The organism is Arenimonas sp. (assembly GCF_035721105.1).
Lineage (GTDB): Bacteria > Pseudomonadota > Gammaproteobacteria > Xanthomonadales > Xanthomonadaceae > Arenimonas.
Map to the genome: position 1 here is coordinate 1 of NZ_DASTNG010000056.1, position 57,242 is coordinate 57,242.

A 57,242-nucleotide genomic window follows, 5' to 3' on the forward strand; every position below is an offset into this window, starting at 1 on the left:
GAAAAGTGCCGTGGCGTCCACGGTCGCCGCCGCCGGGGCCCCGGCCACGGCACCCGGCCGCGAAGCGGACGCCGAATCCGGCCGGGGACCTCGCATCGCCCCGGGCGCGCGCGCCGCGCCGTTTGCACCGTCCGCAACCAGCGCACGGTTGCCGGCATTGGCGCCGCCGGCGGCGTTCGCGCCCGCCGGCGCCGGCCCGCCGCGCCCCGCGGGCACGGGCGTGCCGGTGATCGCGTACAGCCCGCTGCGATACCAGTCGTAGGACCAGAACAGTCCGGTCAGCGCCATCACCAGGTAGGCCACCAGCACCCAGGTGCCCACGACCGCATGCAGATGCCACAGGAAACTGCGGCCCTTCTGCGCCCAGTCCAGCGCCAGCCACGCGCGCCAGTCCCGCCATCGGCGCGGCCAGCGCAGGTAGAGGCCGGAGACGCAGAAGAACACCAGCGCGAGGGTCGACGCGCCGACGATCTGCTTGCCCACCGCGTCGGCGGCCAGCCAGCGGTGCACCTGCATCGTCGTCCGGAAGAAGCCCTCGCCGCGCGGCGGCGCCAGCAGCGCGCCGGTGTAGGGATCGACGTAGCGCGTCTCGCCGCGGGCGCGGCCGCCCGCGGCCGCGGCGCCGGGCGCCGGCGCGAACACCACGCGCGCCGCATCACGCGGATCCGACGACAGCGTCAGCGACTGCAGCGCCCGGTCCGGCCACTGGTCACCGACGCGCGCCAGCAGGTCCGCGGGCGGCAGCGCGGCGGCCTGCGGCGCGACCGTCATCACGCCGGGATTGATCGCCTTGAGCAGGCCATCCTCGAACGACAGCATCGCGCCGGTGACGCCGACCACCGCCAGCACCACGCCCGCGGTGATGCCCAGCAGCCAGTGCAGCTGGAAAACCAGGGTCTTGAACATCGCGGGTCCTCAGGCGTCCGACCAGCGGCGCAGCAGGTTGTGGTAAACGCCGGTCAGCTGCACCAGCGCCGGGTCGCCGGACGCGGCGACGGTGAGGCGCTGGATGGCGCGGTCGAGTTCGAACAGTTCGCGGCGCTGGCCGGCGTCGCGCACCAGGCTCTGGGTCCAGAAGAAGCTGGCCAGCCGCTCGCCCCGCGTCACCGGCGTCACTTCATGCAGGCTGGTGCCGGGATAGACCACCAGGTCGCCGGCCGGCAGCTTCACGCGCTGGGTGCCGTAGGTGTCCTGGATCACCAGCTCGCCGCCGTCGTATTCGTCCGGCGAGCTCAGGAACAGGGTGCTGGAGACATCGGTGCGCACCGGCACCTGCGCGCCGTTGGCGGCGCGCTCGTAGCGGATGGCGTTGTCGACGTGGAAGCCGAACGACTGCCCGCCGGCGTAGCGGTTGAACAGCGGCGGGAAGATCCGCCGCGGCAGCACCGCGCTGAAGAACAGCGGGCTGCGGCCCAGCGCATCCAGCACGCGGCCGGCCAGCTCGCGCGCCACCGGATCGGCGTCGGGCAGCTGGGCGTTATGCTTGGCCTGGGCCGACTGGTAGCCGGCGGTCAGCCGGCCGTCGGCCCAGCCGGCGCCGGCCAGGCGCTCGCGGAAAGCGGCCACTTCATCGGCGCGCAGGACGTTGGGGATGTGCAGCAGCATGTTCGGTCTCCTGGGACCCCGCGTCGCCGCGGGGCGGCCTGGGCGCGGTCAGAACCGGACGCTGGCGCTGAGCACCAGCGAGCGGGCTTCGCCGGGGGTGGCCCAGCCGTTGTTGCGCACACGCGTGAAGTACTGTTTGTCGAACAGGTTGTTGGCGTTGAGCTGCAGCGCCAGGGTGTCGTTCACCGTCCACGACAGCATCGCGCGGTGGGTGGTGTAGCCCTTGACGTCGGGCACGCCCTCGACGCGGCCGCCGTCGAACGGCCCCTGGTAGCTCAGGCCGTAGCCCGCGGTCCAGCCCGGCGCGAACGCGAACGTGGTCCAGACGCTGGCCGATTCCTCGGGCGTGTTGACGATGCGCTGGCCGCGCTCCGGATCCGGGTTGGCCGGCGTGTTGGTGCAGCCGTTGAGCCCCGGGTTGGCCAGGCAGTAGTCGGAGACCGACTGCAGCACCTCGCTGTCGAGCAGGGTGGCGTTGGCGAAGATCGACCAGCGCGCCGTCAGCTGCCCGGCGAGGCCAAGCGCCAGTCCGTCGACGCGCGCCTGGCCGTCGAGCTGCTGTTCGCCGCTCGGGTTGGCCGGGTCGAAGTCGGCGACCTTGTAGTTCACGCGCTCGTTGCGGAACAGCGCGGCGCTCAGCGCCAGGTGGCCGTCCAGCACCTCCCACTTGGTGCCCAGCTCCAGGTTGCGCGCTTCCTCCGGCTCGACGTTGCAGGTGGTCTCGCGGCAGGCGCCGTTCACCGACGCCTTCGACGGCGTCAGGCTGGTGGAGTAGCTCAGGTAGACGCTGCCGTTGTCCGCCGGCTTGAACACCAGGCCGCTGCGCCAGGAGAACAGGTCCTCGTCGTTGCGCAGGTCCGGGTTGCGCGCCAGCAGCTGGCCCAGGCCACTGTTGTCGGCGCCGGCGTCGCTGGAATAGGTCTTGACCTGCCAGGTGGTGTTGACGCCTTGGTTGCGCTCGTAGCGCGCCCCGAGGTTGACCCGCCAGCGCGGGCTCAGCGTCAGGGTGTCGAACACGTAGATCGCCTGGTTCTCCAGCGTGCCGGCCGACTTGCCGGTGCGGAAGTAATTGACCGGCCCGGTCCAGCGCGAGTCCGGGCGCGCCAGGTCCATCACCGGCAGCGGCACCGGGCTGCCGTCGGCATTGCGCAGCACGTTGCCGGTAGCAAGGTCGAAGGTTTCGCGGGTGAAGGCCACGCCGGCCACCAGGGCATGGCCGACCGCTCCGGTGTCGAAGCGCGCGGTCAGGTCGGTCTGGCTGGCGAACAGCCGGTTCTCGGTATCGCGCCGGAGGCCGCGCGGGCCGCTGGGCTGGTAGGTGCCGGGGCTGGCGCAGGCGGCGCCGGTGGCGGGATTGGTGCCGTCGGCCAGGCACCACGTGCCCTGCACCGCGTCGACCACCGTGGTCTGCTCGATGCGCTGGTAGCGGACCAGGCTGCGCAGCGACAGGTCGGCGTTGAAATCATGCTCGAGCACCGCGGTGACGGTGTCGTTGGCGATCTCCTGGCGGTCGATGTTGTGGTAGCCGTAGTAGCCCTCGACGTCGGCGCCCGGCAGCAGGCCGCCGTAAGCGGGGAAGTAAGGCACGCCGTACTGCGGCACGTTGTCATCGCGCTGCACCAGGGCGCTGAGCGTCAGCCGGGTGTCGGAGTCCAGGCCCAGGCCCAGCGAGGGCGCGAAGCCCCAGCGCTCGAAGCGCTCGAAGTCGCGCCCCGGCACGTCGTTCTCGTGGACCATGGCGTTGAGCCGCAGGGCCGACTGCTCGCCGATCCGCTGGTTGGCGTCGGCGGTCAGGCGGCCGTAGCCGTCGGTGCCGGCGCCCACGGTGAAGGCGCTGAAGTCCTCCAGCATCGCCGCCTTGCTGACCAGGTTGATGTTGCCGCCAACCGAGCCGGCGCCCGAGTGCACCGAGTTGGCGCCGTTCACCAGCTCCAGCGACTCGAGGTTGAAGTTGTCGGTGCGGCTGTACTGGGCGCTGTCGCGCACGCCGTCCACGGTCAGGTCGGCGTTGGCGCTGAAGCCGCGCAGGTTGATGCTGTCGCCGTAGCCGCCGCCGCCCTCGCCGGCGCCGAAGGTGATGCCGGGCAGCGTGGTCAGGATCTCGCGCAGGCTCACCAGGCCCTGCTGGTCCATCGTGTCCTTGTCGACCACCGTGATCGTCTGCGGGGTGTCGAGCAGGGCCTCGGTGTATTTCGGCGACGACGGCTTGTCCAGGCGCTCGCCGGTCACTTCCACGCCGTCGAGCCGGGTGGCGCGGTCGGCGCCGTCCGGCGCGTCCGCCGGCACGGCGTCGGCGGCCTGCGCCAGGGGCGCGGTGGAGGCCAGCAGCGAGGCGATGGCGAGCGAAACGAGGCGCAGCGCCGGGAGGCGCCGGGACGTCGGGGTCGGCGTGGACATGACGGATTTCCTGCAGTGACGTGGCTGGCTTGGCCGTTGCGGCTAGCTAATGCGAATCAATCTTATTTGCATCGGTCCGGGGATGCAAGTCCGGTCCCTCGCGAAGCCCGAACATGGGCTGCGGGTATCCTTGGCCCCATGCCCCGTTCGCGACGCCTCCCCCCGCCGCCGCTCGCCGCCCTGTTCGCCTGCCTCGTGCTGCTGCCGGCCACCGCCGCGGCGCTGGAGCTGCGGGCGGTGGAAGTGCGCGGCCTGGCCGACGACGCCATGCGCGACAACGTCGACGACGCGCTGTCCCTGCAGCGCCTCAATCCCAACCGCCGCAAGTCGCTGAGTGAAAGCCGGCTGTCCTACCTGCTGCGCCAGGTGCCGCGCGAGACCCGCGAGGCGCTCGAGCCCTTCGGCTATTACGACCCCCGGGTCAGCACCGAACTGGTGCGCGAGGGCGAGGCCGTCACGGTGCGGGTGCAGGTCGACGCCGGCGAGCCGGTGCGCGTGCGCCAGCGCCAGATCACCATCGAAGGCCCCGCCGGCAGCGACCCCGCCCTGGCCCGCCGGCTGGAGCGGCTGCGTCCGCGCGAGGGCCAGCCTTTCCACCACGGCGTGTACGAGGACGGCAAGGCGCAGATCGACGCCGGGCTGGCGGCGCGCGGCTATTTCGACGCGGTGCTGGCGACGCACCGGGTCGAGGTCAGCCGCGCCGACCGCAGCGCCGACATCACGCTGGCCTGGCGCAGCGGCGAGCGCCACGCCTTTGGCGAGGCGCAGTTCGAAGGCCATCCTTTCCGTCCCGGGCTGCTGGAGAACCTGGTGCCGTGGCGGCCGGGCGATCCCTACCTGCAGGCCGACCTGCTGGCGCTGCAGGCCTCGCTGTCGGAGCTCGACTATTTCAGCGCCATCGACATCCAGCCCGAGCCCGCCGAAGGCGACGACCTCAGCGTGCCGGTGACGGTGAAGCTGGCGCCCGCCAAGCGCAGCATTTACTCGGCGGGCCTGCGCTACGGCACCGACACCGGCGCCGGCATCACCGCCGGCCTCGAGCGGCGCTGGGTCAACAACCGCGGCCACAAGCTGCGCAGCCAGCTGAGCCTGGCCGAACGCCGCAACGATGCCACCGTGCAGTACCGCATCCCGGCCTTCGCCTGGCTCGATGGCTGGTACACGGTCTCGGCCAGCGTGCGCGAGGAGCCCTTCGACTTCATCGACAGCCAGCTGATCGAAGTGGTGGGCAGCCGCAGCGGCCGGATCGGCAACTGGGAGCTGGTGGCGGCGATGAACTACCGGCGCGAACGCTTCGATGACTCGATCACCGGCGAGAACCGCAGCTACAGCACGCTGGTCTACCCCTCGCTGTGGGCGAAATGGGGCGACCGCAGCGATGCGCTGTACCCGCGCCGCGCGCAGGCGCTGACCCTGGAGCTGCGCGGCGGCAGCGCCGGGTTCGGGTCGGACATCGACTTCCTTCAGCTGCGCGCCGAGGCCGGGCTGGTGCGCAGCTTCGGGCGCCGCAACCGCCTGCTGCTGCGCGCCGAGGCCGGCACCACCGTGAGCGACGAATTCGCGTCGTTCCCGCCCTCGCTGCGCTTCTACGCCGGCGGCGACCGCAGCGTGCGCGGCTACGGCTACCGCGAGATCGGCCAGTACTTCGAGGCGGCCGACGGCGAGCGCTTCGTGTTCGGCGGCAAGCACCTGATGGTGGTGAGCGCCGAAGTCGAACGCATGTTCAACCGGACCTGGGGCATGGCGGTGTTCGTGGATGCCGGCGACGCCTTCGATGAGTTCAACGCCTACGACTGGGAGATCGGCGCCGGCGTCGGCCTGCGCTGGCGCTCGCCGGTCGGGCCGGTACGCCTGGATCTCGCCCACGGCCTGGGCGACGCCGCGCAGCAGTCGGTGCGGCTGCACCTGAACATCGGGCCGGACCTGTGACGGCCGCGCCGCGTCCGCCCCGCACGTTCGCCCGGCGCTGGGGCCGGCGCGCCGGCATCGGCCTGGGCCTGCTGGCGTTGGCGGCCGGGACGCTGCTGTTCTGGCTGCTGGCCACCGGCGGCGGCCGCGATGAGCTGCTGGGACGCCTGCTGCGGGCGTTGCCGCCGGACGCGCTGCAGTACTCGCGCGCGGAAGGCACCGTGTCCGGGCCGCTGGTGCTGCACGACGTGGTGTATCGCCAGGACGGCCTGGCGTTCCGCGCGCGCCGCGTGATGCTGGACGCGCGCGTACTTCCGGTGCTGGGTCGACGGCTGCAGCTCGATGCGCTGGAGGTCGACGACGCCGAGCTGATCCTCCCGCCCGCGGAAGACGCGCCGTTCGCGCTGCCGGAATGGCCCGGGGTGCTGCCGCGCCTGGCGGTGCCGCTGGACCTGCGCGCGACGCGCTTCACCATCGATGGCTTCGTGCTGCGCCAGGGTGACGCCGCGCCCTGGTCGCTGGCGCGCGCCGAGGGCAGCGACCTGCACCTGGTGGACGGCGGCCTGCGGCTCGGCGCGCTGGACGCCACGCATGCCAACGGCCGACTGTCCCTGTCGGGCGAATACCTGCCGGACCGCAACTTCCGCACGCAGCTCAAAGGCCGGCTGGACCTGCCTGCCACCGACACCCTGCCCGCGGCCAGCCTGGCCTTCGATGGCCAGGGTGACCTCGACCGCTTCGCCCTGGAGGCCGCCGGCACCCTGCCCGAGCGCAGCGCGCTCACGCTGTCGCTGGCGGACGGCGGCGGCGCGGCGCCGGCGTGGACGCTGTCGGCGGAGTCGACCGGGCTGCTGCCGTCGCGGCTCGGGCTGGGCGACGGCGAGGCGATGGTGTTCAGGCTCGATGCCCGCGGGGCCGGTGGCGCGGCCGAGGTCGAGGGCCGGTTCGCACAGGGCGAGCTCGCACTCGACGTGCTCCCGTCGAAGCTGACGCTCGCCGACGGACGCCTGCAGGCCGATCCGCTGCGGCTGGTACACGAGAACGGCGAAGTCCTGGTCACCGGCGATCTGGAGGCCGATGGGGTATCGCCGCGCTTCGACCTGCGCCTGGCCACCGAGCGCTGGCGCCAGGTGCCTGCCGGCACGGAGGCCGGCGCCGTGCCGGTGGAGCTGGCGGGCGCGGTGACCGCGCGCGGGCGTTTCGAGGCCTGGCAGATCGCCGGCGACCTGACGCTGGTGCGCGCCGGCGAACAGGCCGACATCACGCTGGCCGGCCGCGGCGACGCGCAGCAGCTGGTCCTCGACACGCTGCGCGTGCGCACGCCCGGCGGCCGGCTGGACGGCCGCGGCGCCGTCGCCTGGTCACCGGGCGTCGCCGTGCAGCTCGACGCCGCGCTCGCCGGCTTCGATCCCGGCTATGTGCTGCCCGACTATCCGGGCGCGGTGAGCGGCCAACTGGTGCTCGATGCGACGCAGTCCGAGGACGGGCGCTGGCAGGGTCGCGCTTCGCTCGACGGACTCGCGGGACAGCTGCGCGGACGTGCACTCGGTGGCCGCGCCCGCGCCGACTGGAACGGCCAGCGCGGCACGCTGGATGCCGCGCTGCGCGTTGGCGACAGCCAGCTTGAGGCGCGCGGCGACTTCGGCGATCGCTACGACCTGCAGATGCGCTTCGCGCCGCTGCAGTTGGCCGATCTGGTCGCGTCGGGTCGCGGCCGCGTCGAAGGCACACTGTCGGTCCGCGGCCCCGCCGCGGCGCCCGACATCGACGCTGCGCTCGAAGGCCGCGATCTCGCCTGGAACGGCGGCAGCGCCGACGCCGTCTCACTGTCCGGACGCCTGCCCGCGCGCGGTGCCGGCGGCGACCTGCGGCTGCAGGCCACCGGATTCGGCCTCGCCAGCCTGGTCGCCGACACGCTGGATCTGCACGCCCGCGGCAGCCAGGCCGCGTTCGCGATCGACGCCAATGCGGCCGGGCCGGATGGCGACCTCGCGCTCGCCGGCGACATCAGCCGCACCGGTTCCGAGTGGCGCGCGCAGTTGGAAACGCTTTGGCTGGCGCCAAAGCCCGGGCCGAAGCTTTCCCTCCAGGGCGGTGCCGACCTCCGCTACGGCCCTGCCGGCGTGCGGCTCGCGCGCAGCTGCCTGGTCGCCGATGCCGGCGGCCGACTCTGCGCCAGTGCCACCGGCGATCGCTTCGAACTCGAAGGCGAGGCACTCCCGCTCGCCCTCGCCCAACCGTGGCTGCCGCAGGACGACGCCCTGCCGCTGTTCGCCGACGGCACGCTCGACCTGCAGGCCAGTGGCCAGCGCGGCCGCGACGGCCGCTGGCGCGGCGAAGCCCGGGTGGACTCCGCGCGCGGCAGCTTGAAGCTGAGCCCGGAGGCGCGCCGCGAGGTCTTCGGCTACACCGCGCTGTCGCTGCAAGCCACGCTCGACGACGACCGGTTCGAAGCCACCCTGGCGGCCGGGCTGGCCGACGAGGGCAGTGTTTCCGGCCGCCTGCGCGGTGGCACCGACGCGAGCGCCGCGCTGGACGGCGTGCTGCAGCTCGACGTCCGCGACCTGGCCTGGCTGGAGCTGTTCTCGCCCGACCTGGCCCAGCCGGTCGGCCGCCTGCAGGGCCGGCTGGCGCTGGCCGGCAACCGCGCCGCGCCGGCGCTCTCCGGGCAGGCCAGGTTGGGCGGGTTCGCCGCCGAACTGCCCGGGCTCGGCCTGAAGCTGGCGGACGGCGAGTTCACCCTGGTCGGCGATGCCGACGGCAGCGCGCGCATCGACGGCAGCCTGCGCTCCGGCGACGGCGTGCTGCGCTTCGACGGCAGCCTGAATGTCCGCGACCGCGCGGCCCCGCTGCAGCTGGTGCTGCAGGGCGAGCGCGTCACCCTGGCCAGCACCGCCGAGTTCTACGTCATCGGCAGCCCGGACCTGACGCTGCGGCTGCAGGACGAGCAGCTGGAAGTGCGCGGCCGCCTGGACGTGCCCGAGGCGCGCCTGGACCTGGAGGCGCTGGACGGCAGCGCCACGGTGTCCGATGACGTGGTCGTGCTCGACCCGGTGGGCGCGCAGCGCGAACGCGCGCTGCCGCTGGACCTGCGCTTCACCGTGGCGCTGGGCGACGACGTGCGCCTGAAGGGCTTCGGCCTCGACGGCCGCATGCGCGGCTCGCTGGCCCTGCGCGAACGCCCCGGCCGCCCGGCCACCGCCAGCGGCACGCTCGACGTCAGCGGCAGCTATCGCGCCTACGGCCAGTCGCTGCAGATCCAGCGCGCGCGGCTGGGCTTCGCCAATTCACCCTACGACAACCCGACGCTCGACATCCGCGCCGAGCGCGACTTCGACCGCGTCACCGTCGGCGTGCAGGTGCGCGGCACCGCGCGCCGGCCGCAGACCACGGTGGTGTCGAACCCGGCGATGGACACCAGCGAAGCGCTGTCGTGGCTGGTGTTCGGCCGCCCGCTGGGCACCACCACCGGCAACGAAAGCCAGCAGCTCAACGCCGCCGCGATGGCGCTGGGCGCCGGCGGCAACCTGGTCGCGCAGCAGATCGGCGTGCAGCTGGGCCTGGACGAGGCCGGCGTCACCGACTCGCGCAACCTCGGCGGCGCCACCTTCACCGTCGGCAAGTACGTCTCCCCGCGCCTGTTCCTGAGCTACGGCGTCTCGCTGATCGGCACCGGCCAGGTGGTCACGCTCAAGTACCTGCTCACCCGCGGCTTCGACGTCAGCATCGAGTCCGGCAACGAGAACGCCGCCTCCCTCAACTGGCGACTCGAACGCTGACCCGCCCGGGACGCGCCGGCTATTGCGCGGGAGGCGGCGCCAGGCGCTCCATCGCTTCGCGGACCACTTGCTCGTGGCCATCGAACTCCCGCTGCAGCCGCGCCTGCAAACGCACCGTGTCCATGTAGGGCGGCAGATCACCCGAGTTGTCGTAACGCCGCCTGGAGGGCTCCCCGGTCCGGTAACCGAGGAAGGCGTGGTACTGGATGGCCTCCTCGTCAAACCCGCGCTTGAAGTAATCCAGGTATTTGCGCAGGTGCTCCTCGCCGTCCTGCAGCGGCTTGGGGCGTGCAAACGCCGCAAGTTCCCGCGGACTTAGCGGCTCGCCACGCGCTTGTGCCTCGGCGATATAGGACGCCCGGCTGGCACGCGAATACTCCGCCATCGCCTTGAGCTGGGCGGTGCTCTCCGAGAGGATGCGCACCAGCGCATGCAGGTGCACCATCTCGTGCATCATCGTGTTGTTCTGCTGTTCCAGCCAGAGCGCGCGGGCCCGGGGCGAGAGCTCCTCGCTGTTGGCCATGTAGGGAAGAAAGACGACGGCGCGGACGAACAGGTAGGCATCGGCGAGGTAGGAATGACCGCCCGCCGGCGACAGCGGCGTGCTGTTGCAGCCTTCGTGCCGGATCGAGTTCGGATAGCGGGGCCACGGGTGCGCCACGGCGTCGGCCTCGATCGCCGCGCGCGTCGCGAAGCGCGCTTCGACCAGCTCCACCGAAGCCGCCATGTCGCTCCTGGCCAGCAAGTCCTGCGGTGAGGCGAAGGACAGGCGCCGCGGATCCTGGCCCGCCTGCCAGCGCCGGACGATGCCGTCGGCCGGGGTGGCCGGCGTGGATTGCGCGACCCCGAGGGGACCCCAGCGCGAATAGATGTCGCCGGAAATCAGTGCATACGGAAACCACTGCAGGAACGGATGGTAGAAGCCCTCATCGCCTTCGAAGGGCAGCAGCACCAGCGCCACCGACACGCACAGGCCGTGCGTGGGCTCCGACTCCATGATTTTGTGGAAATTGTCGGCGATGACCTGCCGGTCCGTCGGCGAAGCCAACGGGGTCAAGGTTCGCATCACCTCCGGTAGCGCCCGCATCGGCGGGACCGCCGGTGGACGGCTATCGCCGATGAACCATGTCGTCGGCGCCGGGCCCGGCACGGTCGTGCCCAGGGCCGTCGGCACGCCCAGGAGGAGCGACAGTCCAAGGATGATGCCTTGCGATGGGTGCTTCATGCCGGCGGGGCTCCGATGATCGACGGGTCTGGCTTGCGAAAAAAACAGGCCGCCTTGCGGCGGCCTGTGGGTGTAGCGGCTTGGACGGCTGGCCTCAGAAGGTGGTGCGCAGGCCCAGGCCGAAGCTGTTGCGCTCCTGCAGGTCGTCGCTGAAGCGACCGCTGTAGGAGAGGTAGGCGGTGGTGTTGTCGCCGACCATGAACTGCACGCCCAGCTCGGCGCTGATCCAGTCCTTCGACGGCGTGAAGCCGCCGATGGTGAAGCGGCCCGGCATCGAGTTGGAGCCGGCGTTGACCTGGATCTGGTCGTCCTCGCTTTCCTCGTTGTAGGCGACGCGGGCGAACGGACGGATGCCGACGTCGTTGTTCGACAGGTTGCCCATCAGCTGGTAGCCGGCACGGGTGATGAAGGAGTCGCGATCGAACTCGGAGAAGTTCATCGAGGTCGCCGAACCGCTGTCTTCCGCGTAGCCGTCGACCGTCTGCTGGATCCAGCTGGCGCCGATGAACGGACCGTGCTGCACGCCCTCGGCCGAACCGAACAGCCAGCCCAGGCCCAGCTCCGCGCCGTACTGGCTGGCGTTGGTGGAGCCGGTTTCCTCGCGGACCGTCGGGCCCATCTCGATGTAGCGGGTGATGTCGACGCTGGTGCTGCCGCCGCTGAGGGCGCCGCTGACGTAGCCGCCGCCGCCGAAGCGCAGCGCGCCGCCGATCGAGCCGATGACCGCGCGGCTGTCGAGGTTGGCGCTGGCGACGTCGTTGTCGTGCTTGCCCAGGGTGACGCCGACGCCCCAATACGCGTTCTCGCTGATGCGGTGGTTGGCACCGAGGGTCAGCGACAGCACGTCGGCTTCGCCGCCGAGGATGTTGGTGCCGGCATTGTCGTCGAAGTCGTGCTGGCCGTAGTTCACCGTGGCGTAGCCGCGGACCGAGCCGACTTCGCGGTTGAGCTGGAAGTCGGACATCAGTTCGTCGTTGACCGCGCGGCCGTGGTCGGCGGCGGCCTGCAGGCCGCCTTCACCGGCGTACGAGGACTGGATCGGCGCCGCGATGGTCGACAGCACGACGCTGGCCAGGATGCGGTGCGCGGCACCGGTCGGGTGCACGCCGTCGGCGAACAGGTAGGTGTCGTTGGTGCCCGAGGCGTACGAGAACGGCAGGCCCGAGCCGGCCGGGCCGCAGGCGACCGAGGAGCCGTTGCAGGCGGTGCCGGTGATGTTGGTGAAGCCGTACAGGCCCGGGTTGGCGCGGATCTCGGAGATCAGGCCGAAGGTGTTGATGGCGATGATGCCGTCGCCCAGCGACGCCAGGCCGGTGTTGAGCGCCGAGTTGTAGACCACGGTGATCTGCGACACCGAGCTGGCGATGCTCGGGTCGGCGCCGAACTGCGGCGTGGCGCCGAGGTTGGGCAGGTTGTAGACGACGATGTAGCGGGCGCCGAGCGCCTGCAGGCGGCCGATCTGCTGCACGTAGGCGGTGGCGGCGGCGACGGTGTTCGCCTGCGCGGTGGCCGGGTTGCCCAGCGAGGCGAAGATGTCGTTGGCGCCGCCCCAGATGCTGTACAGGGCGTTGCGGTCGATGCTGCCGCCGTTGCTGGCCAGGTACTGGTCGATCTGCAGCGAGACGTTCGGCACCGGGTTCAGGCAGGGACCGGTCGGATTGACGCAGGCACCGCCCCACGCGAAGTTGGTGCCACCGGTCAGCGACGCGCCACCGGGCAGGCCGAAGTAGTCGGCGATGATCTCGGCCGCGACCGGATCCGGGTTGGTGGTGAAGCTGTTGCCGGCCGGCAGGCCCTGGAACGCGGCGATGTTGCCGGCGTCACTGAGGCTGTCGCCGAAGACGATGAAACCGGTGAACTGCTGCGCCTGGGCGGCGCCGGCGCAGCCGAGCGCGAGGGCAACGGCACCGGCCAAACGATGGAAACGGGGCATGGGGAAACTCCTGTACGGGCTGAGTGAATGGCGTGACCACGTGCCCAGGGTCTCCTTAGGTGCCGCACGGCGCATGCGCCGATGGCACTCCCTCCCCTTGAGCCGCTGCCTCCGCCGCCGGCGGACCGGTGGCGTGAGGGCACCTTAATCCAAAGCCCGAATCCGTACCACTGGGTACAGTCGGGCCGGTCCGTTCAGGGCCGGACGCGGGCGCCGCGCAGGCGCGGCTGGCCGTCGACCACCTCGGTCCAGGCCAGCCAGGCCTGGCCGTCGCGCAGCTGCATCCGCGGGAAGCCGGTGCCGCGGCCGCGGCCGGCGACGTCGGCGACCTTCACCCGGAAATGCTCGGCGTCCAGCCCGGGGCTGAAGCGGGCCAGCCACAGCGACTGGGCACCGCCGGCTTCCTGCAGCCAGCTCATCCAGACGCCGCCGGCGTCGGCGGCCAGGTCGACCCGCCCTTGCTGGGCCTCGCCCACCGCCACCTGGCGCATGTCGCCAAAGCGCGCGCCGCCGTCGACCGAGTGGGCGATGCGCACCGACGGCGCGTCGCCCGCCCCCGTATACCAGGCCACCCAGGCCTCTGGCCCGCGGGCCGCGATGGCGGGCCCGTTGACCGGGCAGGCCGGCATGGACCACTGGTCGGCGTGGACGCGGACCGGTTCGGACCAGGCCGTGCCGTCGTAACGGGTGACCTGGATGTCGCGGATCTCGCCTTCGGCGCGGTCGCGGTAGGCCAGCAGCACGCCGCGGTCGCCGACGGCGGTGTCGGTCTGGCAGCAGTCGCAGGTCATGGCGTCGACCTGCGCGTCGCCGGACTTGCGATCGTCGGCGCCAAAGCGCGCGGCGCGCAGGGTCATGGCGCCGCCGTGGCCGGCGTGCTCGTCGTGGCCAGCGCCGGCACCGGCGCTGTTGCGCCCGTCCAGCCAGGCGATCCCGACCGTGTCGGCCGACTGCGGCCACAGCGTCGCGAAGCCGTGCTCGGTCGGGGTGCCGTCGTCGTGCACGGCGCCCAGCGCGCGCCAGTGGGCGCCGCCGTCGCGCGAGACCTGCAGGCGCACGTCGTAGGCATAGGTGGCGTCGCCGTTCTTCACCAGCGTGTGCGCCCAGAGGCTGCCGTCGGCCAGGGCCTGCAGCGCCGGCACGTCGGCCCAGTTCACGAACCAGTCGTCGCCCTCGGCGATGGTGCGCACCGGGGTCCAGGCCGCGGGGCCCGTGCTGCGGGCGAAGCGCAGGCGATGGCCGCCGGCCTCGCGTCGCTCGATCCAGCTCAGCAGCAGGTCGCCGCCCGGCGCCGTGGAAAGCTGGGGCTGGGCCGACCCCAGCGGCGCCGGCAGGGTCCAGGGGGACACGGTGGCGGCCCCGGCCAGGCCGGGGGCGAGCAGCAGCGCGAGCAGTCTCTTCATGCCGCGAATCTAGTGAAGACGACGCCTGCTGTCACGGCTCCGCCGGCGGCTCCGGATCCTGCGGCGCGTGCAGCAGGTGCAGCGCGCGCAGCTGCGCCTTGAACCGGCGCGCCTCCCAGGCCAGCAGGCGCCAGCCCAGGTCGAGCACCAGCGCCAGCAGCAGGCCGCCGACCAGGCCGCCCAGCACCAGGGCATTGACGCGGGTGCCCAGTTCGCCGACGCCCACGCCGTAGCCGGTCAGGCCGATCAGCCACTGCCCGAGCGCATGCGTGGCCAGGTAGATCGGTCCCAACGTCAGCGGATTGGTGATCATCTGCAGCGCGATCATCACCGTGAGGTTGCCGCGCACCAGCATGGCCAGCGCCAGACCGATCGCGACCTGCAGGCCGTACACCGGCATCATCGCCAGCACCGCGCCGACGTACAGCGACGGCATCACCTGGGCGCGCTTGAACGACCACAGGTAGGGCCGCCGGCGCGCCGCGGCCGCGAACCATTTGATGATCGGATAGCGCGCGACGTTCGCGCGCCGGGGCAGCGGCCGCAGCCAGCGGCGCAGGCGGCGACGGCGGGCCAGCCACTGCCGGTGCAGCGGGTGCGAGCGGACCGGCATCGCGGCTCAGGCCACGCGCCGGCCGCGGCGCTTGGCCAGGCAGACCAGCAGCAGCGAGATCGCGGCGGGCGTCATGCCAGGGATGCGCTGGGCCTGGCCGATGGTTTCGGGCCGCACGGCGGCGAGCTTGGCCTGCAGCTCGGCGGACAGGCCGGGGATGCCGGCGTAGTCGAAGTCCTCGGGCAGGCGGGTGTCTTCGTTGCGGCGGCTGCGGGCGATCTCGTCGTGCTGGCGCTCGAGGTAGCCGGCGTACTTCACGCCGATCTCGACCTGTTCGGCCACGGCCGCGTCGTCGACGCCCGGCGCCAGCGAGGGCAGCGCGGCGATCGCGGCGTAGTCCAGCTCGGGGCGCTTCATCAGGTCCAGCGCGGTGCACTCGCGGCTCAGGCTGACGCCGGTGGCCTGCTCGAGTTCGCGCGCCAGCGCGCCGCCGGGCGTGGCCCACACCGCCTGCAGCCGGGCGCGCTCGCGTTCGACCGCTTCTGCCTTGCGCGAGAACGCGGCCCAGCGCGCCTCGTCGACCACGCCCAGCTCGCGGCCTACCGGCGTCAGGCGCGCGTCGGCGTTGTCCTCGCGCAGCTGCAGCCGGTACTCGGCGCGGCTGGTGAACATGCGGTAGGGCTCGGTGGTGCCGTGCGTGACCAGGTCGTCGACCAGCACGCCCAGGTAGGCCTGGTCGCGGCGCGGCGACCACGCCTCGCGGCCCTGCACCCGGCGCGCGGCGTTGAGGCCGGCCAGCAGGCCCTGGGCCGCCGCCTCTTCGTAGCCGGTGGTGCCGTTGATCTGGCCGGCGAAGAACAGGCCGTCGACCAGTTTGGTTTCCAGTGAAGCCTTCAGGCCGCGCGGATCGAAGTAGTCGTACTCGATGGCGTAGCCCGGACGGGTGATGTGCGCGTTTTCGAAACCCTTGATCGAACGCACCAGCGCCACCTGCACCTCGTAGGGCAGCGAGGTGGAGATGCCGTTCGGGTAGACCTCGTGCGTGTCCAGGCCCTCGGGCTCGATGAAGACCTGGTGCGAGGCCTTGTCGGCGAAGCGCACCACCTTGTCCTCGATGCTGGGGCAGTAGCGCGGGCCGACGCCCTCGATGACGCCGGCATACATCGGCGACTGGTCCAGGCCGCCGCGGATGATCTCGTGCGTGCGCTCGCGGGTGTGGGTGATCCAGCAGCTGACCTGGCGCGGGTGGTCGGCGGCGCTGCCCAGGAAGGAGAACACCGGCACCGGCGTGTCGCCCGGCTGCTCGGCCAGGCCGGTGTAGTCGATGCTGCGGCCGTCGATGCGCGGCGGGGTGCCGGTCTTGAGCCGGTCGATCGCGAACGGGCGCTCGCGCAGGCGCTGGGCCAGCGTGGTCGCGGGCGGATCCCCGGCGCGGCCGCCGGGGTAGTTCACCAGGCCGACGTGGATGCGGCCGGCCAGGAAGGTGCCGGCCGTGAGCACCACGGCCTGCGCGTGGAAGCGCAGGCCACTTTGCGTGATGACGCCGGTGACGCGGTCGCCTTCGATCACCAGGTCGTCCACGGCCTGCTGGAACAGGGACAGGTTCGGCTGGTTCTCGACGAGGCCGCGGATCGCCTGCCGGTAGAGCACGCGATCGGCCTGGGCGCGGGTGGCGCGCACCGCCGGGCCCTTGCTGGCGTTGAGCGTGCGCCACTGGATGCCGGCCCGGTCGGCGGCGCGGGCCATGGCGCCGCCCAGCGCGTCGATCTCGCGCACCAGGTGGCCCTTGCCGATGCCGCCGATGGCCGGGTTGCAGCTCATCTGGCCGACGGTTTCCAGGCTGTGCGTCAGCAGCAGCGTGCGCGCGCCCGCGCGCGCCGAAGCCAGGGCGGCTTCGGTGCCGGCGTGTCCGCCGCCGATCACGATGACGTCGTAGCTGTGCATCCACTTTCCCGGTCGATCCGCGGACCGGCCGCGGGTGGGGCGCGGATTATCCCGCGCGCCGTGCCAACCTGCACACAACAGGGTTGGCACGCTTCATGCTTAATCCCCATGGCACCTGCCGCGGCCAACGCCGGGGGGCGTCGACCAGACTGAACAGGGGCTGGTCAGGCGCGCGACAGGGATGCCAGGGTCGGGAACTCCCGGGGGGGAGTTCCCGACCCTTTTTTTTTGCGGTTTTGTAAGAAAGGCGCGATCACGCGGCCTTGGAAGAAAGTCGGCGCCCGGCGGGTCTTGGAACAGGGGGAATCCAGGGGACCTGGTGCCGGGCGCCGAACAGGCGATGCGGGGGCAATCGCGAGCGTCACGATGTGACGCTCCGGGTCAGTCAGCGGCCACAGGATGCGCTGCCAGCCCAGTCGGTGCAACGCCGTGCGGGGTGGAATGCCTAATCTTCGACCTCGCGACCTCGGTTTTGTGACGGAGTTCTCGTTTCCTCGGGGGCCGGGCGTTCGCGCGGCGGCGGCGGCGCCGGACGACTGGCCTCGCGCGGCGGCGGGGCCGGGCGACTGGCCGGCGGCGGGGCCGGCCGGTACGCCTCGCGCGGCGCACTGCGCGGCTCCGGACGCGGTTCCGGACGCGGCTGGTAGCGCGGCTCCTGGCGGGGTTCGAGGCGCGGCTGTGGACGCGGCTCGGGGCGGGGTTCGTAGCGCGGCTGCGGACGCGGTTCGTAGCGCTGCTCGGGCTGCGGACGCGGCTCGGCGACCGGGCGCGGCGCCAGGCCAGGCTCGCCGCGGACCGGTTCCGGACGCTCGAAGCGGCGGTAGTCGGGCGGGTTGCCCGGTGCCGGCCGGGCATCGGGACGCGGCGACGGCGTCGACTGGATCGGACGCGGGCGGGTCCCGCCATCGCCCGGCGCCTTGCGCGGCGAGTCGCGGAAATCGGTGCGCGGCAGCGGCCGCACCTCGCGCTCCTCGGTCGTCACGGGAGGCCGCGGATTGCCGCCGCCATTTCCCGGCCGTCCCTCGGGCTCACGGATCACCGGCCGGCCGATGCGATTGCGGTCGAAGTCGGGGCGCGGCATCGGCGTCGGCCGCACCGTGCCCGGATCGTCACCGACGCCGGCGCCCGGCGGCGGTCCCGGTGGCTGGCCATCGCCCGGACGTCCGCCATGGCCCGGCGGCCGCGGCCGGTGCGGGCGGTAATAGCCCGGGTCGTACCAGCCCGACCCGTAATCGCCGTACCAGGCCCAGCGCCGGTAGTCCCAGTGGTTGCCGAAACTCAGGCTCCAGCCCGAGTAGGGCCGGCGGTAGCCGGTGCTCCAGTAGGGCGAGCAGCCGTACCAGCCGCTGCAGGCATAGCGCTCGATGCTCCAGAACGGCAGGTAGCCGTAGGCGAAGGGATCGTCGTAGTAATCGTAGTAGCCGTAGTCTTCCGGCGCTTCGTAGTAGTCGCCGTAGCCCTCGTCGGCCGGGTAGTAATACCCGCCGTCGACCGGGTAGCGGTCGCGTTCGTAGGCGTAGTCGCCATAGCTGACGCAGCCGGCGGGACCGACCAGAAGGAAAGCGGCAAGCAACAGGATGCGGCGCGACATGTGGCGTTCCCCCCGGAATTCGGGCCAGTCTCGGCGCGGGGCGGTGAATCCGTGCTTAATCCTTCGCCACCGCGGCCGCATGCTACTGTTCGCCGCCTTCACGCCAACGGGATCGCCCCAACATGTCGCTGCACCAGGCTTCGGGACGTTGGCGGCTGGGACTGTTGCTCGCGCTGGTGACGGCGGCCTGCTGGGCCACCCTGCCGGTGGCGCTGAAGGTGACGCTGGAACAGGTCGATCCCTACACCCTCACCTGGTTCCGCTTCCTGCTGGCGGCGGTGCTGATGTTCGCCTGGCTGGCGGCGCGGCGCGGACTGGGCGGTTTCGCGACCCTGGACCGCAAGCGCTGGGCGATGCTGCTGGCGGCGGCGCTGCTGTTGATCGGCAACTACGTCTTCTACCTGCTGGGCGTGCAGCAGACCTCGCCGGCCAATGCCCAGCTGCTGATCCAGCTGGCGCCGCTGCTGATGGCGCTGGGCGGCATCTTCGTCTTCCGCGAACGCTTCAACGGCTGGCAGTGGCTCGGCCTGGCGACGATCGTCGGCGGCCTGGGCCTGTTCTTCCGCGACCAGCTCGACGGCGGCGGCCGCGGCTATCTGTTCGGCTCGACCCTGGTGATCCTGGCGGCGATCGTCTGGGCCGGCTACGCGCTGCTGCAGAAGCAGCTGCTGCTGCGGCTGTCGTCGCCGGCGATGCTGCTCTTCATCTATGTCGTGGCCAGCGTCGTGCTGCTGCCGCTGGCGCGGCCGGCGACGCTGCTGCAGCTCGACGGCCTGCACTGGGCGCTGCTGCTGTATTGCGCGCTGAACACGCTGGTCGCCTACGGCGCTTTCGCCGAGGCGTTGGCGCACTGGGAGGCCTCGCGGGTATCGGCCATCCTGGCTACCACGCCCCTGCTCTGCCTGGGCGCGGTGGCCGCGACGCAGGCGATCTGGCCGGGCAGCCTCGCGCCGGAACAGGTCGGCGTGGCGGGCTACGCCGGCGCGGTGCTGGTGGTCATTGGCTCGGCGCTCGCCAGCCTGCTGGGCCAACGGCCCGGGCGCTGAGGCCCGGGCCGGGGACGGTCAGCGGCCGGGGACGCGGCAGCAGGTGCGGCTCGAGCGCAGGTTGGCCGAGCTGGCGCTGTTGTTCTGGGCCGAACAGGTACCGCCGCTGAAGTACACGAACGGCATCTGCCAGGTGCTGGACTCGCAGTTGGTGGCCGTCTGCGTATAGCCGGCGGGACAGGCGGGCGCGACGGAGTTCGCGGTGGCCCCCGCCGCGACCACCGTGACGGTGTCGGCGGTGTCCACGCATTGGATCGCCGTCGCCTGCGGATTGATGTAGTAACCCACGATATCGGCGACCACGTGGGTCTGGGCGAAGGAATAGATGCTCAACTCGTTCGCCGCGGCACCCTGGTCCAGCTGCACGATCGACAGGTTGCCGACGATGCTGCCCGCGGTGTAGTTGACCGTGGAGGCCAGCGGCTGCGTGCCGCCGAACGGGAACGCGGTCATGTAGCCGGCGGAGCTTGGCGTGACCACGGTGAAGTTGATGGCGGCCGCGGCGAAGGACCCCGCTGCACCCACGCCATCGCAGTTGGTGGCCGCGCCGCCCTGGAAGCTGTAGTTGGCCACCGCCGTGACGTCGAAGCTCCGCACGGTGTTGGCGGCGATGGCGCCGCCCGCGACGCGCGTGTCGAACAGGCGGCAGGGCGGGACCGGCACGTACACGAGGTCGCCGTCGACCTGGCCCAGGGCGTCGGTGGAGTCACCGTCCCCGGCCTTGCCCAGCAGGGCGTCGTTCATGGCTTCGAAGTCGGGGGCCGCGGCCGCCTTGCGCAGGTCGTCGATCGACACCGCGTCCAGCAGGGGCGCCATCTCGCCGGCCCACTGGCCACCGGGCTGGTGGTGCGCTTCTTCGACGTGGGGACTCCAGCGATCCACCAGCTGTCGGGACAGCGCGGCGCGCTCATCGTTGTCGCCAGCCATCGCGACGGGCGCCGCCAGAACCCCGGCCAGGGCCAGGACGAGTGCGGAAGGAATCAGTTTCATGATGCGTCTCCAGGAGGGTCGGATGGCCCAACGGCGCCGAAGCCGATGGATCCACTCTCTAGGAACGGGAAAAATTCTCCTTCCCAGCCAGCGCTGGCCTAAGCAATCGGGTGGCCGTTGATGCCCCCAGTTGACGTAGGCGAGGGCTCAGCTGTCCCTGAGCCGCGCCAGCAGGTCGCGGCAGTCCGGCGACACCAGCCGGCCATCGAGTCCGTCCAGGATCGCGCGGGCCTGCGCGCGGAGCGGCCCGGCCAGCCGGCGCCAGCCTTCGAAGCCGCCCAGCAGCCGGGCCGCCACCTGCGGGTTGGTGGCGTCCAGCGCAGGCAGCCGTTCAGCCACCAGGCGGAAGCCGGCGCCGTCGGCGCGGTGGAAGGCGCGCGGGTTGCCGCGTTGGAAATTGCCCAGCACGGCGCGCACGCGGTTCGGGTTGGCGGGCTTCCACCACGACGAGGCCAGCAGCGCCTCGACGTCGTCGCAGGCCGCGATGTCCGGTCGTGTGACGACGAAGCCGATCCACTTGTCGGTCACCAGCGGGTCGGCCGCGAACTGCTCGCGGAACGCGGCCAGCGCCGCCGGGGCGCCGGGCGCGCCGAAGTGCAGCAGGCAGCGCAGCGCGGCGCCGCGTTCCGTCATGCTGCGCGCGGTGTCGAACTGGCGCTGGGCCAGCCGGCCCGATGCATCAACGCGGGCGAGCCAGGCCAGGCAGGCGTTGCGCAGCGCGCGCGCGGCCATGGCCGCGCCGTCCAGGCCCTGCCCCGCCGCTTCCGCGAACGCGTCGTAGCGCGCCTGCAGCGGCGCGGCCAGGACGCGCGCCAGGCGGTCGAGCAAGGCATCGCGCGCATCCAGCAGCGCGCCGGGATCCACGGCGTCCACCGCATCGGCCAGCGTGTCGAAGTCCGGCAACACCAGGCATTCGGCGACGAAGGCCGGGTCGGCCGCCGCATCCGTTAGCAGGTCGGCCAGGGCGGCTTCGAGCGCGTCGGCTGCGTCGGCGTCGCGCGACAGGATCGCGCGCGTGGCCAGGCGCTGCAGGCCGTCCCAGCGATGCACCGGGTCGCGCTCGACGCGCACGCTGCGCGCCAGCTCGGCCGGCGACTGCGCGAAGCGAAGCTTCACCGGCGCCGCGAAGCCCTGGTTGAACGCCGCCAGCGGCTTGGCCCGCAGGCCGCGCCAGCGCAGCGCGTGGCGCGCCGCGACCAGCTCGACCATGGCGCCATTGATCGCCGCGTCCGTCTCCGGGGCCGCCGTGATGGCCGCACCCGCGGCGTCGTACAGCGCGAAGCGCAACGGCAGCACCAGCGGCTGCTTGTCCGGCTGGCCCGGCGTCGGCGGCACGTGCTGGTCCACCGTCACCGTGTAGTCGCCAGTGGCGGCGTTGAAATCCTCGGTGATCGTGAGCTCGGGCGTGCCCGCCTGCGAGAACCAGCGCGCGAACTGCGACAAGTCGCGGCCGCTGGCGGCGGCGTGCGCGGCCAGGAAGTCCTCGAGGGTCGCGGCGCGGCCGTCGTTGTCGGCGAAGTAGCGGTCCATGCCGGCGCGGAACACGTCCTCGCCCAGCAACGTGTGCAGGACGCGGATGACCTCGGCGCCCTTCTCGTAGATGGTGAGCGTGTAGAAGTTGCTGATCTCGCGATAGCGGTCGGGCCGCACCGGGTGCGCCAGCGCGCCCGCGTCCTCGGCGAACTGGCGGCCGCGCAGCACCCGCACCGCCTCGATGCGCTTGATCGCGCGCGAATGCAGGTCGGCGCTGAACTCGCTGTCGCGGAACACCGTCAGGCCTTCCTTGAGCGAGAGCTGGAACCAGTCGCGCAGGGTGACGCGGTTGCCCGACCAGTTGTGCAGGTACTCGTGCGCCACCACCGATTCGATCGCCAGGAAATCGGCGTCGGTGGCGGTGGCCTCGTCGGCGAGGATGTAGCGGGCGTTGAAGATGTTCAGGCCCTTGTTCTCCATCGCGCCCATGGTGAAGTCCTGGGCGGCGACGACGTTGAACACGTCCAGGTCGTAGCCGCGTCCGAAGCGGCGCTCGTCCCAGCGCAGGCTGCGCTCGACCGCGCCGAGCGCGTACTCGCAGCGGGCGACGTCGGCGGGATCGGCCCAGACGTTGAGCTCGACCTGGCGGCCCTCGGCCGTGCGCACCGAGTGCGTCACGCGGTCGAGCTCGCCGGCGGCGATCGCGAACAGGTAGCAGGGCGTCGGGTGCGGGTTTTCCCAGACCGACTCGTGGCGGCCGTCGTCGAGTTCGCGGCGCGCCACCGGGTTGCCGTTGGCCAGCAGCACCGGGTAACGCTCGCGCGCGGCGCGGAGGGTGATGCGCCAACGCGGCATCACGTCGGGGCGATCGGCGAAGAAAGTGATGCGGCGGAAGCCTTCGGCCTCGCACTGGGTCAGCAGCAGCCGGCCGCTGGTGTAAAGGCCCTCGAGCCGGGTGTTGCCGGCCGGGTGGATGCGCACGCGGGTCTCGAGCTCGCAGGCGCCCGGCAGGCCTTCGATGCGCAGCGCGCGGCCGTCGTAGGTGTAGCGCCCGGCGTCCAGCCCGCGGCCATCGATGGCGACCGACAGCAGGGTGAGCTCTTCACCGTCGAGCACCAGCGGTTGGCCGGGCTGGTCCGGATCGGGCTCAAGCACCAAGCGGGCGCGCACCTCGGTGGCGTCCGGATCGAGGTCGAAGGCGAGGTCGGCGTGGAGGATGCGCCACGCGGGCGGGACGTAGTCGGCCAGGTGGACGTGGCCGTCGTCGCGGGGAGGGCTCATTCTGTGCGGTATTCCGAAGGGGCTGCCGGCGGTTTGCTAGGCTAGCACGTGCCCCACGACGGACCGGCCATGACTTCCGACCTCCCCGGCTACGGCGACGTCCTCGCCGCGGCCGCCCGCATCGCCCCGCACGCCCACCGCACGCCGGTGCTGCGTTCACGCTCGCTAGACGCCCTTGCCGGCGCCGGACTGCACTTCAAGTGCGAGAACTTCCAGCGCGTCGGCGCCTTCAAGTTCCGCGGTGCCTGCAATGCGGTGTGGGCGCTGGATGAAGCCACCGCCGCGCGCGGCGTCGTCACGCACTCTTCCGGCAACCACGGCGCCGCGCTGGCGCTGGCCGCGCGCAGCCGGGGCATTCCCGCGCACGTGGTGGTGCCCGAGGGCGCGGTACAGAGCAAGCTGGCGGCGATCGAGGCCTACGGTGCCGTGCTGCACCGCTGCGCCCCGACGATCGCCGCGCGTGAAGCCGCGGCCGCACGCGTGCAGGCCGACACCGGCGCCACCCTCGTCCACCCCTACACCGACCGGCAGGTGATCGCCGGCCAGGGCACCGCCGCGCTGGAGCTGCTGGCCGAGACCGGCCCGCTCGACGCGCTGCTGGTGCCGCTGGGCGGCGGCGGCCTGGCCTGCGGCACCCTGCTGGCGGCGCGCGGTACGCCGGTGTTCGGGGCCGAGCCGGAAGGCGCCGCCGACACCTTCGAATCCCTGCGCCAGCAGCGCCACGTCACCGATCTCGTGCCCGATACGGTCTGCGACGGCCTGCGCGGCACGGTCGGCGGGATCAACCTGGCGATCATGCGCCGCGACCGCCTGCAGGCCCTGCTGGTGACGGACGCCGAAACCCTGGCCGCCATGCGCCTGGTCTGGGAGCGCCTGAAGATCATCATCGAGCCGTCCTGCGCCACGGTGCTGGCGGCGGTGCTGCGCTACCCCGGTCACTTCGCCGGCCAGCGGATCGGGATTATCCTTTCCGGCGGCAACGTGGATTTGGCATCCCTTCCCTGGTAATCCCCCGAGGCAACGCATGATCGTCGACGGCAACCGCGCGGCCGACCGCGCCATCGAACTGGTGCTGGCTTACTACGCGGCGTTCAACCGCGGCGACTGGGAGGGCATGCTCGCGCGCCTGGATCCCGACGTCGCCCACGACATCAACCAGGGCCCGCGCGAAGTCGGCAAGGTCGCCTTCGCTGCCTTCCTGGCGCGCATGAAGCGCTGCTACCGCGAGCAGCTCAAGGACATCGTGGTGATGGCCAACGAAGACGGCAGCCGCGTCGCCGCCGAATTCGTGGTGCACGGCGAATACCTGGCCGACGACGCCGGCCTGCCGCCCGCCCGCGGCCAGGCCTACGTGCTGCCCGGCGGCGCCTTCTTCGAAGTCGACGACGGCCGGATCACCCGCGTCAGCAACCACTACAACCTGGAAGACTGGATCGCCCAGGTCTCGGCCTGACGCATGCGCCGCCTGCTGCAAAGGCTGTCCACCCCCGGCGCCACCGTGGCGCTGGTGGCGCTGCTGCTGGCGTTCGGACTGATCGGCGCACGCGCCATCTGGGATCCCGATGAAGGCCGCTACACCAACGTGGCCCTCACGATGCTCGACACCGGCAACTTCGTCGATCTGTCGCGCCACCACGAGAGCGGGCACTGGACCAAGCCGCCGCTGACCTATTGGGCGATCGCCGCCAGCCTGGCGACCTTCGGCCCGACGCCCGCGGCGGCACGGCTGACCTCGGCCCTCGCCTTCCTGGCCTGCACCTGGCTGGCCTGGCGCATCGCCCGGCGCCTGCAGCCAGGCAGCGAGGCCACGGCGGCGCTGGTGTTCGCGACCATGCTGCTGCCGTTCGGGGCCGCCAACCTGGTCACCACCGACTTCCTGCTGGCCGCCTGCCAGGCCGTGGCGATGCTGGGCTGGGTGGAGGCACGCTTCGGCGAACCCGAGCGCCGCGGGCGCTGGCTGCTGCTGATGTGGATGGGTTTCGCCGCGGGCTTCATGACCAAGGGCCCGCCCGCCATGCTGCCCTTGCTGGCCATCGCCGCCATGCAGTGGCTGGCGCCGGCGCCCCGGGCCCGGCGCTCGCGGGCCGCGTGGGCCGGCGTGCTGGTGTTCGCGCTGTTGGCGCTGCCCTGGTACCTGGTGGTGGTGCTGCGCCACGAGGGGCTGTTGGCCTACTTCCTGGGCACCGAGGTGGTGGCGCGCCTGGCCAGCGACAAACTCCACCGCAACCCGGAGTGGTACGGCTGGCTGCTGGTGTATGGCCCCACCCTCGCGCTCGGCAGCCTGCCGTGGACGGGCGCCTTCTGGCGTGCGCTTCGCAGCGGCGTCGGCCGGCTGCGGGCCTGGCGCGACGCGGCGGTGCGCCAGCACGAAGCGCCACACCTGCTGCTCCTGGCCTGGCTGGGATTGCCGCTGCTGGTGTTTTGCCTGGCGCGTTCGCGCCTGCCGCTCTACCTGCTGCCGCTGTTCGTGCCGATCGCCCTGCTGGTCGCGCGGCAGCGGTTCCTGGAGGGCCGTGCGCTGCCGCGCTGGCGCTGGCTGGCCGTGTGGGTGGGCCTGCTGCTGGCGCTGCGCCTGGCCACCGCGCTGTGGCCCAGCCGCCACGATGCCAGTCGTTGGGCCGAAGAGCTGACGTCACGCGCCCAGGGGCCTGTGGATGAAGTCGTCTTCGTCGAGGACACGGCGCGCTATGGCCTGCACCTGCACATGCACACCAGCGTCGAGAAGATCTCGGTCGAGGCAAAGCCTGAGTCGGCGTTCGGCGCGGAGTACGACTCCGATTTCGCGGGTGAACTGGCCGAGCGCGAGCGGGCGATCTGGGTGACCAAGGCGCCGCTGTTCCCCGAACTGCGCGAGCGTGCCCGCGCCATCGGCTTTGAGCTGCAGCCGCTGGGCGAGCCTTACGAGGGCAGGATCATCTTCCGGGCGCGGTCACTCGACGACGCCGGCCGCTGAGGCCGGCGGCGGCGCGGCGATCGTCAGGGCGGGCCCGCCGCCGGCCGGTGGCCATAGCTCAGCACCCGCGTCAGCTGCCAGGCGCCGTCCCGGTGCCGCCAGACCATGGTGAAGTCCGCCTCGCCCTCGCAGATCCCGGTCGCGAACGGACAGAAGCGATGCGAGCCCTGGGCGATGGCGCCGAAATCCTTGATCGGATAGACCCGCAGCGTGCCCGGCACCAGCTCGCGACGGAAGTTGCCGCAAACATGCGCGCGGGTGTTGGCGAGCATCTCGTCCCGGTGCCAGGTGACGCCGCCGTTGTCGTGATAGAACTCGACGTCCGGGTCGAAGTAGCTGGCGTGTTTCTCGAGCTGGGCGGAATCGCTGCAGCGGTTGAAGGCATCGAACACGGCCGCGTCCAGCGCGGCGAGGGTGGCGTACAGCGGGTCCTGGCCCGGCTCGGGCGCGACCTCGGCGCCGGACGCCGTCGCGGCGCTGGCGAGCACCGTGGCCAGCAGCAAGGCGGCTGATTTCATTCGGAACTCCTTGTGTGCGGACTCGGGCCCGGCCGCACGCGGGGGCGGGCTAGCGGTCGGCGTACGAAGGGCCCGGGGCCTTGGGCAACGCCCAGTCGCGGGTGCCGTTGTAGATGAGGTAGGCGCCGATGAGGGTCCCGAGCGGAAAGCCGAACAGCATGAGTGCGCCGATCACGATGGACAGCACGCGCGCCCAGCCTGCCCGCTGCCGCGCCCCCCAGCCCGCGAGCGCATGCGCGCCCACGACCGCCAGGAACACCACGAGGGGCAAGAGCACGCTGGCGTGGGTCAGGTCGTATTCCCCGTTGGCCACCAGGAACAGGAACCCCAGGAAAAGCAGGGCGTAGAGGACGGCGAGTGCGATATGCGCCCGCGCGGTCTTGGTGTGTGGTTCCAAGTGATTGCTCCAGTGAGAGGCCGGCCCCGGCCGCGAAGTGTGGATGATAGACGCCAACCGGCGCCGCGCCGGTACGCAGCGATCTAGCGCCGCCGACGAGGTCCCGGCCAGGCGCGCGCCGCGGCCAGCGTGGCGATCAACAGCGCGCCGAAGTAGGCCGCACTGGCGGTCGCCAGGCCCGTGTTGCCAGTGGCCTGCAGGAATCGGTCCAGATACTGGCTTCCTTCCCGCGCCGTGGCCATGGCCACGCCAAGGCCGAGCGCCAACACCCCGACCAGCAGCACGACCGCGCGCCGGAATGAGGGCGCCCCACCCAGGCCATTCGCCACCGCCAGGAACAGGACCGGTGCCAACAGGAAACAACCGATGGCACCCGCCATCCAGCCATGGCCCGCGCCGGCAAGCGCGATGCCGGCGAGCAACAGCAGGACGGCGACCAAACTCGCGATACCGTATTTCAAGGTTGTGTCTCCCTGGACCAGCGCAGGCATCCGTTGCGGGAATCCGCCGATGCCTGATGCCGTCAGTCCTGGCTGCTGTCGAGTACTTCGAGCAGGGTCCAGCGCAGCGAGCTGCCGTCCGCCGGCGGCCGGGCCACGGTGGTTTCGCGCACGCGGAGCACGTACTCCACGCCGACCTGCCAGTCGAAGCCTTCGATGTCGCCGTAGTGCAGTTCCCAGGGCGCGCCCGGCTGGGTGCGCACCTGCAGGCAAAGCTGCTGCGCGACGCCCGTGCAGGGCGCGCGCTGGCCGGCGATCTGGACGATGCGCTCGCGGCTTTCGGTGGCCGCGGGTGCGCGGCTGTCGAAGCGCCAGGTGGCGCCGTCGGCCGACTGCAGGCGCAGGAAGGGCCCATCGAAGCCGACCGTGAAGGGCGCTGCCATGGCCTGCAGCAGCGCGGTTTCGCGCGCCATGATTTCCGGCGGGCACATCCGGCGCGTGCTGGCGATCGCGGCGCCTTCGCCGCCCAGGCGCAGCTGCGCGCCCTCGCGCGACCAGCCGCCGGTGTGGCTGTTGCAGGGACCGCCCAGCGAGAAGCGTTCCGCATCGAAGCGGAGCGTCGCGGCGCCGGGACCGACGTCGGGCACCGATGCGTCGCCGGGCGCGGCGACCAGGCGCCAGTCGACGCCCTCGAGCACGGCGCTGTCGTCCGCCGCCATGATTTCGGTACGCGTGGCGGCACAGCCGGCCAGGCTCGCGGCCAGGGCCAACACCAGCAGGCGGGCGGCAGGGGAACGATTCATGGCGACTCCGGGACCAGGGGACCCGGGCAGTCTAGCGCCGTCGCACCGGGATGCGGTCGGCCGGGAAGCTGGCCAGGTCGGCGCCGCCGTCGCGACGCGGCGCGCCCGGCGCCGGGCCCCAGGCCTGCGCGGTGATCACTTCCCAGGTGCTGGGCAGCACGCCGTCGCGGCGCAGCGCGTCGTAGGCGGCGGTGACGCGCTGCAGCCGGCCGCGGCCGCCCAGCCCGCGCGGCCGGTCGCGGCGCGCGTCGCCGGCGCCGATCGCGCGCAGCTCCTGCATCAGGCTGCGCAGGTCCGGGTAGGTCAGCGTGTAGTCGTCGCGCTCGAGCACCGGGTCCTTGAAACCCGCCGCCAGCATCGCGTCGCCCACCTGCTGGATCTGCGCGAACGGCGACAGCGGCGGTTCTTCACCGCAAGCGAGGTAGGCGTCGCGCAGTTCCGACAGCGTGCCCGGGCCGAAGGTGGACAGCAGCATCAGTCCGCCCGGACGCAGCACGCGGCGGAATTCCGACAGCGTCGCGGGCAGGTCGTCCACCCACTGCAGGCACAGGCTGGAGAAGATGACGTCGGCGCACTGGTCGGCCAGCGGCAGCTGCGAGACGTCGGCATTGACGCGGCGCACCGGCCGCCAGAAGCGGGTGTGCCGCGGCACTTCGCGCAGCATCGGCAGGGCGGCGTCGAGCGCGATCACCTCGGCCTTGGGCCAGCGCTTCTTCATGGCGCCGGCGGCGCGGCCCGGACCGCAGCCCAGGTCCAGGATGCGCGCGGGCTGGCGGTCGTCGAGGTAGTCGAGCTGCTCGAGCAGGCGCGCCTCGGCCTCGCGCTGCAGCGCGGCCACCGCGGCGTAGTTCGGGGCGGCCCGGCCGAAGCTGCGGCGCAGCTGGCGGCGGTCGAAGATGGCGGTCACGGCGGGCAGTCCGCGGCGAAGGCCAGCAGCGCCTCCGCCACGTCGTCGGCGTGGGTCAGGAAGGGCGCGTGGCCGCCGCTTTCCACCTGCACGAAGCGCGAGCGCAGCGCGACGTCCGCGGCGGCGCGCATCGCGGCCGGCGACACCAGGCGGTCGCGGCGACCGGCGATCCACAGGCTGGGCATGGCCAGCGCCGGCAGCGCCGCGCGCAGGTCGCTGTCCTCCAGCAGGCCCAGCCCGTCGCGCAGCACGTCGGCGGACGGCTCGCCATGGGCGAAGACTTCACCGCGCAGCAGCCTCAGCTCTTCGCGCACGTGGTTCGAACCCTGCGCCTCGAGCATCAGGAAACGATCGAGCGTGCCGCGATAGTCGCGACCCAGCTCACGGGCGAAAGTATGGAAGACCGCCGCGTCCATGCCCGCGGTCCAGTCCTCGGCGCGCACGAAGCGCGGGCTGGCGGCCAGCATGGCCAGGCCGCGCACGGCGGCGGGCGCCGCGGCGGCACGCTGCAGCGCCACCAGCCCGCCCAGCGACCAGCCCAGCCACAGCGCGCGCGGCGGCACCACCGCTGCCACGGCCCCGGCCGCGTCGGCGAGCCGCAGCGGCAGGCCGGCGCGGGCGCTGCGGCCATGGCCCGGCAGGTCGACCAGATGCAGGGTGAAGTGCGGCGCCAGCCGCGCCACCAGCGGCGCGAAGATACCCGCGTGCATGGCCCAGCCATGCAGCAGCACCAGGTCCGGGCCCTGGCCGCGTACGTCGTGGAACAGGGTCATGCCGGGATCGGGGCGGGGCGGGCGTCGAGCGCTTGCGCCAGCGCGGCCAGCAGGCCGTCGACGTCGCGCTCGTTGTGTTCGCACGACAGCGTGATCCGCAGGCGCGCCTGGCCCTCGGGCACGGTGGGCGGGCGGATCGCCGTGACCAGGTAGCCGGCTTCGTCCAGCGCTGCCGACACCGCCAGCGCGCGGTCGTTGTTGCCCAGCACGATCGGCTGGATCGGCGTGAAGGATTCCTGCAGCGGCAGGCCCAGCGCCGAGGCGCCGCGACGGAAGCGCGCCACCAGCGACGCCAGCTTGGCGCGGCGCCAGGGCTGGCTGCGGATGAGCCGCAGGCTCGCGCGCATCGCCGCGGCCATCGCCGGCGCCGGCGCGGTGGAATACAGATACGGTCGCGCAGTCTCGGCCACGTGGCCGACCACCGCCTCGCTGCCCAGCAGCATCGCGCCCTGGCCGCCGAAGGCCTTGCCCAGCGGCACCAGCAGCAGCGGCACTTCGCGCGCACCCAGGCCGGCCACGGCCAGGCTGCCGCGGCCTTCCGGCCCCAGCACGCCGATGCCGTGGGCGTCGTCGACGTACAGCAGCGCGTCCTGCGCGCGCGCCACCAGGGCCAGGTCGGCCAGCGGCGCCTGCTCACCGTCCATGCTGAAGACGCCGTCGGTGGCCAGCAGCGCCAGGCCGTCGCGACGCGTCATCAGCTGGCGCATCGCCGCTTCCACGTCGGCGTGCGGGTAGCGCTTGAGCTCGCAGCGCGACAGGCGCGCGCCGTCGATCAGGCAGGCGTGGTTGAGCTTGTCCTGCACGCACAGGTCGCCTTCGCCCAGCAGCGACTGCATCACGGCCAGGTTGGCCTGGTAGCCACTGCCAAAATACAGGCCGCGCTCGTAGCCCAGCCACTGCGCCATCTCGCGCTCGAACGCGGCGTGTTCGGAATGATGGCCGCTGACGCCGGCCGAGCCGGTGCTGCCGACGCCGTGCCAGGCGGCGGCTTCCTGAAGGGCGGCCACCACGTCCAGGTGCTGGCTCAGGCCCAGGTAGTCGTTGCCGCAGAAGCTGGTGAGCTGGCGCCCGTCGACCAGCAGCTGCGCGCCTTCGCGGGCCTCCACCTCGCGCCGCGTGCGGACCGCCTGCGCGGCCTCGCGGGCGGCACGGGCGGAGGCGAGGCGGTCGGCGAGGCGCTGGCGGGGCATGTCAGGCGGCGCAGCTCTTGGCGGCAGGCGCGACGATGTCGGCGTGCACGGTGTTCGATTCCTGCACCACCGGCATCGGTCGCAGGCCCAGGCGCTCGAACAGGGCCTGGTCGGCGGCGACGTCCGGGTTGCCGGTGGTCAGCAGCTTCTCGCCGTAGAAGATGGAGTTGGCGCCGGCCAGGAAGCACAGGGCCTGCAGCTCGTCGTTCATCTCGGCGCGGCCGGCCGACAGCCGCACCATGGACGCCGGCATCACGATGCGGGCGACGGCGATCGTGCGCACGAATTCGAACGGGTCCAGCAGCGCGGTGCCCTGCAGCGGCGTGCCTTCGACCTGCACCAGGCGGTTGATCGGCACCGAGTCCGGGTGCGCCGGCAGGTTGGCCAGCGCCTGCAGCAGGCCGGCGCGCTGGCTGCGCGACTCGCCCATGCCGACGATGCCGCCGCAGCAGGTCTTCATGCCGACGTCGCGGACGTGGCCCAGGGTGTCCAGGCGGTCCTGGTACTCGCGGGTCTTGATCACGTCGCCGTAGAACTCGGGCGCGGTGTCGAGGTTGTGGTTGTAGTAGTCCAGGCCGGCCGCGCGCAGGGCCACGGCCTGGTCGGCCTTGAGCATGCCCAGCGTCGCGCAGGTCTCCAGGCCCAGGGCCTTCACCTCGCGGATCATCTCGGCCACCTTCGGGATGTCGCGGTCCTTGGGGCTGCGCCAGGCGGCACCCATGCAGAAGCGCGAGGCGCCGGCGGCCTTGGCGGCGCGGGCCTTGTCCAGCACCTCCTCGGTGCTCATCAGCTTGGTGGCGTCGACGCCCGTGTTGTAGCGCGCCGCCTGCGGGCAGTAGGCGCAGTCCTCGGGGCAGCCGCCGGTCTTGACCGACAGCAGGGTCGAGACCTGGACTTCGGCGGGGTCGAAGCGCTCGCGGTGCACGGCACCGGCGCGCTGCATCAGCACGGGGAAGGGGAGATCGAACAGCGCGAGGACTTCTTCGCGCGTCCAGTCGTGGCGGATGACGGCAGACATGGCAAACCCCTGACGGCGCTGCATTAACGGAGTGCGGCAGTCTGGTGAGCATGCCCACCCCTGTCAACCAAACCACCCCGCCCTGGGTTGACGGCCGACCCCCGTACGCCCGCGACCCCGAACCGCGAGGCTATCCCCGCCCCCGGCCGCGAATCCGTGAAGTGGAGCACATCCCGGCATGAGCTGGCCTGTCCGATTTTCTCAGTGGCTCGGGCGGGCCCTGCTGCCGCCCCGCTGCCTGGTGTGCACGGCGCCGGGCGCGGACGACCGCGACCTGTGCGGCGCCTGCCGCGACGCCCTGCCCTGGTCCGGTCCCGCCTGCCCGCGCTGTGCGCTGCCCACGCCCGCCGGCCGCGGGCGCGGCTGCGGCCGGTGCCTGGCCCGGGCGCCGCCGCTGGACGCCACGCTGGCGGTGCTGGCCTACCGGTTCCCGGTCGACCGGCTGCTGCTGCGCTTCAAGTTCCACGGCGACCTGGCCGCCGGCCGGCTGCTGGCCCAGCTGATGGCCTCGGCCCTGCCCGCCCGCCTGGCCGGCGCGCCGCCGCCCGCGGCCGTGGTGCCCGTGCCCCTGCATCCGGGCCGGCTGCGCCAGCGCGGCTACGACCAGGCCCGCGAACTGGCCCGCCCGGTGGCCGCCGCCCTCGGCCTGCCGCTGCACGCCGACGCGCTGCATCGGGTGCGCGCCACCGAGGCCCAGACCCGGCTGGATGCCGCCGGGCGCCGCGGCAACGTCCGGCGCGCCTTCGCCTGCCGGCGGGGCGCGCTGCCGGCGCACGTGGTGCTGCTGGACGACGTCATGACCACCGGCGCCACCCTGGGCGAATGCGCCCGGGCCCTGCGCCGGGCCGGCGTGCGCCGCGTCGATGCCTGGGTGGTGGCCCGGGCGCCGCCGCCGGGCCGCGGCGATCAGCCCAGCGCGTAGTGCGCCGCGATGCCGGCGAACACCGCCAGGCCCACCCACTGGTTGGCCAGGAAGGCCTGGAAGCTGCCGGCGCGGTCACGGCGCCGCGCCATCCAGAACTGCAGCGCCACGACGGCCAGCGCCACGCCCAGCGCCGCCTGGTAGTGGATGCCCAGTCCGGCGCGCGCACCCACCAGCCACATCGCCCAGAAGAAGCCGGCATAGATCACGCCCTGGGCCACCAGGTCGGCGTCGCCGAACAGGATCGCGGTCGACTTCGAGCCCACCCGCAGGTCGTCCTCGCGGTCCACCATCGCGTACCAGGTGTCGTAGCCGGTGGTCCACAGCAGGTTGCCCAGGAACAGCAGCCAGGCGATCGGCGGCACCGAGCCCTGCACCGCCGCGAAGGCCATCGGGATGCCCCAGCCGAAGGCGATGCCCAGGTAGACCTGCGGCAGGTAGGTGTAGCGCTTGAGCAGCGGGTAGGTCGCCGCCAGCAGCGCCGCCACCACGCTAAGCGCCACCGTCAGCCAGTTCGTGAGCAGGACCAGCCCGAACGCCAGCAGCATCATCACCGCGAACAGCGCCAGCGCCTCGCGCGGCGACACCGCGCCGGTGGCCAGCGGCCGGCCCTTGGTGCGCTCGACGTGCGGGTCCAGCCAGCGGTCGTTGTAGTCGTTGATCACGCAGCCGGCCGAGCGCGTCAGCCAGACGCCGGCGGTGAAGATGGCCAGCACGCCCAGCGGCGGCACGCCGTCGGCGGCCAGCCACAGCGCCCACCAGGTCGGCCATAGCAGCAGCAGGATACCCACCGGCCGGTCGCCGCGCACGAGCTGCCAATAAAGCGGCCAGCGCTGACGCCAGGTCCACGGCGCGCGATCGGGAAGGGGCGGCGAATGGCGTTCGTAGGACATCCGCGAAGCCTAGCAGAGGCCCGGCGCACACCCATGACCGATGACACCCCCCGCAGCCGGGACCTTGACCCCGGCCCGGCGCATCCCCAGTTTAGTGGACGTCATCCACCACCACGGGACCACCGACCATGAGTGCAGGCCAAGGCTCCACCGGCAACGTCATCGCCGCCATCTGCAGCTTCTTCGTGCCTGGCCTCGGCCAGCTGGTCCAGGGTCGCCTGCTGTCGGCCATCCTGTGGTTCTTCACGGCCTGCATCGCGTTCGCCATTACCTGGCTGGTCACGCTGAGCCTGCTGCCGTTCGGCTGGTTCGTCATCAGCATCCTGTCGTGCATCAACGCGGCCATGTATTCGCCTCGCGCGAACTGACCGGCCTCAACCGGCCTGGGCACGCAGCCACGTGCCCAGCGCCACCGGCTCCAGCGGCCGGGTGAACAGATAGCCCTGGGCCAGGTCGCAGCCCTGCGCGCGCAGCATCGCCAGGGCGGATTCGGTCTCCACGCCTTCCGCCACCACTTCCATGCCCAGCGCATGCCCCAGGCTGACCACGGCCTGGGTCAGGCCGCGCAGCCGCTCGCCCTCGCCCATCTGCTGCACGAAGCTGCGGTCGATCTTCAGGTGCCGCACCGGGAAGCGATGCAGGTAGGCCAGGTTCGAGAACCCGGTGCCGAAGTCGTCCACCGCCAGGTAGATGCCGTTGGCAGAGAACAGGTCGAAGGCCCGCCGCAGCACGTCGGTGTCGCGCATCAACGCCGATTCGGTCAGCTCCAGCTCCAGCCGGTCGGTGGGCCAGTGGTTGCGCGCGCAGATCTCCAGCACGTCGGTCGCGAACTGCGGGTCGCGCAGCTGCACCGCCGAGACGTTCACGGCGATGCGGTCGAACATCAGCCCCTGCTCGTGCCAGGCGCGCGCCTGGCGACAGGCCTCGCCCAGCACCCAGCGGCCGATGGCCAGGATCTCGCCACATTCCTCGGCGATCGGGATGAACTCGGCCGGTGAGCGCGCGTCGCCCGCGGTCGTGCGCCAGCGCAGCAGCGCCTCGATGCCCGACACCCGGCCATCGGCCAGCGACAGCGTGGGCTGGTACACCAGCGACAGTTCCTTGCGGGCCAGGGCCTGGCGCAGGTCCTGCTCCAGGGTCACGCGCCGCTGCACGCGCTCGTAGAAGGTGTCGTTGTAGAACTCGTAGGTGTTGCGGCCGGCGTCCTTGGCCGCGTACATCGCGGTGTCGGCGGCGCGCAGCAGGGACTCGAGGTCGGGATTGCCCTCGCTGAGCAGGGCGATGCCGATGCTGCAGCCCACCTGCGCCTCGTGCTCGCCGAGCGAGATCGGCTGGCTGAGCGCCGCGATGATCTTGCGCGCCACCAGGGCGGCATCCTCCGGCCGGCCCACCTCCCGCAGCAGCACCAGGAACTCGTCGCCGCCGAGCCGCCCGACCAGGTCGCTGCCGCGCACGCAGCTGCGCAGGCGCCCGGCGACCTCCTGCAGCAGCTGGTCGCCGGCCTCGTGGCCCAGGCTGTCGTTGACGTTCTTGAAGCGGTCCAGGTCGAGGAACAGCAGCGCCAGCGGCGGCTCGCCGTTGCGCACCGACGCGATGGCGTCCATCGCGCGACGATGGAACAGGAAGCGGTTCGGCAGCCCGGTCAGCGTGTCGTAGTGCGCCAGCTGCTCGATCTGCTCGTTGGCCTCGTGCTCCTCGGTGATGTCCTGGGTGAGGCCGGTGATGTGGTGCGGCTTGCCGTCCACCCACTCCACGCGCCCGGTGATGCGCAGCCAGATCCGGCGCTCGTCGGGCGTGTGGTAGGTGACCTCCAGCGAATCCTCCTCCACCTCGCCGGCGAACATCCGCGCCATCGACTCGCGCATGCGCTGCTGCGACTGCGCGTCGTAATTGGCCAGCGTGTTCTCGACGCTGACCGGCGTCCCCGGCTCCAGGCCGTGGATGCGGTAGTTCTCGTCGGTCCACTGCAGCTCGCCGTCGGCCATGATCTCGAAGCCGCCGATGCGCCCCATCGCCGCGATGCGATTGAGCAGGTCGCTGCGCCAGCGCGAATTGCGTTCGGCCAGCACCTGGTCGGTGATGTCGTGGATGACGCCGACCAGGCGCAGCACCCGGCCGTCGGGGGCGCGCATGCCCTCGCCGCGCGCCTTGGTGAAGCGGCGCTCGCCGTCGGGCCGCACCATCACCAGCTCCATCTCGTAGGGCTCGCCGGTGGCCAGGGTGCGCCGCGACGCTTCCTTCAGGCGCTCGTAGGAAGCGGGCTCGTAGAGGTGGCGCTGGCCGCGGAACGGCGGCGGCGCCTGGTCGGCCGGCAGGCCGGCGATGGCGAAGAGTTCGTCCGACCACCAGATGTCATCGGTGTCCGGATCCCAGCTCCAGCTGCCCAGGCGCGCCACGTGCTGGGCCTGGTTCATCAGCAGCTCGCGTTCGCGCAGCTGCTGTTCGATCAGCTTGTACTCGGTGATGTCGGTGTGGGTGCCGATCACGCGCCGGGGCCGGCGGTCCAGGGTCCACTCGATCACGCGGCCGCGGTCCAGGATCCAGCGCCAGCCGCCGCTGGCGTCGCGGGCGCGGTAGACCGACTGGTAGCCCTCGCGCTGGCCATCGAGGTGGAGGCTGAGCGCATCCGCGACCCGGGGCTGGTCGTCCGGATGGACCAGTTCGCGCCAGCTGTCGAGGTTGTCGGCCAGGTAATCCGGCGGGTAGCCCAGCATGCCCAGGCAGCGGGCCGAGCGGTAAACCCGGCCGGTGTCGGCGCTCCAGTCCCAGAGGCCGTCCTGGGCGTTCTCGAGCGCGAACCGCCAGCGCGCCCGGCTGGGCGACTCCGCCAGCTCGGGCTCTTCGGCGGGATTGAAGAGGCTGGCGGTGTAGCCAATGATCGTGCCGTCCTCGGCCAGGGCCGCCTGCAGCACGCAGTCCAGGACCCGCTCGCCGTCGCGGTGGGCGTGGTGCACCTGGCGGCCAGGGTGGCGCGCGATCTGCGCGATGGCCTCGGCCAGGACCGGCCGCAGCACCTCCTCCAGCGCCGGCGTCAGCAGGTCGCGGGCGCGGTCGTTGCCGGAAATGAACCGGCCCGTCGCATCCAGCACCAGCAGGGCGCGTCGCGAGGGATGCAGCAGCAGGCTATTGAGGAAGGCGGAATCCACCAGTCACGGGTCCAGGGCGCAGCGTCACCCGACACTAACGCCCCCGCGCCGACGAAGGAACCCGGGGATCGCCGGGCCGTGAACCGCACCACACTCGCGCCGGGCCGCCCTTAGACCGCGGCCGCCATCGGTGCCATAATCCGCGGCCAACGCGCCCGTAGCTCAGCTGGATAGAGTATTGCCCTCCGAAGGCTCTACTCAGGGATTCGGCGGGTCGGGTAAAGTGTCACGCCGCTTGAACTCCGTTTCAGGCCGGAAGCAGCAAAAAGTCTTTTGAATACGCGCCTGTAGCTCAGCCGGATAGAGTAGTGGCTTCCGAAGCCATTGGTCGGGGGTTCGAATCCCTCCAGGCGCGCCAAGACCCCTGTGACAAATCTGTGCCCTGGCTGTGCCAAGTTCTTCCTGGCAACCCGGCCGCGTTGAGTAAAAGCCGCCATGCCAACGCAAATCCTCCAGATCCGGATTGAGCTCGAGCGTATCGAGCCGCTGATCTGGCGCCGCATCCAGGTGCCGGGTGACTACACCTTCTGGGACCTGCACGTCGCCATCCAGAGCGCCTTCGCCTGGACGGACACCCATCTGCACGTGTTCCGGCCCTGCGGCCAGCGGGACGGAACCCCGCGATTCGGCCTGCCGCTGGACGATTTCGACGTCAATCCGCCCCTGCCCGGCTGGGAACATCGCGTGGCCGACGTGCTCACCCGCGCCTACCCAAGGCTGGAGTACGAGTACGACTTCGGCGATGGCTGGGAGCATCGGGTCGTGCTCGAGGAAATCCTCGAGCCAGCGCCGGGCAAGAAGTATCCCCGCTGCACCGCCGGCGAGCGTTCCGCCCCGCCGGATGACTGTGGTGGCCCTCCCGGCTACGAAAGCCTGCTCGAAACCCTGGCCGACCCCAAGGACCCGGACCACGCCTCGTCCCACGCCTGGGCCAGCCGCCAAAAGGGCAGGCGCGGGAAGTTCGACCCCGAGGCCTTCGACGAACAGCAGGTCAAATTCGCAAACCCGGCACCCCGGTTGAAGCGGATGCTGGCGCACCTTGCTGGACGAAGGTAGTCCGCCTGCCCCGTCCCCTGGGCAAGACGGGCTCCGGTGATTCGGGCTTGAGCCGGCTAAACAGCTTATGTTGTGTTTTCCTTTAAAACAGAATATAAGCTGTTTTTACTAGATACAGCCCAGGATGCGTGAAGTGGACCAGTACCCCGTGCGGACCGCCGAACAACTGCCCGCCCTGCTCAAAGGGTTCCGCAAGCAGGCGGGACTGACCCAGGGGCAGGTCGCCATGAGCCTGGGCGTGACCCAACAAACGCTCTCCGCCATGGAGCGCAACGCCCAGAAGGTGAACGCCGAGCGATTGCTCCAGCTGCTGGGCATCCTGGGCGTGGACATGGTGCTGCAGGTGCGAGGCCTCGAAACCGGCCCGGCTCGACCAAGCTCCCACGGGGACGCCGGGTGGTGACGCCCGCCACCGGCAGGAAGTCACGCCGACAGGCGCTGGGCCTGTGGATGAACGGCGAGTTCGTCGGCACTTGGCGGATGGATGCCGGGTCCGAAGACATCCTTGAGTACGACGCCAGCTGGAAAGCGGCACCGCAGGGCCGCCCCCTGTCGCTCTCCTTGCCGTTCACCCCCGGCAACATCCCGCATCGCGGCGACGTCGTGCGGGCGTATTTCGAGAACCTGCTTCCGGACAGCCAGGACATCCGCGCGCGCGCCGCGCGTCGCTTCCGCGCGCGGTCCACCCAGGCCTTCGACCTGCTCGCCGAGATTGGACGGGACTGCGTCGGTGCCCTGCAGATCCTGCCCGACGGCATGGCGCCCGGGGACGTGCGCACCCTCGACGCCAGCCCGCTGGACGGGACCCAGGTGGCTGCGATCCTGCGCGGCACCGTCGCGCCGCCGGCCATGGCGGGCGCGGCGCCACGGGACGACGATGACTTCAGGATTTCCATCGCCGGGGCCCAGGAGAAGACCGCCCTGTCGTGGATCGATGGCCGCTGGTGCCTGCCGCACGGTTCAACGCCGACCACGCACATCCTGAAATTGCCCATGGGCCTGGTCGGCAATATGAAACTCGACCTGAGCCACTCCATCGAGAACGAGTGGCTCTGCTCCCGGATCCTGAAGGCCTACGGACTGCCGGTCGCCGAATGCGAGCCGCTGCAGTTCGAGGACATGAAGGTCCTCTCAGTCCGGCGATTCGACCGCGCCTGGCTCGATGGGCCTTCGGGCAGGTGGTTGGCCCGACTGCCGCAGGAGGATTTCTGCCAGGCGACCGGCACGCCCGCGGCCCTAAAGTACGAATCGGACGGGGGCCCCGGGATCGAGCGCGTCATGGGTTTACTCGCCACCTCCGAATCTCCCCAGCGGGATCGCCGCGTCTTCTTCCTGGCGCAGCTCCTCTTCTGGATGCTTCGCGCGCCTGACGGCCACGCCAAGAACTTCAGCCTCTTCATTCGCCCACAGGGCGCCTACGGACTCACGCCCCTTTACGACGTGATGTCGGCCTGGCCGCTTATCGGTGAGGGGCCCGGGAAGTTGTCCGAGCACAAGATCCGGCTGGCGATGGCGATCCGAACCACCAATGCCCACTGGAAGATGAAGGAAATCCATCGCCGGCACTGGCTTGCGCTCGGCAAGCGGTTCGGCGTGCTGGATGACGAGGGGCGGGAAATGGAGGTGATCCTAGAAGACCTCATCGCGCGGACGCCCCGGGTGGTGGCTGACCTCGAAGCCAGGCTGCCGGCGGGCTTTCCCGAGCACGTCGCCGGCTCGGTGCTTCGGGGATTGCAGCAAGCGGCGAACCAGCTGGGGCAAGGCTGATACCGCTCCGGCGGGCGCCGGAGTTGGCCTTTACTCTGTCCGCTGTGCCGGAGAGCGCCGGCAGACCTGCGCGTATCGACAAAAATTGATGCTGTCACCCGCGGTCAGGCGCCAACCTCAAGGCCGCACACAGCGCTTCTGGTCGACCAATCCCAACTGCAATCTATTGCCACGACAGAACTTTTCCGGACTCCGAAGGCAGGGGTCACAGGTTCGAATCCTGTCGGGCGCGCCAAATCCCCGTGTGACAATTCTGTGCCCCTGCTGTGCCAAGTCCCGGGGTACGTGCCCATCGGCATCGAGTAAAACCCTACGCGCCCCTCGGGGGGCCGGCCGTTAGCATTCGGGCGGCCCGTCTGCTCAGGTCGACCTTTAGCTGGAAGCCGCCCCGCCGCCATGACAGTTCCCGGCCCTGAGCGGACATTCCGGGTCTGGTCGCAAGCGGATATCGATAGGTGGCCGGTTGGCAAGTCTTACAAAACGCCCAGGCGCCTCACCTAGTGAGCCGGTGTAGTGCGCGCACCTTGCAGTTCACGCATGACTTGTGCACTCTACGCACATATGGGCCGCATTGTGTCGGCGGGGCGAACTGGGAGGTTTCTTATGGCATTTCGAGCGGATGAATCGGCCCGTGAAGGGTTCGAGGAAGTGATTCGCTATTTTTGCCGGCCTCAGGGCGTGTCCGACGTGGAACGGGCCCGCAGCAAGGATTTCCTGGTCGATGTTCTTCATGGGTGCGGTCCAGTGGTTGATGCCTATCCAACCTGGCACCCGTTGGTAACCAATCACGATCCCCGGCGGCCCGAAACGACGCCGAACGGTCGATGTGGATATGACGGGCTCGACCACACACGGTTCTTCGCGAACGGGTTCATCACCTGTCCTTATGATGATGGTCAGTCCGTCCTGGACTCAGTAGCAAGGCTTCCGAGTCACCCGATTGCCACCATCACGGCGGAGCGGCTTGATGTAAAGCTCTACCACGCCAACACCACCCCCATACTCGTCAGGTGCGAATGGGAGCGGCTCATGGAGCCCGGCGGCACGATTCCTCTTTCCACCGCGCTGCCACTCCTTCTGGAAAAGGAAATCCCGTGCTGGCGCTGGTCCGAGGTAGCAGAGACCTGGGAGTCGATGCGCCCGTATTTTCTAGGCCGCCCGCACGGCAGTCGCTCATCACTGTTCGTCACGCAGGAAACTGGGCAGGCCATCAAGAAGATCTGGGAGGCCATCATCTACTCTGGCATGTACGGAAACATCAAAGTCTGACGTTAGTGATCAGCCTTTGAATGATCTAGGGGCAAAGGTGACTCCTCGCTTGCGTGATTCGTGAGGCGGGACGCCAAGCGCGGTTTCGCCGTAGTCCGCTGTCGGCCTATTCTGTTGAAAAACTCGGGTCGCGAGAAGTTGCCTCGGATTTGTGCCGGGCCGTGTTCGCGCCAGCGCGTTTCTGGGTCTGCAGATGCCTGCCAAGCGTACAGAAACTATCTGTCGTGAGCGTCAGGCGGGTGGTCGTCCAAGCGAACCGAGTTTTTCAACAGAATAGGCCAAAAGCGGACATTCGCACCTATGGCCAAGCTGTCTGTGCGCTCCCTGACCAACATCAACAGCGTGTCCAGCCTTAATCGACATAGCTGGCCATTTGAACCGGAATCCGCATGGAGGTTCTAGTCGCCATTTAGGCTGCAGATGTGCGTTATGAGATAGAAAAAAATGCTTCGCCTAGTAGAGGTCAAAGCAATTTGACTGCTTCAATTGCGCCGCCACTTCGCCCATAACACCGCTATCGGTCCTCACGCCACAGCTTCGGGCCAGGTTATCGAGGGTGTTGCTCGGATCAGTGGAGAGCGACAATGCGACATAAACGAGTGGCGTCACCTCTTTCTGGTAGCCGCGACCAGTAAGTGCTCGCACCGCAGAAGCGAGCTTCTCCTCAATGCTAGGGTCCTGCCTTAGAATCATGTCAAGTGACTGCCCAAGCGTCCCTCTGCCCCACTCATCATCATCAACTGCCCCGAACAGATGTCCAATCTCGTCGATGGACCAACTGAAGGTCGCGCAGATCAGCCCCCGATTCGGCTCTTCGATCCAGCTCTCCTTGGTCCAAATGATGTCCGGATGCGGTGTGACATGTGCCATTGCCCAGATCGCGCGCCTCAAAGCGCCCCGCGAGAAATGGGAGATAAGCCGTCGGACCAGAATGAGGAATCGTGGGTCATTTCTAGCCAGCGCCCATCCGTCAATGATGGCCTCGCACTGAGCGACTTCGCAGCTGCTCAGTAGTCTCAGGGCGATCCCTTCATTCCCCCCAACCATATAGCTCTTCGCCGCCAGGCCAAAGTCGCTAAACAAGGTCGACGCATCGAGGATCGCCTTTGCTGAGATTGGAACCCGCCCGTTCATCACTTCATGCGATCTCAGATAGGCGGTTAGATCCACCCATCGGAGTCCGACGTCATCAGGGTCATACACGACGCCGAACACAGGTATCGTTGACTCTCTCCACGTCTCAGTGTGCCGACCGGTTGGAATGTAGTAGTCTCCGTCGCGCGTTCGATAGCTGCGCCCCGCCTTAATCTGGAGCGCGACGCAGATGGAACTCACCTCAGCCCCGTCCACCAGATCTACGTAGGCATCCTTGCCATAGTCGTTCTGTTGCGAAACCTCTTGAAAGACACAGCCTGAGGACTCGAAAAGGGACTGCACGGCCAGGATCCCGGCCCGCTCAACACGACGAGACGTCGGCACAACTGGGCGCATGTCTTCGACTAAACGCTTCTTCCCTTTACTCATGAGACTCAATCACACGAGGTGCGGCCAGAGTGCTGCGATACTCTTCTCATCCCTTGGCCCTTGCTCCCACCAACTTGCCAATTTGCTCCAGTAGGGCTTCCAGAAGCGCTTCTGTGACTCTTGGAGAAGCCGGAGATACGTCGGCTCGTCCCTAAGATTGTGCCAACAGTCGCCAGCGAAGTTTGAAAGCACAAAGTCGATTGCAAGAACCGCATCGAAAGGGGGGCACCCCATTCGTGGAGCTGGCAATAGCAAGGAGCGACCAAGATACTCCGAATGTTCCTTCATGGCATGCCCACCGTGCTGAAGGTGGTACAATGGGTGCGCCTCGGTTGAACTCCCGCCCTCTATGTGTCGGTCAAGGTGCCATGCGCAGACGTGATCGCCGGTTTCCGAGGTAATCACAATCTCGAGCACGAGATGTGTCACCTCATCAACTGGATCCGCATTGCAAACGCCCTTCATGTCAAGATCGAACTGGACTGTTAGCGGGCTTGCGCAATCGACGGGGAGCGTGTTCTGCGGCGTGTCCACACGAAGTAGTAAGCCGACAACCTGATACTCCCAAGTGTCACCCTTCGCCTCTCTCTTGACGGTGTTTGCAGATGACTTGAGAACGTCTGGATTGACAACAATTCCATTCGTATTTGCTAGAACCTGAGAAAGCGAAAGCAGTGCGGTCGACATGTCACGCCTAACGACGTCAGCGGACTGCATCTTACTCATTTCTCCTTGCTCCGCTCTTCCTTGATCCTGTCGAACCTATCCCGCTCCAATGGATCCAAGCGCCAGCGGTCCTTATTCTTGCGCTCGAGAGCGCCGTAGACTGAGACGTACACCGCGTCATGCCATCCGCGTGCCGATCGCCGAACGACTCGGAGTCCGTCAATAGGATCCAGCGGACGATCAGTCGCGACGCACAACGTCGAGTACTTTGTGCTGTAGGACGCGTCTATTGGCTCAGCCGGCACGAGATTGCCTCCAAGAGCAGCAGTCAGCCGCTCGACCCGCTCGGCAGCAGTGAGTCTCTTGAGGTCGGCCTTTCCATCGGAGATGGAGGCCCACCAGTCCTCCACGCGGTACCACCACCATCGCGCCCAACCCTCGCAGAAGGGGCCCGCGTACATAGCACCCTTCAAGGCATCCTTGAGCTGAAACCAAGCCTCCGCAGAGGCGCCGACATCTACACCCAAACGTGCCGCAAGCATCCCTTCCGTGATGAGGAGCCCTTCAGCGCCGATAAGCTCCTTCAACACGAGATGGGCAATCTCGTGCTTGCCCTTGGTGCCAACGATGTCCAAGTACTCAGAAGCAAACCTTGCATAGACGGGCGCGTCATTCGCCCCTTCCAGACCTAGTCGATGGAGCGCATCACGCTCAGTAACATTGACTAAAGCGACATAGCCCCAGGCGAGAGAAGCGAGTTTCAGCGCGACATCCCCGGGCGCGGCTACAACCTCCTCATCCTTTCCGAGCACTTCGTCAAATAGGTCATGGGACGTTTCGTCACCGAAGTAAGATTGGCGGAACTTCCCGTTCACCGACCACAAAACAATCGGGAACGAAGGGAGCTCACCTTCGGTCATCCGAGTCCGGATCTCCTGCGCGAGCGTCGGCCCTCGGTACGCAACACGATTGCCGTCGCTATCGGGATCGACATCAAGGCGCAGGTCGATGAGTAGACCAATCGCTCCTCCCTTCGCCTCCTTAACGAACTCAGCAATGGTCGGAAGCTGCTGATCCAGCCCTTGGGGAGCTCGGCGGACAAACCTCACCGGCCCGTTGTTCTCAAGGTTAAGAAGGAGGTCGTCAACAGACGAGTCCTGCTGGTCGTCGATGCAAAGGAACTTAGTAGCGGTCATTGCCGATCTGATCCTTTCGTGCCCGCGGCACGGTCACCGTAATGCATGTAGTGAAGCCGGAGGGTGGCTCCACAACCTGAATGTGGCCACCGGCGGCATCGAGTATGTCGCGGACAATCTTCAAACCGAGGCCCGTGCCTACGAGCTGCTCAGTGTGCGGTGCGAGCACACCAGGAGGCGCACTGGTAGTGAAGAACGCGTCGAAGACCTTGTCCCAGTTCTCCGCTGGAATCCCATCTCCGTTATCCATGAAATCAATCTGCAGCGAATCGTCAGCGACCTTGGTGGCGATCAGAATTCGACCGGTTACGCGCGCCCTATGGATAGCCTTTAGTGCGTTCGTGAACAGGTTTAGAAGAATTGAGGCCCATTCAGACTTGTGCATGGGCCTGGCGAATAGGTCATAACCCTTGAACGAGAGCTCAATTGACACCTTCTGGCGGTCCAACGTGGGCCGCATGACCTCTACGAACTCGTTCAGGATGTCCCTGAGCTCGTGTGCTTCAAGCGTTCGATGCGCATTTTGGGTCACCGCATCATCGAAGTAGCGCATGTAGCTTCTTAGGAGAATCACTTGCTCGGCTATCCTTTCTGCAACTGCCGCATCAGAGCCACCGTGCCTCACACCTTCAATTGCGACGCCAAGCGCGGCCAAGGCGTGGCGAACTTCATGGGTGAACTCACCAATCGTGAGGCCGAGGCTGGCCAGTACTCGCAGCATGCCAACTTCTTCAAGCGCCTCCTCGGACCTCGCGCTGATGAGCTCGATCTCATCAGCTATTTCCGAGAACGAGCGGCGGTCGCCCTCCAAGGCGTCGCCACCCTGCTCGGAATCGACACTGCCAGCGATTGCTCGCAATCGATTCGCCACGTCGTTTGCACGTTCCTTCAGACCGACAGGGGGTACTTGGTTGTCCGACCTGACCTGCTGTTCGTCAGTAGAGAACACCTTCTTTTTACGATGCCTGGCAACCTCGATCACACCAGCGACGAGGGCTCGGTAGGCGAAGTCTTGGAGCTGGGAGAACGCCTCGTTCTCGACCAGACCTTCGCGACTGGCAGTTTCCTGGAATCGCTTGCCCTCGACGTCCAGGATCTCAACAAACCCGATGAAGTTCGAGTTGTGATGCGGGGGGAGGAGCTCGCGCAACGCGCTCGACCGCTGGAGGCCCAGCCAGTCGTCGAAGTTCTCGCCGTATGGAAGTACTCGAAAACCATTGCGGTAGAGCCGAATGCCGCCGACGCGATTCAGGACCTCGCGAACCAACGCCCGTGAGCCAGACGGCAGACTGTCCTGAATGAAATAATGTGCCGTCAGGCGAACACCGCTAATCTTGTCATAGCTTTGAGCCTCCGACCCAAGCCTGCTGCGCAACTTCGGCTCGAACCTGAGCGCCGCATCGGTGAGCGATATCGGGTATCGGGTAGACGCAACAGTGAACCAAGCTTGCCCAGCCTCATCAACGTGCGCAGAGATGTTCGCAATGGCTGCTTGATAGATGTCCTGCTCGTCGCTGGCGATTGAAGCCAGGTTGTCACCGTGCTCCCTGTAGAACGTAGCCTTGAAACCCGGATCAACCTTGTACTTACCCACTAAACCTTTCGCGCCACTCTTTCGATCGAGTGGAAATGGTTGCAGCAAATCGGATACATAGCGATAGGCCCGCTTAATCTGGGCCTCGGTCCATGCGTCGCGCAGGTCATCGATAAGTAGAGTTGTCCCCTTTGTCGGCCTCGCCCTAGCTACGACTATCTCGTTAGCAATCTGATGCAGGTCGACGCCTGACTGGAACTTCTCCCAATCAATCTCGATCTCGAGCGAGTGGCCATCCCCTTCTCTCTGGGTGAGAACTCGTAGACGTCGCCCAAGTCTTTGCGCAGCGAAGCGGCCGATGCCCTTTCTGCCCGCCCGCTGTCGGCCGAATATCGGAGAACGGGGCTCGGACACCTTGTCCGCGGTCGAGATCCTCATGAAGCCGTCCAGAAGCTGTTCCCGAGTCATCCCGTTACCAGAGTCAAGTACTTCCAGCGAGCCACCCTTTTGCGCTGAGTTCTTGAATACGACATCCACGGTGATGGCGTCAGCGTCGTAAGCATTCTTGACCAGCTCTGAGATTGCAGTCTCTTGCTTTGAAACAAGCTCCAGCCCAAGGCGAGAGATGTGGCTTGCATCTACCGAGAATCGAACGGAGTTTTGATCTTCGCGCGAGAGATCGTGAGCAAGGGCGAGAATTCGACCGTAGTCTGTCTTATCGTCGGCCAATGCGTCTAAGAGCTTTTGTTTAACCTGGTTCTCACCCATGGGCGTTGCCTCCTTCCTGCCGACTACGGATTCGGCGGCGACGTGCCGTTTCAAGACTTGCTCCCAGCAGAGGAAGCGCTTCCTTGAATCGTTCTTCCGCGGAGAAAACGAATGCGTCAGCCAGCTTGCGAGCAGCCTCTACGTCGCCTTGTCGTACCAGTTTGTCGATTGCGGCAAAAGCCTCGCGAACTTCGTCATTGGACTTTTCTGGCAGGAGAACGGGCAGCCGCTTTACTTCGCTCGGCTCCAGTTTGAGTCCGCCCGACCCAAGGATGCGCCCCAACCTCTCGGCAGCAAGTTGCGTAAATGTGGTCTGCAGAGATATTGCAAGCAGCTTCACCTGCTTTTTCTGACCTGGATTAAAGTAGATTCGATACAGCGAATTCGTGGAGTTTGCCTTAGCAGAATTGATTACCAATCTAGGGCCAAGGTGGGTCATAAACACGAACAGTGCATCTGGCACTTTTTCGTCGAGAAAGCGATACCAATGCGGCCGCTTCGAGAACGTCGAGTTCGTTGCAATCGCGCCCTTCGCATATGTTTTTAGGTAGCGAAGGAGTGCTTTGGCTCTCGGATTGGATGGAGGATCTAGCGCGAGGCAAGGGACGCCGCTCCGTTCGTGTAGCCTCTTGTCGGCTTCACCGAGCATCAGGCCATCGAGCCATCGGCTTCTAGGCACGACATAGCGAAGGTGCAACCTGCTTACGCCGGCTGCCTTCCATTCTTCCGCGTTCTTTATGAAGAATTTCGAGTCCCCAGAGACTGTTCCGATCTGAACGTCTGCGAGCTCGCCAACTCTCTTGACGCCCTGCTCCAACTCAAGGCTTGTCAACAAATCACCAGCGGACCCGGGAACCATGCCGTGACTTGCTGCGCCATGGATCTCCATAGCCCCGACGCTCTGCAAGCGGAAAACAAAAGCTTTCAGCTCATCTATGCTTTCCAGGCAGCTTATGGTATTCGGATTGCCGTCATGTGCCTCCCCGTACCCTTCTGCCAGAACGATTAGCGTTCGTTCCTCTGTTCCTTCGTTCACGAAGACCCGCTCGGTTAGCGTCACTACAGCAACTTTCCTGAAGCTGTCGAAGATCGTCTGACGCAAACTGGATGCATAGTGGGCAGTCATGAAGCTGATGGGCAAGACCCACGCCATTCGTCCGCCTTTCCGTAGGCAGCTGAGTGCGTGGATTGTGAAGTACAGCCAAAGACTCGCTCGACGACTTGGTGGTTCTCCACGCGTTTTGGCCCAATGGTCAACTGCAGACCTCTGATCGGCAGCTAGATTGCTATACCGCACATACGGTGGATTACCGATGACAACATCCACCAACCCGCCTGGAATGCCGCTCGGCGTCCAACTCAAGAAGTCGCCGAGATAAAAGTTTTCTGGGAAAACTCCGTGCACCCTTCGACGAAGATATTCAAACGCGCTTGGATCTATGTCACAACCAAAGAGGTTCTTGGCGTTGGCCTCGCCAAGCTCGTGCAGCCGCCGCACTGATGCGTCAATAAAAGTGCAACCACCAAAGCTTGGCTCAAGGACGACATCACTGGAACTCTTAATGGCCCAGTCGCATAGCACCTCGGTAATTGCTGACGGCGTGTAGAAGGCGCCCAGCTCGCGCTTTCTAGCTAGTGGTCTAATCTGAGCGGTGCTATCGGCTGAAGCGACCGTTTGGCGAATCGTCAGCAGATTCATTGCTTTCGTGCCTTATTCTTCGCGATTGCCCTCTGTTTGGTACCGATGTGTTTCCGAAGTCGAATCTCCCCAGTTTCGACCAGGAGGCAAACTTCCAAGCTGTCGCCCTCCTCTAGCCCTAACGCCCGGAGAAGGTTGGCGTCCAATGCGATTCGACGCAGCTTTTGTATCGTTGCAGGCCCAAACGATACTTCGGAAAGTATAGGTTTAGTCATCAGTTAGCCACCACGGGATACTTTTCCAAGGCGGACATTAGCAAACTTCTGATTTTTGGGCACGAAGGACCGCGGTAGTGTGCTAAGTCAGAAGCCCCCGTCCTTGCTTCCACACGTACACAGGCGGACGCCCTGGCCCGATCCACTTGGTCCTGAACACGGCAATCCGGTCATCATCGAAATTGCTGTTGTAGGTGGTGAGTAGCGCGACATGCTTGACCTCGAAGCGATTGTGCTCACCGAGCTCGCAGATGGGCGGCGCGGCACTAGAGAACCACACAGGCGAGCCGCATCAAACGGTGTCGTACTGTTTGAGATCGATGTTGCGCGGATGGATTTCACGAGGCGTGGCGGGGTCGTTGCGGCGGGGCGATATGACCGCTTTGGGTCGGAAGTGAAATTGGTCAGCTGCTTCGTCTCGGGCGCGGACAGCATCAACGACTTGTTGGGCATCCACCGGAACCGACGACCTTATCAGCGGGAATCCGCAACAGAGGCCCATCGACCAACAAGTTAATCGCCAGTTGCGCCCGCGTAAATATAGCTTTCCGTCAGTCGTCGACAGGCAAATCCACTAAGTTTCCCTCAATCAGGAACGGTGTTCTCTACGGGTTGCTAGCGGTCGGTTGCGGTTCGCGAAACTAGCGTGCCCCCCTCGTCAACACTGAGCTTCGCGGCGGCAGTCGTTCCAACCAGTCGGCTCTCTAGATAAGTTTGCTGGGCGCATCACTGAGCTCAGTCACCCCAAAGCCGCGCCGACCGAAAGTCCTCTAGTCCAAGTTTTCCGAGACATAGAGCAGCAGATCGCCCGGTTGGCAACTGAAGTAGCGACAGAGCTTGTCGACGATCTCGGTTCCCACGTTGGTCCCTGGCTGATTGGCCATCTTGGACAGCGTCGCGCGGTGCACCCCGCTGCCCTCCGCCACCTCCGTCATGGAGATGGAGCGTCGCTCCTTGAACGCTTTGTCGGCGATCAGCTCGGCCAGCCGGAAGCGAATCATTTCTGAATTAATCCTTAATAGCGTCGAGTTTAGGCGACAAATGTCATTGACTCACGACACTTGTCGTCTATGATGCTCGACAGGTGTAGCGAATACGCGACGCCTGTCGAGCCCAATCAACGGAGACGCGCGATGCAAACGTACCTGACCACAGACCAGTTGGCTACCCGGATCCACTACGACATCCGGACCATCCGCGACCGCCTCAAGGACAGCGTCCTGCTGGAGGGAGTCCACTACATCCGCCCGTTCGGTGGCCGCAAGCTGCTCTTCATCTGGGAGGCCATCGAGAAGGACATCGCCAGCTTCTCGATGGGGCGCGGCCCGGTGATCCCGATGGCCAACGGCGGGGTGGCCCATGGCTAAGGTCCGTGTCCGCCCGGAGACCCGGACCTTGTACCTGGACTTCCAGTACCGGGGAGTCCGCTGCCGGGAGCAGACCGCCCTTCCCGACACCCCCGGCAATCGCCGGACGGTCGAGGCGCTGGCCAAGCGGATCGACCGGGAGTTGCTGAAGGGCACGTTCGACTACGCCGCCCTGTTCCCGGATAGCCCTCGGGCCAAGGCTGGCATCGGTGAAGACGCCCCGTCCGCCGCCAACGACCACCCCACGCCCACCTTCGCCGAGTTCACCGAGCTCTGGGTTTCCGAGTCCGCCCCGCGGTGGCGGGCCCACTACGGTCGCGCGATCCGCGACACGTTGGATCGCATCATCCTGCCGGTGCTGGGACCGAAGCCGTTGGCCTCTATCGACCGGGGCGACCTGCTCGGCTTCCAGGCCGAGCTCGCCAAACGGCCCGGCCGGGGTGGGCAAGCCATTTCCGCCAAGCGGATCAACAAGCTGATGTCCCTGGTCAAGGCCATCCTCAACGAGGGCTGCGACCGCCATGGCCTCACCAGCCCGGGCCGGTCCCTCAAGACCCTCAAGCAGAAGCGGGCGGACGTCATGCCGTTCTCCATGCCGGAAGTCGAGCAGCTCATCGCGAGGATCCGGCAGGACTACAGGCCTTACCTGACGGTCCGACTGCTCACCGGGCTGCGGACGGGTGAGGTCGACGGACTGCAGTGGCAGGACATCGACTTCGAGGCCGGCCTGATCCACGTTGAACGGACGCACTCCAGGAACGGGGATGGCGGCACCAAGAACGAAGGCTCGCGGCGCACCGTCCCGATGGTGCCGCAGGTCCGGGCTGCCCTCGAGCAGCAGCGGAAGGCGGCCCATGCGAACTGTCCTTGGGTCTTCCACAGCCTCCATGGAAATCCGATCGATGCGGTGAACTTCGCGAACCGGGTCTGGTATCCGCTGTTGCGCAACCTCGGGCTCAGGAAGCGCCCGCCGTACCAGATGCGGCATACCGCCGCGACGCTGATGCTGGCCGCCGGCGAGAACCCGGAGTGGGTCGCCTCGATCCTTGGCCACTCCACGACCGAGATGCTGTTTCGCGTCTATTCGCGCTTCGTCCCGAACCTGACCCGCAGCGACGGCCTGGCCTTCGCCGGCTTGGTGAACGGGCATTTCGGCACCGCCGCGGTGCAGACGAGCGGCCCGCCCGCCCCGGCCGGCCTCGACATCCTTTCCGCCCTGCAGTCCCTCACCCCCGAGCAGCTGGCTACGGTGCTCACCCTCGCCAAGAAGGCGTCCTAAAGTTCAAGGAGGAACACCCATGCTCAACCAGAATGCTGCGGCTCCCGCCACGCTCTCTTTCCCCGCCGTCGTGGAGGTGCTCCCCGGCCATGACCCCGACCGCGGGCTGCGCTGCCGGCTCTATCACCAGGAAGGCTGGTGCGAGGCCTGGACCTGGCTCTCGCTTGACACCACACCGCCTTCCGCCCTGCAGTGGGGCACGGTGACCACCATGGAGGTCGGCAAGGAGAAGGAAGACTACCTGCTGCTCGGCCTGCGTGAGGGTGTCGAGCCGCCCCTGTCGCAGCTGCTGCCTGAGCAGTTGTGCCCCATCCCGGGGGTGCTGCGCCAGACGACGCAGCTTATCGACAGCTTGAAGATCGGCCCCCTTCGCCAGTTCGTGACCCGGGCCCTCCTGCAGCAGGACGTTCTGCACGGCTATTGGACGAGCCCGGCGTCTCGTCGCGACCACCACGCCTACCCGGGCGGCCTGGCCCAGCACTCCTTGGAGGTCGCGACCATGCTGGCCAGCGCCAGCGGCCTGCCGCAGGAGGACAGGGAACTCGGGATCGTGTTCGCACTGCTGCACGACTTCGGAAAGATCTGGTGCTACGACCCGGTCACCTTCGACCCGGTCAATCCCCGCGAGCACGAGGCGCACGGACTGGGCCGGCTTGAGTTCGACCTGATCTACCTGACCCGGCGGGACCCGCGACTTGGGGCGCTGATGCAGGAGTTGCTCGGCGGTCCCCGCGCGCCCCGGGAAGGCAAGTATCCGCTGGCGATCGGTCGGATCGTCCGGTCTTTTGACCAGATGAGCTGCGAGAAGACGCGCAGGGCGCCGACGGATTCGTGCGCAACTTTCGAATGGGAGATCCCCTTCTAGGTTGGAGGTCCACCCACCGTGAGGACCACGACCATGAAGATCGTTCTATTCTCCTGCGCCCGTGTCGCCCGCACCTTCGGCCTGCTCCGGGGTATCCGGCTAGTCCGGATCCGCGACGACCGCCGCCGCATGCGTTGGGCCGTGGCCCTCCGGGTGCTCGGCGGCTGGCGCCTCGTGGGCCGCGACCCGATGACCAGCCCCTGGATCATCCAGCGCGACCCGTGGCTCAACCCCCGGCCGATGCTGTTCCCGAACATTCGGACGGCCCGGCAGTTGCTGGCGACCCTTGACCTGTGACCCGTCGCAGCCCATGCGACGGCCCCGCCGCAGCGTAGGGCCGTCACTGCAGTCAATGAGAGGCACCCATGGATGAACTAACCCGTATTCGCCAGCTGGTCGCGGAATCAGAGTTACGGGAGGAGGCTCGCGCCGAAGAAGTGTGGAACCTGCTGCTCGACAGCCCCGAGTTCGGAATGCGGGAGTTGATCGATGACGTTGGCATGGACACGACGCAAGCCCGGCAGGTGCTCCTGGATGCGCGAATCGGCGACTCCTCGGCACTGCACCTGATGGTGCTGGGCCGCCAAGAGGAAGTCCGCGAAGCACTGCTGCGGATGATCCATGGCCACTACTAGATTCCCTTCCATATCGAGAACCCACATGACTACCCCCGACGAAAGACGACGCACCCTCGTGCAAGCGGGCGCGTTCCTCAAGGAGTTGCGCGGCAACGCCGCGCTACCTGAGGCGGTCCGCCAGGAAGCCCATCGGCTGCTGCGCCACTATCCAGGCCTGCGTGAGATCGAACATCTCGCCAGGGCTACCCAAGACGCTTGGGGCGGAAGCCCGCTTGGTGCGGAGCACGATCCTGACTGGCTTCGGGGCTACACGCATGGGGCGCATCAGGATGGATAGGCCCAAGAGTCCACTTTCGCTTCAGGCCCTCGCTCCCGGCGTACTGGAGGCGTTCCGCCAGCCCGGGCAGGCATACCTCTCACCGCTCCGGTTCCGACAATCCTTCAACCTCGGGATTGGCGCGCTGGAGCGCACATTGGGAGCCTCGCTCTGGCTGCTGCGACGGGAGCCCGATGATCCCATGGTGCAGCTGCGACTTCTAGCCTTCCTGCAGGCCCATTCCGCACTGATCGGGCTTGGAAATGACCCCATTGCAGCGGCCTTCCACCTGCGGAATACCCACATTCGCAAGTTCTAGCATCAGACGCTCTTTGAGGCCGAACGTGACGGACGTGTCGCTGATGCATTGGGCTATCATCGATTCCATCAGCGCGGGCTTCGTTGGGTAGCCCGCTCACCAAGACAGGAAATGTCCATGGAAGAGGACGCCGAGGAATCCCCGCGGAGATCGAACGTCACTCCTCGCCTCGAGGTGTCTACGAAAAGCTGGTCGATTCACTTCCGAAGACTGTCGACCAGCGTATTCGCCAATTCCGCAGCGCTGAGGTTCTCAGCTAGCTGAGCGGCATTGGCGGCGTTATGCGCAGGCCCCAAGCTACTATTTGAAACAGCACCAACGCCTGAGCTGGCGAATGCTGTTTCGCCTAGAAGAACTTAACGAGCCCGCTAGGGGTTCGACTCAGCCGTCTTCAAGAACGTTCTCTTGGCCAGACACTCGATACCGTCACCTTCGAGATAAAGACCTCCCGTTACGCCCAACGGCAACTCTTCGATCAATGTTCTCATCGAATCTATCGCCGTAACCCTGAGTGATACGGCGCGCTGATTTGTAGGATCGGCCAAAGGGCGTTCATCAAGTACGTCCTCCAGTGAACGGGGCACGTCATAACGCATGACGAAGGTGTCTCCAACCCGCACACCACGACCTCGATTCGGAATACCAACTATGACAAGCCGGCCAGACTTGTCTTTCCTGACGTCCTCAACGAGAAATTCTGCTTGCAGATTCATGAACTAGCCTCCACCCCGGGAACGCCGCAAAAACTCCGCGATCTGTTCTGGTGTCATCTTCGGGGCAGCGTCGAGCAACATACTGCGAACACCTCTGTCTAGCAAAGATCGTGGAAGAGCGCGGCATTCCCAGCGCGCGTTTCAGCAATGTTGCTCAGGACGCGAGAACCAATTGCTCCCTGCGTGTTTGCAACTATTCAGCGGCCAAGCGATCTCCGACTTCAAGACGAGCACCGGGGGTTGAAGGGGACAATGACGCCCCCCTCCTTCCCGCCGCGTATAGCTCGGGCGATACATTGCTAAGTCCCAAGAGCGTCCACTCCTCCCCACCACTTGCTTTCAGGCTGAGCCCAGGCCTCAACTCACCTGTGATGAGGTCGCACGCAACTAGAGCGATCCCTCTCGCATATGCGACCTCAACAAGCTTGATCTCAATTTTCATTACTGTCCGTCCTTTGCCAACTGAAGCAGCCACTGCTCTCGCGCTCTCTGAATTTGAGAAAGCTCTGACTGGGTCCAACCAAGTTTCGGCCCGACCTCAAGAAGGCGATTTTGCGCCTGAACCTCAAACATCGGGAGCCTGCCGTTCAGGGGCTCAAATCCAATTCGCTGATGCTGGCCGAAGTGAAGCAGCTCTTCAATGACCTGCGTTCTCGTGGGATTCGGACCAAAGACCATAGCGCCAGGACGTCCGGGCTCCAACGGCATATACAGCGCTTCTCCACCCAAAGCGTTCGCGAGCCGCGCCCCTTCGTCTCCTGTCACGAAGGTAACGCCCCTCCTTTCCAGGCTAGCTTGAATTTTCGCCAGCTTGACGGGATCGAATATTTCACCGCCCCTACTGGAGGACCTGAAGACTGCAGTGTCTGCAACGAGAGGGGAAATTCTTCTGGAAGCAAGCAAAACGCTGCCAGCAACATATCCTTCCGCCGCTGTCTCCGCAAGGATCGTGGCGCTAGCGACATTGCCTGGCATATTGGCATACAGCGCGGCGTATGCTCCCGTCCACGATCTTGCTGCCATCAAGCCTTGAATCGTGCTCAACGGGCTTGAGCCAACCGCCTTCAATGATTGCCACGCCAACTCGCCGCCAGCTCGGCCATAACCTAGCGTCGTGGTGCCCGCCACTGGCAACACTGCCGAGAGCGCAGGGATAAGGGAGGGCGCGAATGCCTGCATCATGCCCGCAGCATAGAAGTACTGCTCCACGCGAAGCTTATTGGCGACCTCCTCGTGCGTGGCGTAGTAGCGCTTAGGAGCCTGATGAACCACCTGGACTCTCGCTAGGGCTGCAGGATCGTAGCCCATCTCCCTCGATCGGGCTTCGTACTGGCGTGCGAAGAGCTCTGGCCTTATTACGCCAACGCCTTGCGAGGCATAGTACTTAGCCACAATCGGATTGACCCATGGATCTTCTGCGCGCACCTCTACGCCGGCAATTCTTGTCGCATTCTGCAGCGCTGGGTACCACGATTCTGTCATTGGGCTCCACGCCCATTGCGTGCCATCAGGCGGCAACTGGGTGGGCATCGGCACGCGGCTAGACGCAGGAACGCCGGACGAGAGCTTTGCCCCGTCACCTCCCGACCCGCCGCCGCCCGAGCTCATTGACAGCATCCGTTCCGATCCGCCCGACCCAAGCCTCCATCCAAGCGGGTCTTGGTTCGGAGCCGCGGGCTGTTCCTGGTTGATTCGTTCCGCCACGCTTCGGGCGTAGCGGCCTGCGGCCACGCCCACGATGGTGTTCGCGATCGCATTGCCAAAGGCGTCCGCCGCAACGCTGGTCCAGTCCGTCTCGCGGTCTACGCCCAGCCAGCGCCGTGCCCCGGCCGTGGCTGCGCCATCGATAAGGCTGCCCTGGAGATTGCCAAAGAATGTGTCGGTGACCTCACCCAGCCCGTTGACCACCGAAGGGCGACCGCCCAACAGCGCCGAGGCACCAGACCCGATAGCTGCGGCCGCGACCCCCCTCCAGCTGAAGTCGGTGCGCTGTCCGACCAGGCTGCGCGCCACCACTGAGTTTCCATAGCTCGCAGCGCCTTGAACCGCTCTGCCCAAGGGGTTGAGCTTGTCGATGTTGCCGGCGGCCTGGAAGACTTCCTTGCCTTTCAGGGCGCCGCCGATCATCGCGCCGCCGTAGGCGGTCAAGCCCGCGACGGCAATATCCTTGAAGCTAAAGCCGTCCACGACCCCCATGACATTGCCTGCCAGTTGGCCTGCAAAACTTCCGATCATGCTGCCCACGGCCGCCGCACCGGCACCGGCCACACTGGTCATGGCGCCCGCACCGGCGGCCATGATCTGGCCGAAACTCCCGACCGCGCCTGAGAGCGCGCCGGCGGTGTAGATCGAAACCACCACCACGATCACGATCATGATGACCTGCGCGATCACCCCGCAGCCCTTATCAGGCGGCTCGATGTACGGCAGGCTCGGCGTCGTCGGCCCGGTGATCTCGCCCGGGTTGTAGGGCTTGAACGTGCTCGCGTCGTTGCTGGAGGTCTTGATTTCCGGCGCCGTCAGCGTGCTACCGGCCACAAGCTGGCTGTCCGAATCCAGGCCATTGGCATCGGCCAACACGTACCACAGGTTCTCGTTGCCGTAGACCCGCTGGGCCAAGCTCCGCAGGGTGTCGCCCTGCTGCACCTGCACCTGCGTACGGCCAAGGTTGGTGTTGCTGAACCCCGTCAGCTGACCGGTCACGTCGAGCTTGCCGGCTTCATCTTGGGTGGCGACCAGTTGGCCACCCACGTACGTCATACGGTGGCGGTCGCGAGCGGCGTACACGGCTTCTCGCTGCTCCGAACTCAGGTTAGCCCAGTCGGTGTCGCTGATCAGGTGCTTGAACAGGTTGATCAGCGTGCCGTTGGTTTCCTCGCGACCCTGCTTCCAGGTTTCGGCTTCTTCGTCATAGTAGTAGTCGTAACGCGCCATGGCCTGGCCGTCGGCGGTGTAGGCGAGTTCGCGCCGTGACTTGAGGTCCGGTTGGCCAGACAGGGGCGTGAAGTCTTCGATCTGCACGC

General features: G+C 68.0%; 48 protein-coding genes and 1 tRNA gene (1 of these 49 running past the window's edge). 19 read left to right on the forward strand and 30 right to left on the reverse strand.

Features of this window, described 5'->3' with window-relative positions:
• From VFQ84_RS08785 to VFQ84_RS08795, 3 genes are all read right to left on the reverse strand, one after another.
• Positions 1-906 (reverse strand): PepSY-associated TM helix domain-containing protein (locus VFQ84_RS08785; RefSeq protein WP_325131259.1); only part of this gene is annotated, 906 nt, incomplete at its 3' end.
• A gap of 9 nt (positions 907-915) precedes the next feature.
• Complete coding sequence (locus VFQ84_RS08790) at positions 916-1,605, reverse strand: Fe2+-dependent dioxygenase (protein ID WP_325131260.1); 690 nt, start codon at positions 1,603-1,605, stop codon at positions 916-918.
• A 48-nt stretch (positions 1,606-1,653) separates the two neighbouring features.
• On the reverse strand, positions 1,654-4,002 hold the full coding sequence (locus VFQ84_RS08795) for a TonB-dependent receptor (protein ID WP_325131261.1): 2,349 nt from the start codon (positions 4,000-4,002) through the stop codon (positions 1,654-1,656).
• A 138-nt stretch (positions 4,003-4,140) separates the two neighbouring features.
• Between VFQ84_RS08795 and VFQ84_RS08800 the strand changes: the two genes are divergently transcribed.
• Entirely contained in the window at positions 4,141-5,931 is a 1,791-nt protein-coding gene (locus VFQ84_RS08800; RefSeq protein ID WP_325131262.1) for an autotransporter assembly complex family protein, read from the forward strand.
• Positions 5,928-9,689, forward strand: coding sequence for a translocation/assembly module TamB domain-containing protein (locus VFQ84_RS08805; protein ID WP_325131263.1), 3,762 nt, complete (start codon positions 5,928-5,930; stop codon positions 9,687-9,689). Before VFQ84_RS08800 ends, VFQ84_RS08805 begins: the two co-directional genes overlap by 4 nt.
• A gap of 19 nt (positions 9,690-9,708) precedes the next feature.
• Here the strand turns inward: VFQ84_RS08805 and VFQ84_RS08810 are convergent, their stop codons facing one another.
• From VFQ84_RS08810 to VFQ84_RS08835, 6 genes are all read right to left on the reverse strand, one after another.
• Entirely contained in the window at positions 9,709-10,914 is a 1,206-nt protein-coding gene (locus VFQ84_RS08810) for a hypothetical protein (RefSeq protein ID WP_325131264.1), read from the reverse strand.
• A 94-nt stretch (positions 10,915-11,008) separates the two neighbouring features.
• Entirely contained in the window at positions 11,009-12,847 is a 1,839-nt protein-coding gene (locus tag VFQ84_RS08815; protein WP_325131265.1) for an autotransporter domain-containing protein, read from the reverse strand.
• 194 nt (positions 12,848-13,041) lie between these two features.
• Entirely contained in the window at positions 13,042-14,250 is a 1,209-nt protein-coding gene (locus VFQ84_RS08820) for a hypothetical protein (protein ID WP_325131266.1), read from the reverse strand.
• A gap of 31 nt (positions 14,251-14,281) precedes the next feature.
• Positions 14,282-14,863, reverse strand: a complete 582-nt coding sequence (locus VFQ84_RS08825; protein ID WP_325131267.1) for a DUF2062 domain-containing protein — start codon at positions 14,861-14,863, stop codon at positions 14,282-14,284.
• Positions 14,864-14,869: 6 nt separating this feature from the next.
• The gene (gene mnmG, locus VFQ84_RS08830) at positions 14,870-16,747 is read right to left on the reverse strand and encodes a tRNA uridine-5-carboxymethylaminomethyl(34) synthesis enzyme MnmG (protein ID WP_325131268.1); all 1,878 of its coding nucleotides are present in this window, start codon (positions 16,745-16,747) and stop codon (positions 14,870-14,872) included.
• A 445-nt stretch (positions 16,748-17,192) separates the two neighbouring features.
• Complete coding sequence (locus VFQ84_RS08835) at positions 17,193-18,338, reverse strand: hypothetical protein (protein ID WP_325131269.1); 1,146 nt, start codon at positions 18,336-18,338, stop codon at positions 17,193-17,195.
• A 122-nt stretch (positions 18,339-18,460) separates the two neighbouring features.
• Here VFQ84_RS08835 and VFQ84_RS08840 point away from each other — a divergent pair, with 122 nt between their 5' ends.
• Complete coding sequence (locus tag VFQ84_RS08840; RefSeq protein ID WP_325131270.1) at positions 18,461-19,384, forward strand: DMT family transporter; 924 nt, start codon at positions 18,461-18,463, stop codon at positions 19,382-19,384.
• An 18-nt stretch (positions 19,385-19,402) separates the two neighbouring features.
• On the opposite strand, the gene VFQ84_RS08845 is transcribed toward VFQ84_RS08840, so the two are convergent.
• Together VFQ84_RS08845 and pepN are read right to left on the reverse strand one after the other, a co-directional pair.
• A complete protein-coding gene (locus VFQ84_RS08845; protein WP_325131271.1) occupies positions 19,403-20,374 on the reverse strand; it encodes a hypothetical protein in 972 nt (323 codons plus the stop codon).
• A 147-nt stretch (positions 20,375-20,521) separates the two neighbouring features.
• The gene (gene pepN, locus VFQ84_RS08850; RefSeq protein ID WP_325131272.1) at positions 20,522-23,128 is read right to left on the reverse strand and encodes an aminopeptidase N; all 2,607 of its coding nucleotides are present in this window, start codon (positions 23,126-23,128) and stop codon (positions 20,522-20,524) included.
• A gap of 69 nt (positions 23,129-23,197) precedes the next feature.
• Here pepN and VFQ84_RS08855 point away from each other — a divergent pair, with 69 nt between their 5' ends.
• From VFQ84_RS08855 to VFQ84_RS08865, 3 genes are read left to right on the forward strand one after another with little or no spacing between them, the layout of a single operon-like run.
• Positions 23,198-24,136, forward strand: a complete 939-nt coding sequence (locus VFQ84_RS08855) for a pyridoxal-phosphate dependent enzyme (protein WP_325131273.1) — start codon at positions 23,198-23,200, stop codon at positions 24,134-24,136.
• Positions 24,137-24,152: 16 nt separating this feature from the next.
• Entirely contained in the window at positions 24,153-24,581 is a 429-nt protein-coding gene (locus VFQ84_RS08860; RefSeq protein WP_325131274.1) for a ketosteroid isomerase-related protein, read from the forward strand.
• Positions 24,582-24,584: 3 nt separating this feature from the next.
• Positions 24,585-26,081, forward strand: coding sequence for an ArnT family glycosyltransferase (locus tag VFQ84_RS08865; RefSeq protein WP_325131275.1), 1,497 nt, complete (start codon positions 24,585-24,587; stop codon positions 26,079-26,081).
• 23 nt (positions 26,082-26,104) lie between these two features.
• On the opposite strand, the gene VFQ84_RS08870 is transcribed toward VFQ84_RS08865, so the two are convergent.
• From VFQ84_RS08870 to bioB, 8 genes are all read right to left on the reverse strand, one after another.
• Positions 26,105-26,599, reverse strand: a complete 495-nt coding sequence (locus VFQ84_RS08870) for a nuclear transport factor 2 family protein (protein WP_325131276.1) — start codon at positions 26,597-26,599, stop codon at positions 26,105-26,107.
• Positions 26,600-26,648: 49 nt separating this feature from the next.
• On the reverse strand, positions 26,649-26,996 hold the full coding sequence (locus VFQ84_RS08875; RefSeq protein WP_325131277.1) for a hypothetical protein: 348 nt from the start codon (positions 26,994-26,996) through the stop codon (positions 26,649-26,651).
• 83 nt (positions 26,997-27,079) lie between these two features.
• Positions 27,080-27,487 carry a hypothetical protein gene (locus VFQ84_RS08880; RefSeq protein WP_325131278.1) on the reverse strand — a complete coding sequence of 136 codons (408 nt, stop codon included), beginning with the start codon at positions 27,485-27,487 and terminating at the stop codon, positions 27,080-27,082.
• A gap of 32 nt (positions 27,488-27,519) precedes the next feature.
• On the reverse strand, positions 27,520-28,239 hold the full coding sequence (locus VFQ84_RS08885) for an META and DUF4377 domain-containing protein (protein WP_325131279.1): 720 nt from the start codon (positions 28,237-28,239) through the stop codon (positions 27,520-27,522).
• Between the two features lie 31 nt (positions 28,240-28,270).
• The gene (gene bioC / locus VFQ84_RS08890; protein ID WP_325131280.1) at positions 28,271-29,146 is read right to left on the reverse strand and encodes a malonyl-ACP O-methyltransferase BioC; all 876 of its coding nucleotides are present in this window, start codon (positions 29,144-29,146) and stop codon (positions 28,271-28,273) included.
• Positions 29,143-29,913 carry a pimeloyl-ACP methyl ester esterase BioH gene (gene bioH / locus VFQ84_RS08895; RefSeq protein ID WP_325131363.1) on the reverse strand — a complete coding sequence of 257 codons (771 nt, stop codon included), beginning with the start codon at positions 29,911-29,913 and terminating at the stop codon, positions 29,143-29,145. Before bioH ends, bioC begins: the two co-directional genes overlap by 4 nt.
• Before the next feature lie 2 nt (positions 29,914-29,915).
• Entirely contained in the window at positions 29,916-31,109 is a 1,194-nt protein-coding gene (gene bioF / locus VFQ84_RS08900) for an 8-amino-7-oxononanoate synthase (RefSeq protein WP_325131281.1), read from the reverse strand.
• A 1-nt stretch (position 31,110) separates the two neighbouring features.
• Positions 31,111-32,127 (reverse strand): biotin synthase BioB, encoded by a 1,017-nt coding sequence (gene bioB / locus VFQ84_RS08905; RefSeq protein ID WP_325131282.1) that lies wholly within the window; start codon positions 32,125-32,127, stop codon positions 31,111-31,113.
• A gap of 178 nt (positions 32,128-32,305) precedes the next feature.
• Between bioB and VFQ84_RS08910 the strand changes: the two genes are divergently transcribed.
• Complete coding sequence (locus tag VFQ84_RS08910; RefSeq protein WP_325131283.1) at positions 32,306-33,049, forward strand: ComF family protein; 744 nt, start codon at positions 32,306-32,308, stop codon at positions 33,047-33,049.
• Here VFQ84_RS08910 and ubiA read toward each other — a convergent pair.
• Complete coding sequence (gene ubiA, locus VFQ84_RS08915) at positions 33,034-33,942, reverse strand: 4-hydroxybenzoate octaprenyltransferase (protein ID WP_325131284.1); 909 nt, start codon at positions 33,940-33,942, stop codon at positions 33,034-33,036. The two genes, VFQ84_RS08910 and ubiA, sit on opposite strands and share 16 nt — an antisense overlap.
• 128 nt (positions 33,943-34,070) lie before the next feature.
• Between ubiA and VFQ84_RS08920 the strand changes: the two genes are divergently transcribed.
• On the forward strand, positions 34,071-34,310 hold the full coding sequence (locus VFQ84_RS08920; RefSeq protein ID WP_325131285.1) for a hypothetical protein: 240 nt from the start codon (positions 34,071-34,073) through the stop codon (positions 34,308-34,310).
• 6 nt (positions 34,311-34,316) lie between these two features.
• Here the strand turns inward: VFQ84_RS08920 and VFQ84_RS08925 are convergent, their stop codons facing one another.
• Positions 34,317-37,088: a sensor domain-containing protein gene (locus VFQ84_RS08925; protein WP_325131286.1), complete on the reverse strand. Its 2,772-nt coding sequence runs from the start codon at positions 37,086-37,088 to the stop codon at positions 34,317-34,319.
• Positions 37,089-37,369: 281 nt separating this feature from the next.
• Here VFQ84_RS08925 and VFQ84_RS08930 point away from each other — a divergent pair.
• The 5 genes from VFQ84_RS08930 (at position 37,370) to VFQ84_RS08950 (ending at position 41,180) form a co-directional block, all read left to right on the forward strand.
• Positions 37,370-37,446 (forward strand) — tRNA-Arg (locus VFQ84_RS08930).
• Between the two features lie 77 nt (positions 37,447-37,523).
• Entirely contained in the window at positions 37,524-38,144 is a 621-nt protein-coding gene (locus VFQ84_RS08935; RefSeq protein WP_325131287.1) for a plasmid pRiA4b ORF-3 family protein, read from the forward strand.
• 133 nt (positions 38,145-38,277) lie between these two features.
• Complete coding sequence (locus VFQ84_RS08940; RefSeq protein WP_325131288.1) at positions 38,278-38,547, forward strand: helix-turn-helix transcriptional regulator; 270 nt, start codon at positions 38,278-38,280, stop codon at positions 38,545-38,547.
• Positions 38,544-39,911, forward strand: coding sequence for a type II toxin-antitoxin system HipA family toxin (locus tag VFQ84_RS08945; protein ID WP_325131289.1), 1,368 nt, complete (start codon positions 38,544-38,546; stop codon positions 39,909-39,911). The genes VFQ84_RS08940 and VFQ84_RS08945 overlap by 4 nt, the downstream gene beginning before the upstream one ends.
• 603 nt (positions 39,912-40,514) lie before the next feature.
• Positions 40,515-41,180: a hypothetical protein gene (locus VFQ84_RS08950; protein ID WP_325131290.1), complete on the forward strand. Its 666-nt coding sequence runs from the start codon at positions 40,515-40,517 to the stop codon at positions 41,178-41,180.
• A gap of 453 nt (positions 41,181-41,633) precedes the next feature.
• On the opposite strand, the gene VFQ84_RS08955 is transcribed toward VFQ84_RS08950, so the two are convergent.
• The 6 genes from VFQ84_RS08955 to VFQ84_RS08980 form a co-directional block, all read right to left on the reverse strand.
• Positions 41,634-42,704, reverse strand: coding sequence for a DUF4365 domain-containing protein (locus tag VFQ84_RS08955; protein ID WP_325131291.1), 1,071 nt, complete (start codon positions 42,702-42,704; stop codon positions 41,634-41,636).
• A gap of 9 nt (positions 42,705-42,713) precedes the next feature.
• Positions 42,714-43,430: a hypothetical protein gene (locus VFQ84_RS08960; protein ID WP_325131292.1), complete on the reverse strand. Its 717-nt coding sequence runs from the start codon at positions 43,428-43,430 to the stop codon at positions 42,714-42,716.
• Positions 43,427-44,566, reverse strand: a complete 1,140-nt coding sequence (locus tag VFQ84_RS08965) for a hypothetical protein (protein ID WP_325131293.1) — start codon at positions 44,564-44,566, stop codon at positions 43,427-43,429. The genes VFQ84_RS08960 and VFQ84_RS08965 overlap by 4 nt, the downstream gene beginning before the upstream one ends.
• Entirely contained in the window at positions 44,553-46,868 is a 2,316-nt protein-coding gene (locus VFQ84_RS08970; protein ID WP_325131294.1) for a sensor histidine kinase, read from the reverse strand. The genes VFQ84_RS08965 and VFQ84_RS08970 overlap by 14 nt, the downstream gene beginning before the upstream one ends.
• A complete protein-coding gene (locus VFQ84_RS08975; RefSeq protein ID WP_325131295.1) occupies positions 46,861-48,567 on the reverse strand; it encodes an HsdM family class I SAM-dependent methyltransferase in 1,707 nt (568 codons plus the stop codon). The genes VFQ84_RS08970 and VFQ84_RS08975 overlap by 8 nt, the downstream gene beginning before the upstream one ends.
• A 985-nt stretch (positions 48,568-49,552) precedes the next feature.
• Positions 49,553-49,783: a helix-turn-helix transcriptional regulator gene (locus VFQ84_RS08980; protein ID WP_325131296.1), complete on the reverse strand. Its 231-nt coding sequence runs from the start codon at positions 49,781-49,783 to the stop codon at positions 49,553-49,555.
• A gap of 132 nt (positions 49,784-49,915) precedes the next feature.
• Between VFQ84_RS08980 and VFQ84_RS08985 the strand changes: the two genes are divergently transcribed.
• From VFQ84_RS08985 to VFQ84_RS09010, 6 genes are all read left to right on the forward strand, one after another.
• A complete protein-coding gene (locus VFQ84_RS08985; RefSeq protein ID WP_034213952.1) occupies positions 49,916-50,149 on the forward strand; it encodes a hypothetical protein in 234 nt (77 codons plus the stop codon).
• Between the two features lie 28 nt (positions 50,150-50,177).
• Complete coding sequence (locus VFQ84_RS08990; RefSeq protein ID WP_325131297.1) at positions 50,178-51,428, forward strand: tyrosine-type recombinase/integrase; 1,251 nt, start codon at positions 50,178-50,180, stop codon at positions 51,426-51,428.
• A gap of 19 nt (positions 51,429-51,447) precedes the next feature.
• Positions 51,448-52,293: an HD domain-containing protein gene (locus VFQ84_RS08995; RefSeq protein ID WP_325131298.1), complete on the forward strand. Its 846-nt coding sequence runs from the start codon at positions 51,448-51,450 to the stop codon at positions 52,291-52,293.
• A gap of 33 nt (positions 52,294-52,326) precedes the next feature.
• Positions 52,327-52,590: a hypothetical protein gene (locus VFQ84_RS09000; protein WP_325131299.1), complete on the forward strand. Its 264-nt coding sequence runs from the start codon at positions 52,327-52,329 to the stop codon at positions 52,588-52,590.
• Between the two features lie 68 nt (positions 52,591-52,658).
• Positions 52,659-52,928, forward strand: a complete 270-nt coding sequence (locus VFQ84_RS09005; RefSeq protein WP_325131300.1) for a hypothetical protein — start codon at positions 52,659-52,661, stop codon at positions 52,926-52,928.
• A 25-nt stretch (positions 52,929-52,953) separates the two neighbouring features.
• Positions 52,954-53,208 carry a BPSL0761 family protein gene (locus tag VFQ84_RS09010; protein ID WP_325131301.1) on the forward strand — a complete coding sequence of 85 codons (255 nt, stop codon included), beginning with the start codon at positions 52,954-52,956 and terminating at the stop codon, positions 53,206-53,208.
• Between the two features lie 199 nt (positions 53,209-53,407).
• On the opposite strand, the gene VFQ84_RS09015 is transcribed toward VFQ84_RS09010, so the two are convergent.
• From VFQ84_RS09015 to VFQ84_RS09025, 3 genes are all read right to left on the reverse strand, one after another.
• Positions 53,408-53,575 (reverse strand): hypothetical protein, encoded by a 168-nt coding sequence (locus tag VFQ84_RS09015; RefSeq protein WP_325131302.1) that lies wholly within the window; start codon positions 53,573-53,575, stop codon positions 53,408-53,410.
• Positions 53,576-53,874: 299 nt separating this feature from the next.
• Positions 53,875-54,219, reverse strand: coding sequence for a hypothetical protein (locus VFQ84_RS09020; protein WP_325131303.1), 345 nt, complete (start codon positions 54,217-54,219; stop codon positions 53,875-53,877).
• A 441-nt stretch (positions 54,220-54,660) separates the two neighbouring features.
• Positions 54,661-57,242, reverse strand: partial view of a putative Ig domain-containing protein gene (locus VFQ84_RS09025; protein ID WP_325131304.1) — the end only. 13,258 nt of this gene lie beyond the right edge of the window; only the last 2,582 of its 15,840 coding nucleotides appear in the window; its start codon lies off the right edge, out of view; its stop codon occupies positions 54,661-54,663.

Coding starts and splice junctions, on each gene's coding strand:
- VFQ84_RS08790 (WP_325131260.1), bottom strand. CDS start 1,605: ATGCTGCTGCACATCCCCAACGTCCTGCGCGCCGATGAAGTGGCCGCT.
- VFQ84_RS08795 (WP_325131261.1), bottom strand. CDS start 4,002: ATGTCCACGCCGACCCCGACGTCCCGGCGCCTCCCGGCGCTGCGCCTC.
- VFQ84_RS08800 (WP_325131262.1), top strand. CDS start 4,141: ATGCCCCGTTCGCGACGCCTCCCCCCGCCGCCGCTCGCCGCCCTGTTC.
- VFQ84_RS08810 (WP_325131264.1), bottom strand. CDS start 10,914: ATGAAGCACCCATCGCAAGGCATCATCCTTGGACTGTCGCTCCTCCTG.
- VFQ84_RS08815 (WP_325131265.1), bottom strand. CDS start 12,847: ATGCCCCGTTTCCATCGTTTGGCCGGTGCCGTTGCCCTCGCGCTCGGC.
- VFQ84_RS08820 (WP_325131266.1), bottom strand. CDS start 14,250: ATGAAGAGACTGCTCGCGCTGCTGCTCGCCCCCGGCCTGGCCGGGGCC.
- VFQ84_RS08825 (WP_325131267.1), bottom strand. CDS start 14,863: ATGCCGGTCCGCTCGCACCCGCTGCACCGGCAGTGGCTGGCCCGCCGT.
- mnmG (WP_325131268.1), bottom strand. CDS start 16,747: ATGCACAGCTACGACGTCATCGTGATCGGCGGCGGACACGCCGGCACC.
- VFQ84_RS08835 (WP_325131269.1), bottom strand. CDS start 18,338: ATGTCGCGCCGCATCCTGTTGCTTGCCGCTTTCCTTCTGGTCGGTCCC.
- VFQ84_RS08840 (WP_325131270.1), top strand. CDS start 18,461: ATGTCGCTGCACCAGGCTTCGGGACGTTGGCGGCTGGGACTGTTGCTC.
- VFQ84_RS08845 (WP_325131271.1), bottom strand. CDS start 20,374: ATGAAACTGATTCCTTCCGCACTCGTCCTGGCCCTGGCCGGGGTTCTG.
- pepN (WP_325131272.1), bottom strand. CDS start 23,128: ATGAGCCCTCCCCGCGACGACGGCCACGTCCACCTGGCCGACTACGTC.
- VFQ84_RS08855 (WP_325131273.1), top strand. CDS start 23,198: ATGACTTCCGACCTCCCCGGCTACGGCGACGTCCTCGCCGCGGCCGCC.
- VFQ84_RS08860 (WP_325131274.1), top strand. CDS start 24,153: ATGATCGTCGACGGCAACCGCGCGGCCGACCGCGCCATCGAACTGGTG.
- VFQ84_RS08865 (WP_325131275.1), top strand. CDS start 24,585: ATGCGCCGCCTGCTGCAAAGGCTGTCCACCCCCGGCGCCACCGTGGCG.
- VFQ84_RS08870 (WP_325131276.1), bottom strand. CDS start 26,599: ATGAAATCAGCCGCCTTGCTGCTGGCCACGGTGCTCGCCAGCGCCGCG.
- VFQ84_RS08880 (WP_325131278.1), bottom strand. CDS start 27,487: ATGCCTGCGCTGGTCCAGGGAGACACAACCTTGAAATACGGTATCGCG.
- VFQ84_RS08885 (WP_325131279.1), bottom strand. CDS start 28,239: ATGAATCGTTCCCCTGCCGCCCGCCTGCTGGTGTTGGCCCTGGCCGCG.
- bioF (WP_325131281.1), bottom strand. CDS start 31,109: ATGCCCCGCCAGCGCCTCGCCGACCGCCTCGCCTCCGCCCGTGCCGCC.
- bioB (WP_325131282.1), bottom strand. CDS start 32,127: ATGTCTGCCGTCATCCGCCACGACTGGACGCGCGAAGAAGTCCTCGCG.
- VFQ84_RS08910 (WP_325131283.1), top strand. CDS start 32,306: ATGAGCTGGCCTGTCCGATTTTCTCAGTGGCTCGGGCGGGCCCTGCTG.
- ubiA (WP_325131284.1), bottom strand. CDS start 33,942: ATGTCCTACGAACGCCATTCGCCGCCCCTTCCCGATCGCGCGCCGTGG.
- VFQ84_RS08920 (WP_325131285.1), top strand. CDS start 34,071: ATGAGTGCAGGCCAAGGCTCCACCGGCAACGTCATCGCCGCCATCTGC.
- VFQ84_RS08935 (WP_325131287.1), top strand. CDS start 37,524: ATGCCAACGCAAATCCTCCAGATCCGGATTGAGCTCGAGCGTATCGAG.
- VFQ84_RS08950 (WP_325131290.1), top strand. CDS start 40,515: ATGGCATTTCGAGCGGATGAATCGGCCCGTGAAGGGTTCGAGGAAGTG.
- VFQ84_RS08955 (WP_325131291.1), bottom strand. CDS start 42,704: ATGAGTAAAGGGAAGAAGCGTTTAGTCGAAGACATGCGCCCAGTTGTG.
- VFQ84_RS08960 (WP_325131292.1), bottom strand. CDS start 43,430: ATGAGTAAGATGCAGTCCGCTGACGTCGTTAGGCGTGACATGTCGACC.
- VFQ84_RS08965 (WP_325131293.1), bottom strand. CDS start 44,566: ATGACCGCTACTAAGTTCCTTTGCATCGACGACCAGCAGGACTCGTCT.
- VFQ84_RS08970 (WP_325131294.1), bottom strand. CDS start 46,868: ATGGGTGAGAACCAGGTTAAACAAAAGCTCTTAGACGCATTGGCCGAC.
- VFQ84_RS08975 (WP_325131295.1), bottom strand. CDS start 48,567: ATGAATCTGCTGACGATTCGCCAAACGGTCGCTTCAGCCGATAGCACC.
- VFQ84_RS08980 (WP_325131296.1), bottom strand. CDS start 49,783: ATGATTCGCTTCCGGCTGGCCGAGCTGATCGCCGACAAAGCGTTCAAG.
- VFQ84_RS08985 (WP_034213952.1), top strand. CDS start 49,916: ATGCAAACGTACCTGACCACAGACCAGTTGGCTACCCGGATCCACTAC.
- VFQ84_RS08995 (WP_325131298.1), top strand. CDS start 51,448: ATGCTCAACCAGAATGCTGCGGCTCCCGCCACGCTCTCTTTCCCCGCC.
- VFQ84_RS09000 (WP_325131299.1), top strand. CDS start 52,327: ATGAAGATCGTTCTATTCTCCTGCGCCCGTGTCGCCCGCACCTTCGGC.
- VFQ84_RS09005 (WP_325131300.1), top strand. CDS start 52,659: ATGGATGAACTAACCCGTATTCGCCAGCTGGTCGCGGAATCAGAGTTA.
- VFQ84_RS09010 (WP_325131301.1), top strand. CDS start 52,954: ATGACTACCCCCGACGAAAGACGACGCACCCTCGTGCAAGCGGGCGCG.
- VFQ84_RS09015 (WP_325131302.1), bottom strand. CDS start 53,575: ATGGAATCGATGATAGCCCAATGCATCAGCGACACGTCCGTCACGTTC.
- VFQ84_RS09020 (WP_325131303.1), bottom strand. CDS start 54,219: ATGAATCTGCAAGCAGAATTTCTCGTTGAGGACGTCAGGAAAGACAAG.